Origin of the sequence: Rhodoferax sp. U11-2br (assembly GCF_018619435.1) — a bacterium.
Lineage (GTDB): Bacteria > Pseudomonadota > Gammaproteobacteria > Burkholderiales > Burkholderiaceae_C > Rhodoferax.
In genome coordinates this window covers 1-54,096 of the sequence record NZ_JAHFZF010000023.1, presented here as the reverse complement: position 1 = coordinate 54,096, position 54,096 = coordinate 1, and the positions used below count along the sequence as shown (strand labels likewise).

The 54,096-nt window shown below is 60.2% G+C and carries 61 protein-coding genes, 1 tRNA gene and 1 riboswitch (1 of these 63 only partly in view); of the genes, 24 read left to right on the top strand and 38 right to left on the bottom strand.

The features are described 5' to 3' along the window. The 3 genes in view from KKO72_RS14730 to KKO72_RS14720 are tightly spaced (at most 58 nt apart) and all read left to right on the top strand, a layout consistent with a single transcriptional unit that may run on beyond the window. Positions 1–56, top strand: partial view of a thiamine ABC transporter substrate binding subunit gene (locus tag KKO72_RS14730; protein WP_214939936.1) — the final stretch only. Its footprint begins 967 nt before the window's first position; the window shows 56 of its 1,023 coding nt (coding positions 968–1,023); its start codon lies off the left edge, out of view; its stop codon occupies positions 54–56. 58 nt (positions 57–114) lie between these two features. Then, the gene (locus tag KKO72_RS14725) at positions 115–1,764 is read left to right on the top strand and encodes an iron ABC transporter permease (RefSeq protein WP_214939933.1); all 1,650 of its coding nucleotides are present in this window, start codon (positions 115–117) and stop codon (positions 1,762–1,764) included. Next, positions 1,757–2,413 (top strand): ABC transporter ATP-binding protein, encoded by a 657-nt coding sequence (locus KKO72_RS14720; RefSeq protein WP_214939929.1) that lies wholly within the window; start codon positions 1,757–1,759, stop codon positions 2,411–2,413. Before KKO72_RS14725 ends, KKO72_RS14720 begins: the two co-directional genes overlap by 8 nt. Here KKO72_RS14720 and KKO72_RS14715 read toward each other — a convergent pair. The 10 genes from KKO72_RS14715 to KKO72_RS14670 form a co-directional block, all read right to left on the bottom strand. Then, positions 2,408–3,043 (bottom strand): flavin reductase family protein, encoded by a 636-nt coding sequence (locus KKO72_RS14715; RefSeq protein WP_214939926.1) that lies wholly within the window; start codon positions 3,041–3,043, stop codon positions 2,408–2,410. The genes KKO72_RS14720 and KKO72_RS14715 overlap by 6 nt on opposite strands. A gap of 89 nt (positions 3,044–3,132) precedes the next feature. Beyond that, positions 3,133–3,552: a hypothetical protein gene (locus KKO72_RS14710; RefSeq protein WP_214939923.1), complete on the bottom strand. Its 420-nt coding sequence runs from the start codon at positions 3,550–3,552 to the stop codon at positions 3,133–3,135. Between the two features lie 170 nt (positions 3,553–3,722). Further along, a tRNA-Ser gene (locus KKO72_RS14705) sits at positions 3,723–3,810 on the bottom strand. 24 nt (positions 3,811–3,834) lie between these two features. Then, on the bottom strand, positions 3,835–5,145 hold the full coding sequence (locus KKO72_RS14700; protein WP_214939920.1) for a tryptophan--tRNA ligase: 1,311 nt from the start codon (positions 5,143–5,145) through the stop codon (positions 3,835–3,837). Positions 5,146–5,186: 41 nt separating this feature from the next. Next, positions 5,187–5,855: a site-2 protease family protein gene (locus tag KKO72_RS14695; RefSeq protein WP_214939917.1), complete on the bottom strand. Its 669-nt coding sequence runs from the start codon at positions 5,853–5,855 to the stop codon at positions 5,187–5,189. 19 nt (positions 5,856–5,874) lie between these two features. Further along, positions 5,875–6,498, bottom strand: coding sequence for an L-threonylcarbamoyladenylate synthase (locus KKO72_RS14690; protein WP_078366042.1), 624 nt, complete (start codon positions 6,496–6,498; stop codon positions 5,875–5,877). Between the two features lie 4 nt (positions 6,499–6,502). Continuing rightward, complete coding sequence (locus KKO72_RS14685) at positions 6,503–7,387, bottom strand: DMT family transporter (protein WP_214939915.1); 885 nt, start codon at positions 7,385–7,387, stop codon at positions 6,503–6,505. Further along, positions 7,384–8,265 (bottom strand): 3',5'-nucleoside bisphosphate phosphatase, encoded by an 882-nt coding sequence (locus tag KKO72_RS14680; RefSeq protein WP_214939912.1) that lies wholly within the window; start codon positions 8,263–8,265, stop codon positions 7,384–7,386. The genes KKO72_RS14685 and KKO72_RS14680 overlap by 4 nt, the downstream gene beginning before the upstream one ends. 105 nt (positions 8,266–8,370) lie before the next feature. Further along, positions 8,371–10,095 (bottom strand): single-stranded-DNA-specific exonuclease RecJ, encoded by a 1,725-nt coding sequence (gene recJ, locus KKO72_RS14675; protein ID WP_214939910.1) that lies wholly within the window; start codon positions 10,093–10,095, stop codon positions 8,371–8,373. After that, a complete protein-coding gene (locus KKO72_RS14670; RefSeq protein WP_251140675.1) occupies positions 10,092–11,039 on the bottom strand; it encodes a phosphoglycerate mutase in 948 nt (315 codons plus the stop codon). Before KKO72_RS14670 ends, recJ begins: the two co-directional genes overlap by 4 nt. A gap of 66 nt (positions 11,040–11,105) precedes the next feature. Here KKO72_RS14670 and KKO72_RS14665 point away from each other — a divergent pair, with 66 nt between their 5' ends. Genes KKO72_RS14665 through KKO72_RS14640 form a run of 6 tightly spaced genes read left to right on the top strand, consistent with a single transcriptional unit; the run spans position 11,106 to position 15,575 of the window. After that, complete coding sequence (locus tag KKO72_RS14665; RefSeq protein WP_214939904.1) at positions 11,106–12,362, top strand: lipoprotein-releasing ABC transporter permease subunit; 1,257 nt, start codon at positions 11,106–11,108, stop codon at positions 12,360–12,362. Next, a complete protein-coding gene (gene lolD, locus KKO72_RS14660; protein WP_214939902.1) occupies positions 12,355–13,152 on the top strand; it encodes a lipoprotein-releasing ABC transporter ATP-binding protein LolD in 798 nt (265 codons plus the stop codon). Before KKO72_RS14665 ends, lolD begins: the two co-directional genes overlap by 8 nt. Positions 13,153–13,184: 32 nt before the next feature. Continuing rightward, positions 13,185–13,568, top strand: coding sequence for a bacteriohemerythrin (locus tag KKO72_RS14655; RefSeq protein WP_078366036.1), 384 nt, complete (start codon positions 13,185–13,187; stop codon positions 13,566–13,568). Beyond that, on the top strand, positions 13,568–14,482 hold the full coding sequence (locus tag KKO72_RS14650) for a TatD family hydrolase (RefSeq protein WP_214939899.1): 915 nt from the start codon (positions 13,568–13,570) through the stop codon (positions 14,480–14,482). Before KKO72_RS14655 ends, KKO72_RS14650 begins: the two co-directional genes overlap by 1 nt. Next, positions 14,479–14,925, top strand: coding sequence for a CoA-binding protein (locus tag KKO72_RS14645; RefSeq protein WP_214939896.1), 447 nt, complete (start codon positions 14,479–14,481; stop codon positions 14,923–14,925). The genes KKO72_RS14650 and KKO72_RS14645 overlap by 4 nt, the downstream gene beginning before the upstream one ends. Continuing rightward, positions 14,922–15,575: a 3'-5' exonuclease gene (locus KKO72_RS14640; protein ID WP_214939893.1), complete on the top strand. Its 654-nt coding sequence runs from the start codon at positions 14,922–14,924 to the stop codon at positions 15,573–15,575. The genes KKO72_RS14645 and KKO72_RS14640 overlap by 4 nt, the downstream gene beginning before the upstream one ends. Positions 15,576–15,661: 86 nt before the next feature. Here the strand turns inward: KKO72_RS14640 and KKO72_RS14635 are convergent, their stop codons facing one another. Then, on the bottom strand, positions 15,662–16,639 hold the full coding sequence (locus KKO72_RS14635) for an EamA family transporter (protein WP_214939890.1): 978 nt from the start codon (positions 16,637–16,639) through the stop codon (positions 15,662–15,664). 70 nt (positions 16,640–16,709) lie between these two features. On the opposite strand from KKO72_RS14635, the gene KKO72_RS14630 reads away from it, so the two are divergent. From KKO72_RS14630 to KKO72_RS14615, 4 genes are all read left to right on the top strand, one after another. Beyond that, a complete protein-coding gene (locus tag KKO72_RS14630; protein ID WP_251140674.1) occupies positions 16,710–17,177 on the top strand; it encodes an Lrp/AsnC family transcriptional regulator in 468 nt (155 codons plus the stop codon). Positions 17,178–17,301: 124 nt separating this feature from the next. After that, positions 17,302–18,264: a MoxR family ATPase gene (locus KKO72_RS14625; protein ID WP_214939887.1), complete on the top strand. Its 963-nt coding sequence runs from the start codon at positions 17,302–17,304 to the stop codon at positions 18,262–18,264. A gap of 9 nt (positions 18,265–18,273) precedes the next feature. Then, a complete protein-coding gene (locus tag KKO72_RS14620; RefSeq protein WP_214939884.1) occupies positions 18,274–19,440 on the top strand; it encodes a DUF58 domain-containing protein in 1,167 nt (388 codons plus the stop codon). After that, positions 19,437–20,798, top strand: coding sequence for a DUF4129 domain-containing protein (locus KKO72_RS14615; RefSeq protein WP_214939881.1), 1,362 nt, complete (start codon positions 19,437–19,439; stop codon positions 20,796–20,798). Before KKO72_RS14620 ends, KKO72_RS14615 begins: the two co-directional genes overlap by 4 nt. 59 nt (positions 20,799–20,857) lie before the next feature. Here KKO72_RS14615 and KKO72_RS14610 read toward each other — a convergent pair whose 3' ends face one another. From KKO72_RS14610 to KKO72_RS14590, 5 genes are all read right to left on the bottom strand, one after another. Continuing rightward, positions 20,858–22,120: a sodium:proton antiporter gene (locus KKO72_RS14610; protein WP_214939878.1), complete on the bottom strand. Its 1,263-nt coding sequence runs from the start codon at positions 22,118–22,120 to the stop codon at positions 20,858–20,860. Between the two features lie 77 nt (positions 22,121–22,197). Beyond that, positions 22,198–22,836, bottom strand: a complete 639-nt coding sequence (locus KKO72_RS14605) for a nitroreductase family protein (protein ID WP_214939875.1) — start codon at positions 22,834–22,836, stop codon at positions 22,198–22,200. Positions 22,837–22,927: 91 nt separating this feature from the next. Continuing rightward, positions 22,928–23,176: a hypothetical protein gene (locus KKO72_RS14600; RefSeq protein WP_180131369.1), complete on the bottom strand. Its 249-nt coding sequence runs from the start codon at positions 23,174–23,176 to the stop codon at positions 22,928–22,930. Between the two features lie 72 nt (positions 23,177–23,248). Beyond that, a complete protein-coding gene (locus KKO72_RS14595; RefSeq protein ID WP_214939872.1) occupies positions 23,249–23,878 on the bottom strand; it encodes a DUF938 domain-containing protein in 630 nt (209 codons plus the stop codon). Positions 23,879–23,971: 93 nt separating this feature from the next. After that, positions 23,972–24,193 (bottom strand): hypothetical protein, encoded by a 222-nt coding sequence (locus KKO72_RS14590; protein WP_180131363.1) that lies wholly within the window; start codon positions 24,191–24,193, stop codon positions 23,972–23,974. 118 nt (positions 24,194–24,311) lie between these two features. Here KKO72_RS14590 and KKO72_RS14585 point away from each other — a divergent pair, with 118 nt between their 5' ends. Then, on the top strand, positions 24,312–25,235 hold the full coding sequence (locus KKO72_RS14585) for a M14 family metallocarboxypeptidase (RefSeq protein WP_214939869.1): 924 nt from the start codon (positions 24,312–24,314) through the stop codon (positions 25,233–25,235). Positions 25,236–25,283: 48 nt separating this feature from the next. Here KKO72_RS14585 and KKO72_RS14580 read toward each other — a convergent pair whose 3' ends face one another. Next, on the bottom strand, positions 25,284–25,856 hold the full coding sequence (locus KKO72_RS14580; protein WP_214939866.1) for a TetR/AcrR family transcriptional regulator: 573 nt from the start codon (positions 25,854–25,856) through the stop codon (positions 25,284–25,286). 69 nt (positions 25,857–25,925) lie between these two features. Here KKO72_RS14580 and KKO72_RS14575 point away from each other — a divergent pair, with 69 nt between their 5' ends. The 4 genes from KKO72_RS14575 (at position 25,926) to KKO72_RS21290 (ending at position 30,869) form a co-directional block, all read left to right on the top strand. Continuing rightward, on the top strand, positions 25,926–26,333 hold the full coding sequence (locus KKO72_RS14575) for a RidA family protein (protein WP_214939863.1): 408 nt from the start codon (positions 25,926–25,928) through the stop codon (positions 26,331–26,333). 214 nt (positions 26,334–26,547) lie between these two features. Continuing rightward, positions 26,548–26,639: riboswitch (cyclic di-GMP riboswitch) on the top strand. Between the two features lie 155 nt (positions 26,640–26,794). Then, entirely contained in the window at positions 26,795–27,310 is a 516-nt protein-coding gene (locus KKO72_RS14570; RefSeq protein ID WP_214939860.1) for a chemotaxis protein CheW, read from the top strand. Between the two features lie 81 nt (positions 27,311–27,391). Further along, positions 27,392–29,062, top strand: coding sequence for a methyl-accepting chemotaxis protein (locus KKO72_RS14565; RefSeq protein ID WP_214939857.1), 1,671 nt, complete (start codon positions 27,392–27,394; stop codon positions 29,060–29,062). Between the two features lie 109 nt (positions 29,063–29,171). After that, positions 29,172–30,869, top strand: a complete 1,698-nt coding sequence (locus KKO72_RS21290; RefSeq protein ID WP_214939854.1) for a methyl-accepting chemotaxis protein — start codon at positions 29,172–29,174, stop codon at positions 30,867–30,869. Positions 30,870–31,025: 156 nt separating this feature from the next. Here KKO72_RS21290 and KKO72_RS14555 read toward each other — a convergent pair whose 3' ends face one another. Further along, positions 31,026–31,667 carry an NUDIX domain-containing protein gene (locus tag KKO72_RS14555; protein WP_214939850.1) on the bottom strand — a complete coding sequence of 214 codons (642 nt, stop codon included), beginning with the start codon at positions 31,665–31,667 and terminating at the stop codon, positions 31,026–31,028. A 90-nt stretch (positions 31,668–31,757) separates the two neighbouring features. On the opposite strand from KKO72_RS14555, the gene KKO72_RS14550 reads away from it, so the two are divergent. Continuing rightward, positions 31,758–32,516 carry a DeoR/GlpR family DNA-binding transcription regulator gene (locus tag KKO72_RS14550; RefSeq protein WP_214939847.1) on the top strand — a complete coding sequence of 253 codons (759 nt, stop codon included), beginning with the start codon at positions 31,758–31,760 and terminating at the stop codon, positions 32,514–32,516. A 152-nt stretch (positions 32,517–32,668) separates the two neighbouring features. On the opposite strand, the gene KKO72_RS14545 is transcribed toward KKO72_RS14550, so the two are convergent. Further along, a complete protein-coding gene (locus tag KKO72_RS14545) occupies positions 32,669–34,123 on the bottom strand; it encodes a PLP-dependent aminotransferase family protein (RefSeq protein ID WP_214939844.1) in 1,455 nt (484 codons plus the stop codon). Between the two features lie 106 nt (positions 34,124–34,229). Here KKO72_RS14545 and KKO72_RS14540 point away from each other — a divergent pair, with 106 nt between their 5' ends. The 3 genes from KKO72_RS14540 to KKO72_RS14530 all read left to right on the top strand — a co-directional run bounded on the left by KKO72_RS14540 (position 34,230) and on the right by KKO72_RS14530 (position 35,970). Continuing rightward, positions 34,230–34,685, top strand: a complete 456-nt coding sequence (locus tag KKO72_RS14540) for a rhodanese-like domain-containing protein (RefSeq protein WP_251140673.1) — start codon at positions 34,230–34,232, stop codon at positions 34,683–34,685. Then, positions 34,673–35,152 carry a GNAT family N-acetyltransferase gene (locus KKO72_RS14535; RefSeq protein WP_214939841.1) on the top strand — a complete coding sequence of 160 codons (480 nt, stop codon included), beginning with the start codon at positions 34,673–34,675 and terminating at the stop codon, positions 35,150–35,152. The genes KKO72_RS14540 and KKO72_RS14535 overlap by 13 nt, the downstream gene beginning before the upstream one ends. Before the next feature lie 233 nt (positions 35,153–35,385). Beyond that, a complete protein-coding gene (locus KKO72_RS14530; RefSeq protein WP_214939838.1) occupies positions 35,386–35,970 on the top strand; it encodes a cold shock domain-containing protein in 585 nt (194 codons plus the stop codon). A gap of 102 nt (positions 35,971–36,072) precedes the next feature. Here KKO72_RS14530 and KKO72_RS14525 read toward each other — a convergent pair whose 3' ends face one another. From KKO72_RS14525 to KKO72_RS14500, 6 genes are all read right to left on the bottom strand, one after another. Then, entirely contained in the window at positions 36,073–37,344 is a 1,272-nt protein-coding gene (locus tag KKO72_RS14525) for an RNA polymerase sigma factor (RefSeq protein WP_214939835.1), read from the bottom strand. Positions 37,345–37,353: 9 nt separating this feature from the next. Next, positions 37,354–37,764: a VOC family protein gene (locus KKO72_RS14520; protein ID WP_214939821.1), complete on the bottom strand. Its 411-nt coding sequence runs from the start codon at positions 37,762–37,764 to the stop codon at positions 37,354–37,356. Between the two features lie 32 nt (positions 37,765–37,796). Continuing rightward, positions 37,797–38,219 carry a YciI family protein gene (locus tag KKO72_RS14515; RefSeq protein ID WP_214939817.1) on the bottom strand — a complete coding sequence of 141 codons (423 nt, stop codon included), beginning with the start codon at positions 38,217–38,219 and terminating at the stop codon, positions 37,797–37,799. A gap of 18 nt (positions 38,220–38,237) precedes the next feature. Continuing rightward, complete coding sequence (locus KKO72_RS14510; protein WP_214939815.1) at positions 38,238–38,678, bottom strand: VOC family protein; 441 nt, start codon at positions 38,676–38,678, stop codon at positions 38,238–38,240. A 142-nt stretch (positions 38,679–38,820) separates the two neighbouring features. Then, entirely contained in the window at positions 38,821–39,189 is a 369-nt protein-coding gene (locus tag KKO72_RS14505) for a YciI family protein (RefSeq protein ID WP_251140672.1), read from the bottom strand. A gap of 54 nt (positions 39,190–39,243) precedes the next feature. Next, the gene (locus tag KKO72_RS14500; RefSeq protein ID WP_214939812.1) at positions 39,244–40,164 is read right to left on the bottom strand and encodes a LysR family transcriptional regulator; all 921 of its coding nucleotides are present in this window, start codon (positions 40,162–40,164) and stop codon (positions 39,244–39,246) included. A gap of 106 nt (positions 40,165–40,270) precedes the next feature. Between KKO72_RS14500 and KKO72_RS14495 the strand changes: the two genes are divergently transcribed. Next, a complete protein-coding gene (locus KKO72_RS14495; protein ID WP_214939809.1) occupies positions 40,271–41,035 on the top strand; it encodes an SDR family NAD(P)-dependent oxidoreductase in 765 nt (254 codons plus the stop codon). A 30-nt stretch (positions 41,036–41,065) separates the two neighbouring features. On the opposite strand, the gene KKO72_RS14490 is transcribed toward KKO72_RS14495, so the two are convergent. Then, positions 41,066–41,731 carry an MSMEG_1061 family FMN-dependent PPOX-type flavoprotein gene (locus KKO72_RS14490; RefSeq protein ID WP_214939806.1) on the bottom strand — a complete coding sequence of 222 codons (666 nt, stop codon included), beginning with the start codon at positions 41,729–41,731 and terminating at the stop codon, positions 41,066–41,068. Positions 41,732–41,832: 101 nt separating this feature from the next. Here KKO72_RS14490 and KKO72_RS14485 point away from each other — a divergent pair, with 101 nt between their 5' ends. Then, complete coding sequence (locus tag KKO72_RS14485; protein ID WP_214939804.1) at positions 41,833–42,612, top strand: helix-turn-helix domain-containing protein; 780 nt, start codon at positions 41,833–41,835, stop codon at positions 42,610–42,612. 103 nt (positions 42,613–42,715) lie between these two features. On the opposite strand, the gene KKO72_RS14480 is transcribed toward KKO72_RS14485, so the two are convergent. From KKO72_RS14480 to KKO72_RS14425, 12 genes are all read right to left on the bottom strand, one after another. Beyond that, positions 42,716–43,183 (bottom strand): TerB family tellurite resistance protein, encoded by a 468-nt coding sequence (locus tag KKO72_RS14480; protein ID WP_214939801.1) that lies wholly within the window; start codon positions 43,181–43,183, stop codon positions 42,716–42,718. 56 nt (positions 43,184–43,239) lie between these two features. Next, positions 43,240–43,881, bottom strand: coding sequence for a uridine kinase (udk, locus tag KKO72_RS14475; protein WP_214939798.1), 642 nt, complete (start codon positions 43,879–43,881; stop codon positions 43,240–43,242). 46 nt (positions 43,882–43,927) lie between these two features. After that, complete coding sequence (locus KKO72_RS14470) at positions 43,928–44,254, bottom strand: hypothetical protein (protein ID WP_214939795.1); 327 nt, start codon at positions 44,252–44,254, stop codon at positions 43,928–43,930. 61 nt (positions 44,255–44,315) lie between these two features. Continuing rightward, positions 44,316–45,371 (bottom strand): alkene reductase, encoded by a 1,056-nt coding sequence (locus KKO72_RS14465; protein ID WP_214939792.1) that lies wholly within the window; start codon positions 45,369–45,371, stop codon positions 44,316–44,318. A gap of 180 nt (positions 45,372–45,551) precedes the next feature. Continuing rightward, a complete protein-coding gene (locus tag KKO72_RS14460; RefSeq protein ID WP_214939789.1) occupies positions 45,552–46,091 on the bottom strand; it encodes a DUF924 family protein in 540 nt (179 codons plus the stop codon). Between the two features lie 190 nt (positions 46,092–46,281). Continuing rightward, positions 46,282–46,515: an addiction module protein gene (locus KKO72_RS14455; RefSeq protein WP_214939786.1), complete on the bottom strand. Its 234-nt coding sequence runs from the start codon at positions 46,513–46,515 to the stop codon at positions 46,282–46,284. Positions 46,516–46,915: 400 nt separating this feature from the next. Continuing rightward, positions 46,916–47,485 (bottom strand): hypothetical protein, encoded by a 570-nt coding sequence (locus tag KKO72_RS14450; RefSeq protein ID WP_214939783.1) that lies wholly within the window; start codon positions 47,483–47,485, stop codon positions 46,916–46,918. Positions 47,486–47,660: 175 nt separating this feature from the next. Next, positions 47,661–48,263 (bottom strand): hypothetical protein, encoded by a 603-nt coding sequence (locus tag KKO72_RS14445; RefSeq protein ID WP_214939780.1) that lies wholly within the window; start codon positions 48,261–48,263, stop codon positions 47,661–47,663. 346 nt (positions 48,264–48,609) lie between these two features. Then, the gene (locus KKO72_RS14440) at positions 48,610–49,389 is read right to left on the bottom strand and encodes a nuclease-related domain-containing protein (RefSeq protein WP_214939777.1); all 780 of its coding nucleotides are present in this window, start codon (positions 49,387–49,389) and stop codon (positions 48,610–48,612) included. A gap of 198 nt (positions 49,390–49,587) precedes the next feature. Further along, the gene (locus tag KKO72_RS14435) at positions 49,588–50,436 is read right to left on the bottom strand and encodes a DUF4435 domain-containing protein (protein ID WP_214939774.1); all 849 of its coding nucleotides are present in this window, start codon (positions 50,434–50,436) and stop codon (positions 49,588–49,590) included. An 8-nt stretch (positions 50,437–50,444) separates the two neighbouring features. Next, entirely contained in the window at positions 50,445–51,758 is a 1,314-nt protein-coding gene (locus tag KKO72_RS14430; RefSeq protein WP_214939771.1) for an ATP-binding protein, read from the bottom strand. A gap of 576 nt (positions 51,759–52,334) precedes the next feature. Next, positions 52,335–54,096, bottom strand: a 1,762-nt coding sequence (locus KKO72_RS14425) for a glutamine--tRNA ligase/YqeY domain fusion protein (protein WP_214939768.1), incomplete at its 5' end; no start/stop codon positions are given.

The window sequence follows — 54,096 nt, the reverse complement described above, 5'->3', positions numbered from 1 at the left end:
TTGCCGACAAAGGCGCCTCATGGGTGGCGCGCTGGACGCAGGTGGTGCTGAAGTAGGCCCTGCTCCAGCCTGTTTGACGCTTTGGCCGCTGTGTTTGCCTGAGGACCGGTGTCGATGCTGACCCGCTTGTTTGTGCGTCTGACTCCACTGCGGGGTGTCTGGCTGGCGCTGTTGCCCGCAGCCGCCTTGTTGCTGCTGTTGCTGGCCCCGGTGGCCCGCTTGGCGTGGGAGGGGTTTGCCGGGTCGCTGGCCAGCACCGATGGGCTGTCATTGTGGCAACCCTGGCAGGACAATTACCTGCGTTGGCGGGTGATCTGGTCGCTGGCGCAGGCTGTCATCACCTGTGTGCTGGCCTTGGGGCTGGGCTTGCCGCTGGCCTGGGTGCTGGCGCGCTTTGAGTTTGCCGGTCGTGTGCTGGTGTTGCGCCTGCTGATGCTGCCTTTTGTGGTGCCGTCGCTGGTGGCGGCCTTGGGTGTGCTGGCGCTGTGGGGGCCGCGTGGCGTGCTCAGTGGGGCGTTGGGTATCCACCTGCAGGACAGCCCCTGGCTGCTGCTTTACGGTAACCTGTTTTTTAACCTGTGCCTGGTGGTGCGCGCCGGGGTGGATGCGCTGGCGCAGGTCAATGCCCGCCAGGTGGCTGCCGCGCGTTCACTCGGAGCCACGCCCTGGCGTGCCTTCTGGCGGGTGGAGTGGCCGGCCATTGCGCCCTGGCTGGTGTCCAGCCTGTGCCTGGTGTTTTTGTACTGTTTTTCCGGTTTTGGCCTGGCCTTGGTGCTGGGTGGCCAGCGTTACGCCACGGTTGAGGTCGAGATCTACACCCTGGTGGCCTATGAGTTACAACTCGGCCAGGCCAGTGTGCTGGCGCTGTGGACGCTGGGGCTGACCGGTGGGGTGGCGCTGGCCTACGCCGCGTTGGAGAAACGCCTGGCGGCCCCGCTGCGCTCGGTGCCCATACCGCGTGTGCGCCCGCAGGGTGCGCCCCAGTGGCTGGCGCTGGTACTGGCCCTGGCCGTGTTGTTTGGTATCTGCGCCTTGCCCATCATTGCTATATTTATCAAAGCTATCAGCGCTTTATGGACGGGGGCTACAGGCCTGTTTGATGCAGAAACCCTGGCTGCCTTGTGGAACACGCTGCGGTTTTCGGCACTGGCGCTGTTGATGGCCACGCTGCTGGGTGTGTTGCATGCCTTGGCCGCGCAGGCCTCGGTGGCTTGGCGGGCGGCGGCGTTTTTGCCCTTTGTGGTGTCGCCGGTGACGGTGGCGTTTGGCCTGTTGTTGCTGTACCCGTCCTGGACCGCGAGTTTGCCGCTGCTGCTGGCAGCGTATGCGGTGCTGGCGTATCCGTTTGTGGCCAAGGCGCTGTCGGCCGGGTTGGACAGTTTGCCGGTGCATCTGGGCCAGGCCGCACGCACCTTGGGCGCTAGTCCGTGGCGTTGTTTCTGGCGGGTGACTTTGCCGCTGCTGCGGCCTGCGCTGCGCCGTGGCATGGCGTTTGCCGCAGCGACGGCTTTGGGTGAGTTTGCGGTCACCTTGTTTTTGTCACGCCCCGAATGGGCCACGCTCACCACCCTGATTTACCAGCGCCTGGGTCGCCCAGGCCAGGCCAACCTGGACGCCGCCATGGTGCTGGCCTGTGTGCTGATGACGCTGGCGCTGCTGGTGTTTTTGCTGATCGAATGGCCGGTGCCCGAGCGCGGCGCGCCCCGTCTGCCGCGCCGTGTGTCAGGCCAGACCTCCCATCCACCCATCACCCAACATGCTTGAGCTTTGCCACATCCATCAGCGTTATGCCGATCAGCCCCTGCTGCAAGACCTCAGTTTGCAGGTGGCAGCAGGTGAAATTGTGGCGCTGCTGGGGCCGTCAGGCAGTGGCAAAAGCACCTTGCTCAACATCGTGGCGGGCCTGCAGGTGCCCGATGCCGGCTCTGTTATTTGGGACGGCCAGGACATCACCGAGCTGGCGCCCGAGCGGCGCCGTTTTGCGCTGATGTTCCAGGACTTTGCGTTGTTCCCACACCTCAATGTGCTCGACAACGTGGCCTTTGGTCTGGTGGAGCAAGGGCTGCCTAAAACTGGGGCGCGGGCGCGTTCCTTGCAGATGCTGGCGTTGTTTGGCCTGACCGAGCTGGCCGAGCGCCGTGTCTGGAACCTCTCAGGTGGTGAGCAGCAACGGGTGGCGCTGGCGCGGGCGCTGATCACCGAACCACGTGCCTTGTTGCTCGACGAGCCGTTTTCAGCGCTGGACGCCGATCTGCGGGTGGTCTTGCGCCAGGAGTTCCGTGCCCGGATTCAGGCCACCGGCATGGCCACCCTGCTGGTGACCCATGACGAGGCCGAGGCGCGTGAGATGGCCGACCGTTCGGTGTGTCTGGTGCAGGGGCGACTGGTGACTGCGCTGGCGCCCGACCTATAACTCGTCGATGGGGGTGGTTCGTGTCGACGGGCTGGCGTCGCCGACGGCAAACCGGTCGCGTGATGTGACATAAAAGCTGGCGCCAAAGCGCCCAACCGGGTGGTAGTTTTGCAGATTCACACGCCAGGCCGTGGTGTCAACCAGCCCGTCACGCACACTGAGCCACTTGATCTCACCAATGAACACGATGCGGCTGGGCGTTTCCATCTTGTCGTGCAACACACATTCAAACGCCACCGGCGCCTGCACAATTCTGGGCGGTGCCACACAGTGGGAGGGTGTGGCGGTGAGGCCGACCTGGTCGAGCTCACTGATGTCGGATGGAAAAGACTCTCCGCAGCCGTGCATCTGCTGGACCATGGCCTCATCGGTCATGTGAACCACAAATTCGCCCTGGGCCAGAATGTTGGCGGCGGTGTCTTTCAAATGGGCATCCTGCAGCCGATTGATGCTCAGCATGACAATGGGTGGATCTTCCCCCACCATGTTGAACATTGAAAAAGGGGCCGCATTCACCACGCCGTGGGGCCCCAGGGTGGTCACCAGAGCAATGGGGCGGGGCACGATCAGGCTTGCCATCAGTTTGTAGCGCTGGTAGGCGGTGATTTGGGAAAAGTCGACTTCGGTCATGGCGTTTTGTGTGGCAGAGGGCAAGGTATTGTGCTGGTTCCGGCACATCTGCCCCTTCTGGCTTCACGCCAGCGGCGTCGCGTCCGGACTCAGGCCAGGGTGCGGATATGGCTTGCCACCACCAGGAGTTGTTGCGGCGCCATGCGCACAATGAACTTGCGGCTCACCGAACTGAGCACACGCACCGCGCCGGACAGGCCGAGTCGGGCAGATTGCTCCGCCACAAAACCCACTTCGGCTTGTTTGAGCGCCCGCAAAAAGTAATAGTCCATGCCAGCATCAATCAGGTCGTTGACCACATCGGCCAGTGCCTCAGCATGGCCCGGGGCATCCGGCGCGGTTTCAATGGCGGTCAGCACCTTATGGGTTTGCGTGCGCAAGGCCTTGGAATGAAAAAAACGCAGTGAGGGTTCACTGTCCTTGGCCGGTGCGTGCCAGGCAGGTGAAGCCACAGCCGTTTTGGCGGGCGCCGTCTTGGGTGCAGATTTGGTGCGGGTGCTTGTGCTCATGCGATGGACTCCTGGTTGACCAGACAGACAGGCTGTGAAAAAACTGCCAAACTTCTTCGCCAGCAGCCGTGCAGCTTCATGACCCTAGCGCTGACTGTAGCCCATCACGCGGTATCCACAGGCAATAAAAAAACCCTTGTGAATCCGTGATTCACAAGGGTTTCAAGTCATGGCGGAGAGAGTGGGATTCGAACCCACGGTACCTTGCGGTACGCCTGATTTCGAGTCAGGTACATTCGGCCACTCTGCCATCTCTCCGCGAACCGCAGATTGTAGCAGCGGCTACTTGGCTTTTGACTCGGCTTTGGCTTCGCGCAGCGCCAACAAGGCTTCATCCAGTTCTGCTTCTGTGGATGTTTCCACCAGCGTCACCAGGCCAGCCAGCTCGGCCAGTGCGCTGGCGCCCTGGGTTTGCAGGCTGGCAATGGCTTGCCCCGCCACCTTGGGTGAGGTAAAGGCGTTGCTTTGCAACAGCAGCTTGCCGTCTGCACTTTGCAACTTGAAGTAGAACTGGCCATCGGCCTCGCGGTACTGCTTGAACACCGGCAGCGCCTGTTTGGTGGCTTTGGTGCTGGCAGTGTCTTGGGCACGCAGGTCGCGCAGGCCGACCGCATGGCGCAGTTGCGCCATGAACGGGGTGGCGATGGCGCGGGCTTTGTCGGCGCCGATTTTGAAAATGGCTTCAATTTGGCCTGGGTCGTTGATCAGCGCCTGGTACTTGGCCCGCAGCGGTGCCAGTTCCTGGTCAATGCGCTCAAACACCAGCTGTTTGGCATCACCCCAGGCGATGCCGTTGGCGTAGGCCTGGCGCAGCTTGTCGGTCTCGGATGAGCTGGCAAACGCCTGGTAAATCTGGAACATGGCCGAGCCTTCCACTGTTTTGGGTTCGCCAGGGGCCTTGCTGTCGGTGACGATGCTGCTGATGAGTTTTTGCAGCTGTTCACGTGAGGAAAACAGCGGGATGGTGTTGTCGTAACTCTTGCTCATTTTGCGGCCATCCAGGCCGGGCAGGGTAGCGACGTTCTCTTCAATGGCGGCCTCGGGTGCGATGAAGTGCGGCCCGTAGCGGTGGTTGAAGCTGGCGGCCATGTCGCGCGCCATCTCAATGTGCTGCACCTGGTCGCGCCCGACTGGCACCTGGTGGGCGTTGAACATCAGGATGTCGGCGCCCATCAGCACCGGGTACATGAACAGGCCCACACTCACGTCGGCATCCGGGTCCAGCGCGGCGGCGGTGTTTTTGTCGACAGCCGCCTTGTAGGCGTGGGCGCGGTTGAGCACACCTTTGCCCAGCACACAGCTCAGGAACCAGGTCAGCTCCGGGATCTCGGGCACATCCGACTGGCGGTAAAACACCACCTTGTGGGGGTCCAGCCCGCAGGCCAGCCAGCTCGCGGCAATTTCCAGCGTGGAGCGCTGGATACGTGCCGGGTCTTCGACCTTGATCAGCGCGTGGTAGTCGGCCAGAAAATAAAAACTCTGCACGTTGGTGCGCAGGCTGGCGGCAACCGACGGACGGATGGAACCCACGTAATTGCCCAGATGCGGGGTGCCGGACGGGGTGATGCCGGTCAGAAAGCGCTCAATACTCATGAAAAAACGTCAGTCACAACAATAAAAAAAGAAAAGGACGATCAGCCCACCAGCATGGCCAGCGGTGTCAGCAGCAAGTTGATCAGTTTAAAAGTGATGCCCATCAGCGGGCGCAGCCACAGGCTGCCGACCACACCGGCCAGCACCAGCGCCATGACGATGAAAAAGCCAAAAGGCTCCACCCGCGACACCAGCACCGCCTGCCGATACGGCAGCAGCCCAACCAGGATACGGCCACCGTCCAGTGGTGGCAGCGGAAACAGGTTGAACGCAAACATCACGATGTTGACCAGGATGCCACCTTGTGCCATCTCGATGAAAAACGGCTCGCTGACACCAGCTGCCTGCAATAGGTAAAACACCGCGCCCCAGGCCAGCGCCTGGACAAAGTTGGCGCCCGGCCCGGCCAACGCCACCCAGACCATGTCCTGTTTGGGGTGACGCAGGTTGCCAAACCGCACCGGCACCGGCTTGGCGTAGCCAAACAAAAAAGCCCCGGATGTGGCGAAGTACAGCATCAGCGGCATCAGGATGGTGCCGACTGGATCAATGTGTTTGAAGGGGTTGAGCGTGATGCGCCCGGCTAGGTAGGCGGTGTTGTCACCAAAGTGGCGCGCGGCGTAACCGTGGGCGGCCTCGTGCAGGGTGATCGACAGCAGTACCGGGATGGCGTAGATCGCCACGGTTTGGATCAGATTCGCAAAGTCCATGAGAGGGTGTTGGGTGGGTCTAGAGCCCCAGCAGCGCCAGCGGGCCCCGGCCTTCGCGGATGACCACCGGCTCGGCGCCGCTCAGGTCCACCACGGTGGTGGGTTCACGCGGGCAGGCGCCCGAGTCGATGATGGCGGCAATGCGGCCGTGGTAACGCTCGCGGATCTCGGTGGCATCGTTGAGCGGTTCGGTCTCGCCGGGAGCTATTAATGTAGTAGCTAGAAGCGGCGTGTTATGAAGGGCTAGCAGCTCTTGCAGCACTTTGTGGTCGGGCACCCGCAGACCAATCGTCTTGCGTGCCGGGTGGCTCAGACGGCGGGGCACCTCTTTGGTGGCCTGCAGGATGAAGGTGTAGGCGCCCGGTGTGGCGGCCTTGAGCAGGCGGTATTGGGTGTTGTCTACCTGGGCGTAGGTGGCCAGTTCGGACAGGTCGCGACACAGCAGGGTCAGGTGATGTTTGTCGTCCACCCCCCGGATGCGGCGTAACTTGTCGGCAGCGGCCTTGTCGTCCAGATGGCAGACCAATGCGTAGCTGGAGTCGGTGGGCACCGCGAGCACCTCGCCTTTGTCCAGCAGGGCCGTGGCTTGTTTGAGCAAACGGGGTTGCGGGTTGTCGGGATGGAGTTCAAAAAGCTGTGGCATGGCCCTATTGTCGCTGCTGAGTGGCCTCACGCACGGACAGCATGGCATTGCCGACGCCACTGGCAGCAATCACCGCAATGCCCAGCCAGGCCAGGCTATCGGGCATGTGGTTGAAAAACACCCAGCCAGCCAGCATGGCGAAGGCAATCTGGGTGTAGAGGTAGGGTGACAGCACCACCGCGTTGGCGCGGTTGAAGGCGCGGATCAGCATCAGGTGGCCCGCAGTGGCCGTCGCACCCAGCACCAGATACCAGGGCCAGTGATCCAGCAGCGCCTGGGTGTCCCAGCTCCACAGCAGCACCGGGGACATCACCACCGCACCGACCAAGCCGGTGTAAAAATGGGTGGTGTACGGGTTTTCGTCACCACTGAGGCGACTGGTGAGCACCTGAAACCAGGCATAGGTCACCACCAGCACCAGCGGGAACAGCAGGGCCCAGCCAAACACCTGGCCACCCGGTCGTACCACCAGCAGCACCCCCACCAGACCCACCGCCATCAGCAGCCAGCGCACATGCGCCACATGGTTTTTCAGCACAATGGCTGCCATCGCGGTGGCCACCATCGGTGACAGCATCACGATGGCGGTGAACTCTCCCACCGGCAGGTGTTGCAAGCCATAAAACGAGCAGAAACTGGTGGTCAGCAACAATCCGCCGCGCAACGCCTGGAACTTCGGGTTGGGGGTGATAAACAGGCTGGTTTTTTGCACCGGAAAACGCATCAGCAGGGTGGTGACGGTCTGGAACGCATAACGGAACCACAGCAACATCAGCACCGGTGCGACCTGGGTCACGTGGCGTGTGGCCGAGTCGCCCAGCGCAAACGTCAGCGTAGAGACCATGATCAACAAAATCCCGCCACCCTGGCGGCTGCGCCAAAAGCTCATGTAGGCATGAGTCCCTGCGGGGCTTTTTGAATCTGGTGCTGCAACAGCGTCCAGATCGGGGTGAGTTGTTCGGGCAGGGCGGGCAGCTCACCCAGGTCGGTGCGGCTCTCAGTCGGGCTGTGAAAATCGCTGCCGCGTGAGGCTGCCAGGTCAAACTCCAGCGCCACATCGGTGTAGGTCACGCTGTCGGCGGCGGAATGGCTGCCAGTGACCACCTCAACCCCCTGGCCACCCAAACCCTTGAACTCAGTGAACAACGCAAACTCTTCGTTCGCGCTGAACTTGTAACGCGCCGGGTGGGCGATCACCGCCAACCCGCCGGCGTCCCGAATCCAGGTCACCGCCTCTCGGAGGGTGGCCCAGCGATGTGCCACATAACCGGGCTTGCCTTCGGTCAGATACTTGCGAAACACCTCGTAGGTGTCCTTGCAGACACCGGTCTCCACCAGAAAACGGGCAAAGTGGGTGCGTGAAATCAGGTCGTGGTTGCCCGCGTATTTCAGGGCCCCTTCAAAGCTGCCGTGGATGCCCACACGGGCCAGGTCGTCGGCCATGGCGTGCGCGCGTTGGCCACGCCCACCACGGGTTTGCGCCAGGCCCTCGCGCAAGGCGGTGTTGTTGGCATCAAAACCCAGCCCCACAATGTGCACCGTCTGGTTCAAAAAACTCACCGAGATTTCCACACCGGTCAGGTAGTTCAGCCCCAGCGCGGCGGCGGCGGCGGCGGCCCGGGCCACGCCGCCAATCTCGTCGTGGTCGGTCAGCGCCCACAGTTCAACCCCTTTGTCCTTGGCACGCTGGGCCAGTTCCTCGGGGGTCAGGGTACCGTCGGAGATCACCGAATGGCAATGCAGGTCAGCGTTCAGGGTGGGGCTCATCGGCTCATTTTAGGCAGCTATCACCCCGTCGAGCGGCCATCCATAAATCAGCCCTACTGTAGTGTTCGGGCGGCGGCTTGTCATCAGCGCATCAAGCCAAAGGTCTCAGAGCAACTCAGCCGCCTCCACCAGAAAACGCACCTTGCGTTCACCGCGCCAGCTGTCGGCATCGAGCCGGAACGCCAGCTTGACGCGGGCTGGCAGCGGTTCGGTGTGGCCAAACCAGATGCCGTCGACCGGATCGCCACGGTGTTTGAGCTTGAGCGACAGGTGTTTCTCGGCCACCAGGCGTTGCGACACCACCTCAACCTCTTCGCTGAAGGTGGGTGCGGCAAAACCCTGGCCCCAGACCTCGTGGTGCAGTGCATCGACCAGGTCCACGCGGCGGTACTCGGGTTTGAGCGGGCCGTCTGTGTCGATGCGGCGCATCAGGGTGGCGGCAGAGAGCCACTCTTGTGCCACCTGGGCCAAGCCTTGCTCGAACACTTCGAAATGTTCCTCGGCGATGGTGCAGCCCGCCGCCATCGCGTGGCCACCAAAACGCAGCAACACACCGGGGTGGCGTTTGGCCACCAGATCGAGTGCGTCGCGCAGGTGAAAGCCCGGGATCGAGCGGCCCGAGCCTTTGAGTTCATGGCCGTGACCGGTGGCGCCGCTGGGCGCAAACACAAAAGCCGGGCGGTGCAACTTGTCTTTGAGGCGTGAGGCCACGATGCCGACCACACCTTCGTGAAAGTCGGGGTCAAACACGCAGATGGCGGGTGGCGCCTCGGCGGCTTCTTCAAACAGCGACTCGGCCACCAGCAGCGCCTGTTCGCGCATGTTGCCCTCGATCTCGCGGCGTTCGCGGTTGATGTTGTCCAGGGTCTTGGCCAGTTCCAGCGCGCGGTTGGCGTCGTCGGTCAGCAGGCATTCAATGCCCAGCGTCATGTCCGACAGGCGCCCGGCGGCGTTGATGCGTGGACCCAGGGCGAAGCCGAAATCAAAGGTGGTGGCGGCTGCCGCGTCACGTGAGGCTGCTGTAAAAAGTGAAGCAAGTCCGGCAGGCATGGCAAGGGCTCGCACCCGTTTTAAGCCTTGAGCCACGAGGCGGCGGTTGTTGGCGTCGAGTTTCACCACGTCGGCCACCGTGCCCAGCGCCACCAGTGGCAGCAGGGTGTCCAGGCGCGGGCCGGTGCCTTCCAACAGCCCGCGTGTGCGCAGCTCGGCGCGCAAAGCCAGCAGCACATAAAACATCACACCGACCCCGGCGATGGACTTGCTCTCGAAGCCGCAGCCGGGCTGGTTCGGGTTGACGATCACATCGGCGTCGGGCAGGGTGATCTGGCCGTCCACACTGGCGCACAGGTGGTGGTCGGTCACCAACACCTGCAGGCCCAGGGCGCGTGCGGTGGCGACGCCGTCAAAACTGGCAATACCGTTGTCGACCGTGATCAGCACATCGGCGCCGCTGGCCTTGACCCGTTGTGAGATCGGTGGGGTCAGGCCATAGCCGTCCTGCACCCGGTCGGGCACGATGTAGTCCACATGTTGGGCGCCCAGCAGGCGCAGGCCACGGATGGCAACCGCGCAGGCGGTGGCGCCGTCGCAGTCGTAGTCGGCCACGATGCAGAGTTTTTTGTCCTGTGCCATGGCGTCGGCCAGCAGGCGCGCGGCATCGGCTGTGCCTTGCATCGTGGTGGGGGGTAGCAGGTAGGTCAAGGCGGCGTCCAGTTCGGACGGGTCCAGCACACCCCTTGCCGCATACAACTGTGCCAGCAGCGGGTGGATGCCCGCCTTTTCCAGCGCCCAGATCTGGCGCGGTGGTGCATCCCTGACTGTGATTTTCATAGCGTACCAATGAGCTCTGATAAGGGCTTGGGGCCTAAAAAGCTTTTGAGCTTGTGCCACACCGGCTGCGGCTGGATGTGCCAGCTGCGGCTGCTGCGTTCACCACACAGGGTTAGGCGCACTGGCTGGCGCGTGGCCGTGGCCTGCAACAGCGCCTGGATCTCGCCCGCGTCCAGCGCCTGCCAAGCTTGTAGCCAGTCAGACCAGTTGTCCGCCAGGGCCGGTTCACGCAGGTTCGGGATCAATACCGGGCGCTCACTGGCCGCAGGTGGCTGATATCCCACCGGCAAAGCGCCGCTGCCGTGGATCCAGAACGAGTTCACCGTGGGCAGGTTCATGGTGTCGCGTGCGTCGTTGACCGGGTGGGTGTAGAGCAGCATCTGCATCTCGTTTTGCAAACGGCGCAGGGTGGCGGCCTGGGGGGTGTTGTTCATCCAGTCGGCCAGATTGCGGCCCACCACACGGTCGGGTGAGGCGGTGGCCAGTTCGGCAAACACCTCGCCCTGCGCCAGCCAGCGCCCGGGCTGGTCGGCGTACAGCCGGATGCCATCTTCTTCAAAATACGGCTGCATGGCGGCCAGCAGCGCGTCCGACTGCGTGGGCGACAGCGCAGGGGGTGGCAACGGGCTCATCGCCACATGACCGGTGTTGACCTGCCAGTGGCACAGGCTGATAAACGCCCAGGCGCTGTGGGGTGCCGCGCTGTGGCAGGTCTGCTGGGCGTGTAAGGCTGCCAGGGGGATCTTGCCGTCAACCACTGGCAGGCCCAGGGCCGCTGCCAGGGCGCGTTCGTGGGGCGGGGACAGGCTGCGTTCCTCGCCGATGTCGGCAGGCAGGGGGCTCAGGCGGGCCAGCAGTTTCTGCAACATCGGCAGCTGCAACTTGGCCAGGGCGTCCGCAAAACCCTGCGAAGCACTGGCGGCAAAAGGAATGATCAGGTGCATGGCGCGCATTGTCCCGGATAATCGCGCCCTGACTTGGCGGCACCCCGCCGCAACTGCCCTGACCTGATGCCTATTCCTTTTGAACTTACCCTGGGCTGGCGCTACACCCGCGCTGGCCGCGCCACCCGGCGCAACGGGTTCATTTCCTTCATCTCCGGTGTGTCCATGTTGGGCATTGCGCTCGGTGTGGCGGCGCTGATCATTGTGCTGAGCGTGATGAATGGCTTCCAGAAAGAAGTGCGCGACCGCATGCTGGCGGTGGTGTCTCACATCGAAATTTTTGCGCCGAACGGTGAAGCCCTGCCCGATGTGGCGCGCACCCTGGCCGAGGTCCGGGCCAATCCGCAAGTCATTGGTGCTGCACCTTTTATAGCTACCCAGGCTTTGCTGGCAAGGGGTGAGGACATGAAAGGTACCTTGGTGCGCGGCATTGACCCGGCCCGCGAACCCGATGTCACCGACCTCGCGGTGGATTTGAAAGACGCCGCCCTGGCGCGCCTGGTGCCGGGTGAGTTTGGCCTGGTGCTCGGTGGTGAACTGGCCCGCTCGCTCGGTGTGCAGCCCGGTGACAAGGTCACGCTGGTGTCGCCCAGCGGCCAAGTCACACCGGCCGGTGTGGTGCCGCGCCTGAAACAGATGACGGTGGTGGGCACCTTTGACTCGGGCCACTATGAATATGACTCGACGCTGGCGCTGATGCACATCGAAGACGCCCAGCGCGTCTTTCGTCTGGAAGGCCCGACCGGCGTGCGCGTGCGCCTGAAAGACCTGCACCAGGCCCGCACCGTGGCCGCCGAACTGGCCGGCACGATGACCGACAACCTGCTGATCCGCGACTGGACGCGCCAGAACCGCACCTGGTTTGCCGCGGTGCAGCTGGAGAAACGCATGATGTTCATCATCCTCACGCTGATCGTAGCCGTGGCGGCCTTCAATCTGGTCAGCACCCTGGTAATGACAGTCACCGACAAACGTGCCGACATCGCCATCCTGCGCACGCTGGGTGCGAGTCCGGCCAGCATCATGGGCATTTTTGTGGTGCAGGGCGCGATGGTGGGGGTGATTGGCACCCTGGGTGGCCTGGCGCTGGGCCTGGCGGTCGCGTTCAACATCGATGTGATCGTGCCCGCGATTGAGCAGCTGTTACACACCACCTTTTTGCCGCGCGATGTGTATTTGATCAGCCGCATGCCGAGCGAGCCGCAGCAGGGTGACATCCTGCCGATTGCCTTGATCTCTTTGGTGCTGGCCTTTGCCGCCACACTCTACCCAAGCTGGCGCGCCAGCCGAGTGAACCCCGCCGAGGCGCTGCGTTATGAATAGAACCCCCACGCTCGGCACTGACGTGTCCTCCCTGCCCCCCGAGGGGGCGCGTTTCGCCTTGGGGCGGCCCGGCGGCGAAACAACTGCCCCTTCAAAACTTGTGCTCAGTGCCCGTGGCCTGACCAAACGGTTTACCGAAGGACGGCTCGATGTGACGGTGTTGCAAGGTGTCGACCTGGATGTGTCGGCCGGTGAAACGCTGGCGATTGTGGGCGCCTCTGGCTCGGGCAAAAGCACTTTGTTGCACCTGTTGGGCGGCTTGGATGCGCCCAGCAGCGGCTCGGTGGCGCTGCTCGGGCAAGACCTGGCGCAGCAAAATGCGGCGCAGCAGGGCCGTTTGCGCAACCAGCATCTGGGTTTTGTCTACCAATTCCACCACCTGCTGGCCGAGTTCAGTGCCCAGGACAATGTCGCCATGCCTTTGTGGATTCGGCGCTCAGACCGGGCGCAGGCTGCGCAGATTGCCGCGAAAATGCTGGCCGATGTGGGCTTGAGCGACCGGCTGGCGCATCGGCCCAGCGAGTTGTCTGGGGGGGAGCGTCAACGGGTGGCCATCGCCCGCGCCCTGGTGACCCAGCCCGCCTGTGTGCTGGCAGACGAGCCGACCGGCAACCTGGACCGCAACACCGCGCATGGTGTGTTTGACCTGATGCTGGAGCTGGCGCGCACCCAGGGCACGGCCTTTGTGGTGGTCACCCATGATGTGGCTTTGGCCGCACGCTGTAGCCGCCAACTGACCCTGGTGCAGGGTCGTCTGGCCGAGGCTGAGCTGGCGCCTGCCGGTGTGTGACGGTGGACTTCTTTACAGTTGGAGCAGCAGGTATGAACATGGAATGGCAAGAGAAATACAAGATCGGTAACGCCGATATTGACGCCTCGCAAAAGGCGCTGTTTGAGCTGTCCAGCCAGATCGCCAGTTCGGACGACTGGATGACCCTGCGGCCCATGATCGTGAGCCTGTTCAAACACATGCAAACCCAGTTTGAACTGGAAGAGGCGCTGATGGCCCAGGTCAACTTCCCTGGCGCGCAGGCCCATGCCCAGGACCACCAGAATCTGCTGGCCCGCCTGCGTGACCGCAGCATGGACGTGGGCAAGGGCCACATGAACAAAAAAGCCATTGTGGGGGTGACCACCGACTGGGCACACCGCCACGTGGTCAACCAGGACGCCGAACTGGCCCATTACCTGGCTGCCTGGGCCTGATGCCAGCCCATCCCACCATGCGCTGGATCGACACCCATTGCCACCTGGATGCACGTGAGTTTGGGGCTGGAGCCCAGCAACAACGGGAGCTTGCTGCTACACATGGTGTAGCGCACTGTGTGCTGCCCTCGATCTGCGTCAACAACTTCGAGGCGGTGCGCACGCTGGCCTACCGCCACCTGGACAGCTACTGCCTGGGCATCACGCCGATGAACGTGCCTTATGCCGCAGAGGACGCGCTGGAACGCTTAACCAGCACCTTGCAGCAGCAACATGAGGACCCGCGCCTGATGGCCATTGGCGAGATCGGGCTGGACTTCTTTGTGCCCGAGTTGTGCAAAAGCCCGATGCGCGAGCGCCAGCAGGACTTCTTTCGGGCCCAGCTCAAGCTGGCGCGCAAGTACGATTTGCCGGTGGTGGTGCATTCACGCCGCGCGGTGGACCCGATTCTGAAAATGATGCGTGAGGTGGCCGGCCCGGGTGGCCGCTGGCGCGGTGTGGTGCATGCATTCAACGGCAGCTTGCAGCAGGCCCAGGCCTTGATCCAGCTCGGTTTGCGAGTGGGTTTTGGCGGCGCGGTGACCTATGAGCGGGCTAAACAGCTGCGCAGCCTGGCGGTCGATTTGCCGCTGACGGCCATCGTGCTGGAGACTGACGCCCCCGACATGCCACCGCGCTGGCTTTACAAATCCGCCGAGCAGCGTGCGGCAGGTGAACCCCAGGGCATCAACTCCCCAGCCGAGTTGCCGCGCATCGGCGCTGAACTGGCCGCCTTGCGTGGCATCAGCGTGAAGGCCCTGGCAGCAGCCACCACCCAGAATGCAATGGAGGCTTTCCCGCGCCTGGCCGCGCTGCTGTCGGCAGACCGTGCGCTGGACGCGGCCCGGCACCCGACCGAGACCACATCATCATGAGTACCCCACCGTCTGAACTGAACGAGCAGCAGGCTGTTGACCACATCTTGACGCACTGCCGCACCGTGGCTGTGGTGGGGCTGTCTCCCAAAGTGCACCGTGAGAGTTATGGCGTGGCACAGTACATGCAGGCCCATGGCTGGTCCATCGTGCCGGTCAACCCGGTGGCGGCTGCCAGCGGGCAGACGATCCTAGGTGAAAAGGTTTACGCGACCTTGACCGACGCTGCGGCGCATGAAGCGCTTGACCTGGTCAACGTGTTTCGCAACAGCGAGGACGTGCCGCCGGTGGTGGACGAAGCCATCACGCTGGGCCTGGGTGCCATCTGGCTGCAACTGGGTATTTCCCACAACGAGGCTTTGGCCCGCGCGCGTGCTGCCGGTTTGGTGGCGGTGCAAAACCGCTGCCTGAAGGTGGATCACGCGCGATCGCTGTCCCGATGAGTTCACCCCCTGACAATGCGGCCCCACGCGGCCCACAGCAGCCACTGCCCAAACCGCGCACCCGCCTGGCCACACCGGACAAAGAGGCCATTGCGCTGCTGCCCGAGTTTGAGCGGCTGGGTCTGGACCGGATCACGCTGGTGACCACCGGTGAGCAAGCGCGTGCCGCCGCTGCCGCACTGGCCAAGGCCCCGGCCTGGGGGTTCGATACCGAGTCCAAGCCGACTTTTCGCGTGGGTGAAATGTCAGACGGGCCCCACATCCTGCAGCTCTCCACCTGCGAGCGCGCCTGGGTGTTCCAGTTACATGATCCGGCCTGCCGCGCTGTTGCAGCCGAGTTGTTGGCGCTGCCTGGTTTCGTCAAGGCTGGTTTTGGCCTGGGGGATGACCGTAAACGCATCATCGCCAAGCTCGGTGTGCAACCCATGGGTGTGCTGGAACTCAACAGCGTGTTCCTGGAGCGCGGTTACCGCAAGGACATGGGTGTCAAAGGCGCGGTGGCGGTGCTGTTCAAGCAGCGCTTCATCAAGTCCAAAAAAGCCGCCACCAGCAACTGGGCCAACCCGCGCCTGAGCGAAGCCCAGCTGGTCTATGCCGCCAACGACGCTTATGCGGCGATCCGGGTGTATGAGGCGCTGGCTTTGTCGTGACCGGCTGAGCACGCAAGCCAGACGTCTCTGCTCTGGCACTCTCGATTGATCGTGTTTTTGGCCTGTAGCCTTGAGTGAAAGGGCTGTCAGCTATTTTGTTGGTAGCATTTCTTGGCTGTTGGGGTGTTGGCAGACCATCGCCCCAGCTTCTTCTCTGTCAACGCGGCCACCAGCGTGGGGCCATACAGGATCATGGTCAGCGCAGCGGCAATCAAGGGCAGGGCGGCAAACACCCAGCCGGTCAACACCTCGTGCCCAATGCCCGCACCCACCAACAGCGCCACCGCCGGGTTCACAAACGAGTAACTGCCAGCCACTGCGGCGCTGGTGTTTTTCAATAACCACAGATAAGCGTTGAGCGCAATCAGAGTGCCAAACACCAGCAAATAGGCCCAGGCCAACCAGCCGGTACTTGTGACGTTGGCCAAGCTGTCTTGTGGCTCCAGCCATCTGGACAGTAGCAAGCCCATGGCGCCACCCGCCAGCCATTCCGACGAGGCGGCCATGGCGGGGCTGGGCAAATCCAGCCGACGCGAGGCGTAGGAGCCCATGCTCCAGCACAGGGGTGCCGCAAAAGCGGCCAGCGCACCCAACCAGTTGGCAGAAAAGTCGCCTTCGAGAGACAACAGGGCTGCGCCTGCCACACCCAGCGCCAGCCCGATCCAGCTGGTGTACGGGACTTTTTCGCCACCCCAACGGGTCCACAAGGCCAGCCACATCGGCATGGTGGTGATCACGGTGGCCATCAGCCCTGAGCCGATGCCGTGTTTTTGGGCAAACACCACCAGGTTCATCGCACCAAACACCATCAGCCCACCGACCAGCGCCGCATTGCGCCACTGCCGGGCGGTGGGCAGCTTTTCACCGTGCCACAGCCCCCAGGCCAGCATCACCACCCCAGCCAACACAAAACGGGCCCCATTCATCCAGATGGCGGGCATGCTTTTCAACGCGATGGCCGTGGCAAAGTAGGTGGTGCCCCAAACGATGTAAACCAGCAACAAGGCCGTCAGCAGAGCCCAAAAAGGCGGTTGACGCAAGGATGTATGTAAATTGGTAGGCATATCGTTGATAGGGCCGTAAAATTTTCGGTAACTGAAATAATTTTGTAGATATTACACAAAAACAACTGCTATGCCAACAAATATTCAGATCGATGCGATTGATGCAGGAATTATTACGGCCCTCGGGGAGGATGGCCGACGTTCTTACGCTGACGTGGGGGCCGATGTTGGTTTGTCCACCGCAGCGGTACACGAGCGCGTGAAGAAGATGCTGGAGCGAGGCGTGATCCGACGCTTCTCCATCAGTGTGGACCCAGAGAGTGTGGGTTTGAGTTTTACCGCCTTTGTGGCCATTCGCAACGACGGGGGTGTCCATTGCCGCGAAGTGGCCCCGCGTCTGCGCGAGATCGCGGCGGTGCAAGAGTTGCACAGCGTGGCCGGTGAGTATGACTTTTTGGCCAAAATCCGCACCAATCAGGCCCGCGAGCTGGAAGCCGTGCTCTACCAGATCAAGGCCATCCCCGGGGTCGCCCGCACCACCAGCACCGTGGTGCTGAACACCGAGTTTGAAGACCAGCCGCTGCGACCGCTGATTTAAGCGCGGCAGATGTTCATCGGCCTGAGTCTGGCGCATCAGGACAGGCCTGAGCGCTTGGCTTTGCCACGCCCCGGCTGCTCTGTGGCTGCCATTAGAATTTCTCCCAAAAATGGGAGGATGCCAATTGAGCACATCACAAGCGCCGGTCTGGTCGGCCAAAGACGCCGCGAACCTGTCACACACCATCGTTCACAACGTTGAGCAAGTCTTGCAGGGCAAACACCTGCAGGTGGAGCAGGCCCTGGCCGCTGTTATGGCCGGTGGTCATGTGCTGATCGAAGACGTGCCTGGCCTGGGCAAAACCATGTTGGCGCGGGCGCTGGCGGTGTCGGTCGGGCTGTCGTTCAAACGCATCCAGTTCACGGCCGACTTGATGCCCTCGGACATTGTGGGTGGCCCGGTCTACAACCCCAAGGATGGCAGTTTTGTGCTGCGCCCGGGGCCGGTGTTTGCCAACATCGTGCTGGCCGATGAAATCAACCGCGCCAACCCACGCGCCCAGTCGGCGCTGCTGGAATGTATGGAAGAGGGCCAGATCACGCTGGACGGCCAGACGGTGGCGCTGCCAGCGCCGTTCACGGTGTTGGCCACCCAGAACCCGATCGACATGGCGGGCACCTACCCGCTGCCCGAGGCGCAGCTGGACCGTTTTCTGATCCGCCTCTCACTCGGTTATCCCGATGCCGAGACCGAGGCCGGGCTGATCACCAGCCAACAGTTTTCACACCCGATCACACGTTTGCAGCCGGTGTGTGCTGTGGGGGACTTTGCCCGGCTGGTGGCTTGTGCGCACGATGTCACCGTCACCCCCGAGATCGCCCGTTTTATGACGGCCATCGTGGCCGCCACCCGCAGCCACCCGGCCATCCGTTTTGGCGCCAGCCCACGTGGCACGCTGGGGATGGCACGGATGGCGCGCGCGCTGAGTTGCCTGCGTGGGCGTTCGTATGTTGATCCGGCGGTGGTGCGTGAGGTGGCGGTGCCGGTGCTGGCGCACCGCATCATCTTGCAAAACCAGGGCAGCACCCCGAAGTCGGCAGAGGCTGTGATCCAGGATATCTTGTTGTCCCAACGCACCCCGCAGTAGGCCCGCGCCATGGAAAGCTGGCTCAGCAAGTCGCGCGTGTTGCTGGCGCTGTGTGCGGTGCTGCTGATGGCCGCCATCAACCGCCACGACCCGATGGTCTACGCCATGTTCCTGTTTCTGGTGGTGGTGACGGTGCTGGGTTTTGGTTTGCCCTGGTTGTCGCTGCGTGGCACCACGGTGCACCTGTCCGCCAAGGCCAACACCGAGGTCACCGAGGGCGAGGTTTGCCCGCTGGACCTGGTGCTGGCGCGCAGCACACCCTGGCCCGCGTTTATGGTGATGGTGGAGACAGAGTGGATCTGGGCCTCACAACGTCTGGTGTTGAGCCAGACGGTGCCAGTGCTGCGCTCCGGGCATCTGCCGGACCTGGGAGGTCTGCTGTCTTTTCCCTGCCGTGGCTTGTACCAGTTGAACGCCGTGCGGCTGTCCAGTGGTTTTCCGCTGGGCTTGGTGCGCGCCCAGCACGGCTTGCAGCGGCCCGAGATTACGCAATATGTGTTGCCCCAATCACAACCGGTGCACTGGCCGTTGCCCTGGGACGTCACCGAAGACCCGCAGGGTGAATTGAGCGCCCGGCGTATGGGCCAGTCGTTTGAGCTGGGAATGCTTCGCCCCTACCAGCAGGGTGAGTCGGTGGGCCGGGTGAGCTGGCGTGCCTCGGCCCGGGTGGGTGAGCTGGTGATTCAGCACTTTCAGCAAAGCGGCTCGATCCGGCTGCGGCTGCTGGTCCAGGCGCCGCGCGCCCCGGCGCTGGGTGAACCTGATAGCGCCGGTGAACAAAGCATGCGCCTGGCGGCCGGGGTGGGTGAGGCCGCGTTGAACAACGGTGCACAGCTGTTCTTGTACCTCGACACCCAGCCAACACCGCTGCGTGACGGCCTGCGCCTGCGTCGGGCCTTGGCCGAGGCCTTGCCCACAGACACCAGCCTGAGCCAGGCCGTGGCGCGGGCGGCGCAGGACACTGCACCCGGAGAACAGGTGGCTGTGGTGGTGAGTGGCAGCCAGGCCGCGCCGGAACTGCTGGCTGCGTTGGCCGTGTTGGCCAACCAGGCTTGCCGGGTGCTGGCCTGTATCGCGGTCGGACGCCGGTCGCCAGCGCAGGAGCTGCAGCAGGCCCGCCAGCTGGCTCACACGTTGACCCAAGCCGGTTTTGCCACTTTGCTGGAGCTGCCATGAGCCGCCCTCCAACCCGAGGCCGTGTGGTGTTGCCCGAGGCCGAGCCCCGGCTCAACAGCCGCACGGTGGTGGCGCTGACGGGCTTGAGTTATGTGTTTGTGGGGCTGGGTTTTTCGTACCTGGACCGGCGTTATGGCTACTTTGCGCTCGAAGGCACGTTGTGGCTGGTCTGGGCGCTGCTGGGTTTTGGGGCGGGCACCCTCAACGCTTTGCGTCCGCCAGGGGCCGGGCGCAGCTTGTGGCTGGTGATGGGTGGGGTGGGTGGTGTGCTGGCGCTGTTTCCGGGTTTTCTGATGTTCAACCTGCTGCGCTGGACCGGTCTGACACTGATGATCGTCATGGGGGCGCGGGCGGTGTTGCTGCGTACCCGGCGTGATTTTTACCTGACGTTGATGGTCATTTTTGTGGTCAGCTTCCTGGTTGGCACCCATGGCAATGCGGACTGGACGCTGTGGTTTTACCTGGGGCCCGCCTGGGTGTTGGGTGGCCTGGCGCTGGCTTGGGAGCACGCGGCGGGTGTTCGGCTGTCGCGCTGGGTCAAGGGGGGGATGACGCTGGTTTTTATGGTGGTGGCGCTGCTGCTGGTGATCGGGCTGTTTTTCTTTGCGCCCCGGCCCACGGTGCTGAGTTTTGGCTTTTTGCCACCGGGCACCGACACCCCTGGCCGGTTCACGCAACCGGCGGGTCCCGGGGATGGCTTATCCAACCTAGGCCAGGGTGGCAGCGGTGGTCAGGGGCCAGGGCAGGGTGGTGTTTCAGGCGGGGCTTTGGGCGAGACGGGCAGCCCCTGGGATGCCCTATTGCAGGACATGCGCCGCGCCTTGTCGGACGGTTTTATCCCGGACTGGCAGCGCGGCCTGATGCAGAAGCTGCTGGATGCGGCGCAGTCCCTGCGTGAGGGACTGAACGGCTCGTTCACGATGCAGCTTGAGTGGGTGCCCTTGTTCAGCATCAACCTGTGGCAGATGCTGGCTTGGCTGCTGGCCGCCTTGTTGATCAGCTGGCTGCTGTGGCGATGGCGCTGGCGTGTTGGTTTGGTGCTAACACTGGGCTGCGCCTGGTTGCTGGCGCACCTGTACCCGTTGGCGTCGATGTGGCTGTCGGCACGGGCCTTGCGCTGGTGTCTGCAGGCCCATGGCCACCCCAGGCAGCCGGGCCAGTCGGTGCGTGAGCATTGGCTGACCGCGCCCGGTTTGCCACCGCTGGCACGGCGCTGGCTGGGGGCCGCTGCCGACAACTACGGCGAAGTGCGTTTTGGCGGGCTGCCCGCCACCCCGCAGCGGGCACTGGCCTTGCGCGAAACCGTGCAGGGGGTGTGTGACATCCTCACCGGGGCGGTGCCCGAACTGGCTCGGTAAAAATGAACGAAATTGGCCTCTGGCCCTTTTGATAAAAGGGTTAGGTGCTATCAAAATAACTAGCTTTCGGGTTTGCCACGGCGCCAGAACAGGCCCAGTAGCGGCTTGACGCTGATGCCGTGCACCAGAATTGACATCGTCACCACAATCAGGGTGAGCTGGATCATTTGCAGGGCCAACTCTTCAGGTAGACCGTGCTGGATGGCATACATCAGGTAATACAAGGAGCCGACCCCACGCACCCCAAACCAGGCCGCCAGGCCCTGAATGCGCCACGGTGTGCCACTGCCTGCCAAGCCAACGAACACACTGAGCGGGCGCGCCACCAGAAACAGGAACAGCGAGAGGCCCACCGCCGCCCAGGTCCAGGAGTTGAGGTACAGCGTGCCACCGACCAGGATCACCAGCAGCATCTCGGACAGGCGCTCCAGATGTTCCTTGAACACCAGCGAGCCTTCACTCACGGTGGGCAGTGGCTCGGCGTTGTGGGCGGCGGGTGTGGTGTTTGCCAGCTTTTGCTCGGTCTGGCGCAGTGCCACTGCGGCAAAAAACACCGCCAGAAAGCCCCAGGCATCGACCATCACACACAGGCCGTAGACCACACCAATCAGCCCCAGACCCAGAAAATCGTCCATCAGCTGGTGCTGGTGTGGTGCACGGCGTAATTTCCAGCCCAGGCGGGCCAGCGCCACACCGGCGGCCACACCAATGGCCACCGCGCTCAACGTGGCCCAGAGCACCTCCACCAGCCACCATCGCGTGCCATAGTCGCCGCCCAGGTCGTGTAAGCCGAGCAGGCCCAGACCCAGCATCACAAACGGGAAAGCGCTGCCGTCGTTCATGCCGGCCTCGCTGGTCAGGGTGAAACGCAGCAGGTCGCGGTCACCTGGGTGGCGCACCTGCACATCGGTGGCCAGCACCGGGTCGGTTGGCGCCACGATGGCGCCCAGCAAGACGCCTGCGCCCAGTGGCAAATCCAGCAGGTAATAACAAAAGGCCGCCACCAGACCCACGGTGATGCCCATGGACACCGTGGCCAACAGGATCGGTGTGCGCCAGCGTGGCAGGTTGAAGGGCACCGGCATCTTGACACCAGCCGAGAACAGCGAAATCAGCACCGCGACCTCGGTCAAGGTCTCGAGCAAGGCTGATTCTTGGAGGGGATTGAAGTGGAACAGGTGGAGCGCACTCGGCCCCACCAGCAAACCAAAGACCAGATACAGAATGGACGAGGTCACCGGCGAGCGCTGCAGCAGCGTGGCGGTCAAACCCCGTACCAGGAGCAAGGCCCCGATCAACACAAACCAGTGCTGACTAGCCATCACATGAGCCCAAGTACATGGGCATCAGTGTAGTCACCCCCGGGGCCTGATCCACCCCGGCGGTCCATGAAATTGGCTTATTTGACGTCGGTGACAAACTGTTCACGTGGTCGGCGCACCTTTTTCAGGTTCACCAGCCAGTCCTGGTCGGCCTGGCGGTAACCCAGCGGCACGATGGCGACACTGCGCAGGCCACGGGCCCTCAAATCCAGGATCTTGTCCAGCGCGTCCGGGTCGAAGCCTTCCATCGGGGTGGCGTCCACCTCTTCAAAGGCGGCGGCAATCAGGGCCGCACCCAAGGCAATGTAGGCCTGGCGCGCGGCGTGTTCAAAGTTGACCTGCGCGTCACGTGGCGGGTAGGCCGCCAGCAGCTTCTGGCGGTAGGCTTCCCAGCCGGGGTTGGTGCCACCACGCTGGGCGTTGGTCAGGTCAAACATGGCGTTGATGCGCTCAGGCGTGTAGTTGTCCCAGGCGGCAAACACCAGCAGGTGCGAGCCGTCGGTGATCTGGCCCTGGTTCCAGGCAATCGGTTTGATCTGCTCTCGCACCGATTGGCTGGTGACCACAATCAGCTCAAACGGCTGCAGGCCGCTGGAGGTGGGGGCCAGGCGGGCGGCTTCCACAATGCGGTCAACCTTGTCCTGGGGCACGGCCTTGGCCGGGTTCATTTTTTTGGCGGCGTAGCGCCATTCGAGCTTGTCGAGCAGTTCAGACATGGGGGGCTTTCATCAGGGGTAAACAACGACGCCGCACGGAGCGACGTCGGTTTTAACTGGGGGCGCCTAGCGCTTTCGCAAGGGAGGTGTGTCAGTGGGTGACAAAGGTGTAGGTCACCTCTTCGGTCTCGACCATGTCCAGGATGTCGTTGAGCACGGTTTCGTCTTCGCTGCTGGTCCAGGTATCTTCCGGGTCGCTGGCAAACAGCGGTTCGATCGCCAGGTCCAGAAACTGTTGGTTGGGCAGCTGCACGACGTGGCCGCCGTTGGAGGTTTCCACCAGTTCCCAGTCGTCAGGGACCGACATTTCCAACTGGATGGTGACATTGAGTTTTTTCATAAGGGCCTTTGTGTGTGAGAAACCAGTGAGCTTAGCCGAGTTGTGTTGTGCTGCCAGGCCAATACCGCGCCATCAACCCGGCACACGTTGCCACACCAGCAGCAGGTTGTTGGCGGGCATGGGGTGGCGCTGTTGCAGTTGCAGACCGGCCTGGGCTGCTTCTTGTGCCACGGCCTCAAGCCAGCGTACACCCCAGGCTGGGTTGCGCTGGCGCAGGCTGGCATCAAAGTCCAGGTTGCTCTGGGTGGTGGGCACGTCCTTTTCAAAATACGGGCCGTAGGTGACCAACTGGCCCTGTGGCGCCAGATGCCGCGCCGCGCCACGCATCAGCCCGGTGCAGGCGGCCCAGGGCGCAATGTGCAGCATGTTGGCGCAAAACATCAGGTCAAAGCGGGGCAATTCGCCGGTAGCCGGATCGACTGGCAGCCAGGTTTCAGCGGACACGTCCAGCACCAGCGGTGCTTGCACATAGGGCACACCCGCCTGGGTGACATGGTGGTGAATGCTGGCAAAACCCTGGGGTTGCACATCGCTGGGCTGCCAGGTCCAGCCCGGCAGGTGTCTTGCAAACCAGGCTGCGTGCTGGCCGGTGCCCGAGGCGATCTCCAGCGCCGCGCCCTGGGCGGGCAACAAGGCCAGTAACTTGTCCAGGATCGGGTGTTTGTTCTGCTCGGCAGACGGGCTGAAGTCGGGTGGTGGCATGGCAGGGATCCAGAGCTGAGAATTCACGAATGATATCGGTCTCTAACCCTTTTCCTGCCAGGGTCGATAGCTATCAAAAGTGCAGAGTCTGATTCACTTCTTAGCCAGCGTGATGCGTTTCTGGCGCACGTATTCGTTGAACTGTGTCAGCGGCATCGCCGTTAGTCCCGCCGCGCCGTTGTCGGCAGTCCAGCTCAGGGTGGCGCTGTTGGCGGCAGACAGGTCGACCTCGACCGGCCCCTGCGGGATCACCAGCGGCTCGCCGTCGCCAGGGGTGTAGGTCACATGGTCGTTGATGGTGGCGTGTTGGGTCATGGTGGGGCTCCTCAAACAGGACATTACATGCGGCCAGGGCAGGGCAGTCTGTTAACCAGCACACCGGCCAGATAATGGCGCTCTCATTTTTAAGCCGCCCAGACCGGGCCCCTTGTCCATGCCTTCTTCCCCTTTTTATCCCATCGGCACCCTGGGCCAGCCCTGGGGCGCCGCAGAGTTGGCCCAGTGGAGTGCGCGCCAGGTTCGCCAGCGCAGTTACGCCAACGATGTGTTGGCCGCCATCGAACCCTTGCGCGAGTTTTTTGAGGTGGCGAGTTATGGCGAGGTGGTCTATGGCGACGAACACTTTCCGCTGATGGCCATCCGCAGCCGCCACTGGCAGCCTGACCTGCCCGGTGTGTTGGTGACGGGTGGTGTGCATGGGTATGAGACCAGCGGTGTCCACGGCGCGCTGCGTGTTTTGCAGGACCTAGCGCCCGCTTATGCAGGCCGGGTCAACCTGCTGGTGGCGCCCTGTGTCAGCCCCTGGGCCTATGAACGTGTCCAGCGCTGGAACTTTGACGCCATCGACCCGAACCGCTCCTTTCGCGCGGACAGCCCGGCGCAGGAGTCGGCCGCGCTGATGGCCCTGGTGGCGCCGCTGCGCGGCCAGTTTGTGGCCCACATCGACCTGCACGAAACCACCGACAGCGACGAGTCCGAGTTCCGCCCGGCGGTGGCCGCACGTGACGGCAAAGTGTTTGAGCCCAGCACCATCCCCGATGGCTTCTACTTGGTGGACGACAGCGCCAACCCGCAACCGACCTTCCAGCAGGCCATCATCGAAGCCGTCGAGAAAGTGACCCACATCGCCCCGGCCGATGTCCACGGCGGCATCATTGGCTCACCGCTGGTGGCACACGGCGTGATCCACTACGCGATGAAAGCCTTGGGCTTGTGCGCAGGCATCAGTGACGCGCGCTACACCAGCACCACCGAGGTCTACCCCGACAGCGCCCGCGCCACGCCCGAACAATGTATTGCCGCGCAGGTAGCGGCGGTGGGGGCGGTGCTGGTGTTTGTGTGTGAAAGTGGCCACTAGCCCTTTTGGATATTGGGCAAATTGCTCCAAAAAATAGAGCGCTCTGCGCTACAAGACGGCGCGTAAAACAGCCGACACCTGGTCGGTCGTGGGTTTGGGTGCCTGCCCCGTCGCATACATCAAGGTGATGCCATCGATCAAGGCCGCGCAGGTTGTGAGTGGCGCATCGGCCTGGCCGTTGGAGATCAGCTTGACAAAAAACTCAATGGGCCGACGTGCCGCCGTGGTCAACTGGTCACCCACGCCGGCCAGGTCCTCGCGACGGGCCGAGGCCAAGGTCAACTCCACCCGCGCTAGAAACAGATGCCTTTCATCGTCGGCGTAGGCCACCAGTTCGTCGGCCACATAGGCAATCGCGGCCTCCAGGCCCTGTTTGGCGGCGATGTCTGCAAAGCCGACCTGCAGCACATCGCACTCTTTTTCCAATAGCCCAGCCAGGTGTTGTGAGGCCGCCAGCAAAAGGGCCGTCTTCTTGGGAAAGTAATACGTTGTTGACCCCTGTGGCAGGCCCACCAGCTCATCCACGGCGCGGTGCGTCACACCCTCCATGCCGCGGGTGGCCAGCAGCTCAATCACCCCAGCCAGGATGGCTTCCCGTCGGTCAGTTTTGTTGGTGGACATACATGCTCTTCAAATGTAGAGGTAAAATCTTCGTGAAACTTGCTTTTCGCAACGATCTTAGGATTATCCATGACACCAACCATTGTTCGTTTGAACCCCGCCAGCTTGCCCGACGCCGCCGCGATGGGCTATTCACAAATCTCCATCGTCGAGCCGGGTCGCATGGCCTATGTCTCGGGTCAGGTGGCCTGGCGCCCCAATGGCGAGCCGGTGCCCGCTGATCTGGTTGAGCAAATGAAGATCGTGGCCGCCAATGCCAAAGTGGCTTTGGATGCCCTGGGCGCCAGCCCGGCAGACATCGTCATCGCCCGCTGCTTCATGACCGATTTGACCCCCGACAGGTTGAACCAGATCTTTCCGCCCTTGCTGGCCATGTTCAACGGCGCCATGCCGTGTATCACTGGTGTGGGGGTGGCGGCATTGGCTGCGCCTGACTTGCAGGTGGAACTGGAATTGACGGTTCGGCTACCGGGCTAAGACGTACCGCTGTCACGCCACACGTGAGCCGCACATTGCTGCAAACGGTGTGTGGGTGAGCTGATTTTTTGACAATCAGTTGCCAGCCTCTTTCCAATAAGGGTCGATTGCTATCAAAGTTGAGCATGGTGATGCTGCATGGCGTCACTTGAGTGGGTTCTTAACTTGTTCGACCTGTCGCAACCATTGACCAGACTAGGGAAAACCCTAATAATCCGCGCTTTGGCACACTTGAGCGAAAGCCAAGGTCGCAAAGCCTCCGGTCTGACACCTGCCACGTGCGGGAAGGATAGCGGGGTTGCCGTAGAAGTCGGACCCAGTGACGCTGGCGTGTTGCTTCTTCGCGTGGTCACCCTCGTATCTGACCATTTGTGTTCCTTCCCGTTTTCCTCAGGCCGCCACCGCCCTCGCAGCGTTCAGGCCCGTCTGGTGACGTCCTGATCTGTCACAACAAGGTCAACATGGAAAACACTCAAGGCAAAGGTTCAGCCAATCCAAAACCAGCGGAAAAAGCCGCGCGTGAGTACCTGAGCTTTCAGCTCGGCTCGGTGGAGTACGGCATTGACATCCTCAAGGTGCAGGAAATCCGGGGCTTCGAGACCTCGACCCGGATGTTCAACGCCCCGCCCTATGTCCTGGGGGTGCTCAACATGCGAGGTGTCATCGTGCCGATTCTGGACATGCGCCTGAAGTTCGAGATGGCCGAGGTCGCCTACAACAGCCAGACCGTGACGATTGTGCTCAACGTGGCCAACCGGGTGGTGGGCATGGTGGTGGACGCGGTGCAAGACGTGGTGGCCATCCAGGCCACTGAGGTCAAACCAGCGCCTGATTTCAATGGGGCGGTCAACACCCAGCACATCATCGGTATCGCCACCGTGGACCAAGCCGAACAGCAACGCATGCTGGTGCTGCTGGACATCGAGAAGCTCATGAGCGGCGCTGACATGGGTCTGGTGGCTGAGGCGGTGGCCTAGTCATCCTGCGCCTCGACAAAACATAGCCCAGAACAGATCAACTGCACGCGCGCCGACCGGCACTGTTGCAACGCAGTTGACATGCCCCTCCACCGTCTCTTTGAAAACATCGACATGAATCGCCTCTCACTTTCTATTGGCCAGCGTTTGGCCGCTGGATTTGCACTCATCCTGTTGCTCGCCATGGTCATCTCTGGCATTGGCCTTTGGCGACTGCTGGAAACCGCCAGAGACACCGAAGCCATGATGGGTGCACCCTTGGCCAAGGAACGCCTTGCCAGCGACTGGTCAACCTACGTCAATGCCGCAGTGCGTCGCACCAATGCCATTGCCAGAAGCACCGACAGCTCGCTGGTGCCTTTTTTTGCAGCTGATGCACTCGTGACAGGCAAAGGTGCTTCCGAGGCACAAAAAGCCATTGGGGAGTTGCTTGAGGGCAGTGAAGAAAAAGCGCATTTCGAAGAGCTTGCAAAACTCCGTCAGAAATACGGTCAGACCCGCGACAACATCACCGAGTTGAAGAAGATGAGTCGGCTGGAAGAAGCCGGCAAAGTGATGGACGAGGAGTACATGCCGCAGGCCAAGGCCTACCTCAGCAGCATTGAAGCCTTCAAACAACTGCAGCGCCAGGCCATTGATGCCCGCGCCGCCGAGATCAAGTCGCTCAACCAAACTAGCTCGACATTGCTGATGGCGCTGAGTGTGGTCATGCTGCTGTTGGGTGCCACCGTGGCGTGGCTGATCACCCGCGCCATCACCACACCTCTGCAAGCGGCCATGACGGCAGCCCGCAGGGTGGCATCGGGTGATTTGAGCCAAAACATCGTGGTGCACTCCCGCGACGAGACGGGAGTTCTGTTGCAGTCCTTGCAAGAAATGCAGTCCCAATTGGGCAGTGTGGTGGCCGAGGTGCGTGGCAATGCAGAAAGCCTAGCCACCGCCTGTGCCGAAATCGCCCAGGGCAACCAGGACCTCTCCGGCCGCACCGAGTCCCAGGCCAGTGCCCTGGAGCAAACCGCCGCCTCTATGGAGCAACTGTCCTCTACCGTCAAACAAAACGCCGACAACGCGCGTCAAGCCAACCAACTCGCCCAAAGCGCCAGTAGTGTGGCTGTCAAGGGTGGTGAAGTCGTCGCCCAGGTGGTCGACACCATGAAGGGCATCAACGAATCGAGCCGCAAGATCAGCGACATCATCAGTGTGATCGATGGCATCGCCTTCCAGACCAACATCCTCGCTTTGAACGCTGCCGTCGAAGCGGCCCGTGCTGGCGAACAAGGCCGAGGCTTTGCGGTGGTGGCCAGTGAAGTGCGTAGCCTGGCCGGACGCAGCGCTGAAGCCGCCAAAGAAATCAAGACCTTGATCAGCGCCAGCGTCGAGCGGGTGGGCCAAGGCAGCACCCTGGTGGACCAGGCTGGTGCCACCATGACCGAGGTGGTGACCTCAATTCGCCGGGTCAACGACATCATGGGTGAGATCAGCGCCGCCAGCAGCGAACAAAGCCAGGGTGTAAGCCAGGTGGGAGACGCGGTGACCCAGATGGACCAGGCTACCCAGCAGAACGCCGCCCTGGTGGAGGAAATGGCGGCCGCCGCCCGCAGCCTCAAGAGCCAGGCGCAAGAGCTGGTGGGCACGGTGGCGGTGTTCAAACTGGCAGCGGATGGCAACACTCGGTCAGCTGACACATTCCAAACTGTTGACATCAGCCCAGAACGAGCAACTCAGAAGCTGACGTTCGCTGCGGAAGTCTGACGCTCCTCCATCCCCCAGGCTTTGCCTGGGGGATGCCGACGCTGCGCTTGTTACCCCAGGCGCATCTGATCTCCATCCGGCAATACCCATACCTCACCCAAAAAAACACATGAAATTCCGTTCCAGAATCATCAGCTTTGCTGCCTTGCCTGCCGTCTTGTTTGTGCTTGCCCTGGTCTGCAGCATTGGCTCACTGATCAACACCCGAAGTGACTTTTCTGCGTACATCAACTCCGAACAGGCGATAGAGCGGGGCCTGTCAGAGATGTATGCCCAAGGTTTGCAAATGGGTCAGGCTTTGCGCAATGTGGTGCTTGACCCGGCCAACCCCAAAGCCATGGACAACTTGAAAGCCGCTCAAAACGACTTTGCGAAGGCCATGGAGCAAACCCAGAAGAGTGTCAAAGGCAGTCAATTTGAAGCCGCGTTTGCGAAGTTGCCGGCGCTGCGTGCGGCCCAGGCGCAAGCGCAGGAAAAAGTGCTCGCTCTGGTGGCGTCGCCAAGCGAAGCCATCGTTTTGCTCAACAGTGAAGAAACACCCGCTTGGCGCAAGTTAAAAGCGGAGCTCTTGCAACAAAAACAAGCCGCAGTCGACAGCGCCAAGGAGGCGCACCAACTGTTCAGCCAACACGTGGAGCGGGCCATCACCGTCTCCATCAGCGTGAGTTTGATCGCCGGTTTGGTGGCGATTGGCCTCAATCTGTTGATGCTGGTCACCATGCGCAAAGAGCTGGGTGGTGATCCAGCTGAGGCTCGAGAGGCTTTGTCATCCATCGCGCAAGGTGATCTGGCCTCAAGCATTGTGAACACCGGCAACAGCAACAGTTTGATGGGGGTCCTGCTTCAAATGCGGACATCGTTGACCGCCGTGGTGGGCGCTGTGCGACACGGTTCCGAATCGGTGGCCACCGCCAGCTCTGAGATCGCCCAGGGCAACAACGACCTGAGCCAGCGCACCGAAGAACAGGCCAGCGCCCTGGAACAAACCGCTGCTTCCATGGAAGAACTGTCCTCCACCGTCAAACAAAATGCCGACAACGCGCGCCAAGCCAACCAGCTCGCTCAAAACGCCAGCAGTGTGGCGATCAAGGGCGGTGAAGTGGTGGCCCAGGTGGTTAACACCATGAAAGGCATCAACGAATCGAGCCGCAAGATCAGCGACATCATCTCAGTGATCGACGGCATTGCTTTCCAGACCAACATCCTCGCCCTGAATGCTGCGGTGGAAGCGGCCCGTGCTGGAGAACAAGGCCGTGGCTTTGCGGTGGTGGCCAGCGAAGTGCGCAGCTTGGCCGGACGTTCAGCTGAAGCCGCCAAAGAAATCAAATCGTTGATCAGCGCCAGTGTGGAGCGTGTTGAACAAGGCACCAGCTTGGTGGACCAGGCAGGTGCCACCATGACCGAAGTGGTGAACTCGATCAAACGTGTCAACGACATCATGGGAGAGATCAGCGCCGCCAGCAGCGAACAAAGCCAAGGTGTGGGCCAGGTGGGTGAAACCATCCAGCAAATGGACCAGGCCACACAACAAAACGCCGCACTGGTTGAGGAAATGGCTGCAGCGGCCAGCAGCCTCAAAGGCCAGGCGCAAGACCTGGTGGGCACGGTGGCAGTGTTCAAACTGGCGGCAGGGCATGAGCGTGGATTCTCAGCACCTGCGACACGTCCGGCTCCAGCAGCCACTCCCAGCGCGCCCAGGCCATTGGCGCCGAGCAAGAAAGTGATCGTCAAGACCACCCCCCAAACCCCGGCCTTGGGCAACAACAGCCCAGCCAAGGTGAGTGGCGATGAGTGGGAACGTTTCTGAGCGAGTAATTGCCACCCTAGGTGTTTGAGCCAAGCCAGCCTAGGGCAGGCACCAAGCACGGATGCGTGCGCTGTAGCCAGTTGCCCCGGCGCCAGGCCACGCCCCGGCCAAGGCGGTTGAGGTGTTTCGGCGGGCAGAGGTGCAAAACCTGGTCAATCAGATCGCTGTAGCTTGCAGACCGTTGCCGTGGGCGGCCATCAGCGCCACATGTTGCAGCAGCAAAATCGTTTTGCCGTCCTGAATTTTGCCGCTGCTGATGGCGGCCAGGGCTTCGGCCAGTGGCATCTCGATGACTTCAATGTCTTCCCCTTCATCCGCCATGCCACCGCCAGCATGGAGACGGTCTTCGGCCCGGTAGTCGGCCACAAAAAAATGCAGTTTTTCGGTGACCGACCCGGGGCTCATATAGGCCTCAAACACCTTGCGTGGTGCGCGGATGTGGTAGCCGGTTTCTTCTTCGGCCTCGCGGCGGATGCAGGTTTCCGGGTCGTCGCCGTCTAGCAATCCGGCGCAGGCCTCAATCAGGTAGCCATCTGCGCTGCCGTTGATCAAGGCGGGCAAACGGAACTGCCGAGTCAACACCACCGTAGAGCGGCGCGGGTCAAACAGGAGCAGGGCAGCGCCGTTGCCCCGGTCATAGGCCTCGCGGCTCTGGCGTTGCCAACGGCCATCGCGGCGGCGCAACTCAAACGTGATCTTGCGCAACACATACCAATCCTTGGACAACACTTGAACATCCAGCAGCCGCACGTGCTCCGCGTTGATGTGGATGGGGGCGGGTTCTCTGCTTGTGGACATGGTGGCTCCAGAAAGTTAAACATGCAATATCGTGCATTATTGCGTAAACTCGTGCAATAACACATTTGACCCAAAACGCGGCTCACACAGATGCTCACCAGCCAACGCAAACAACTCATCCTGAGCCGCCTCACACGCGACGGCCAGTTTGTTGCCAAAGCCTTCAGTGAAGAGCTGGGCATTTCAGAGGACACGGTGCGGCGCGATTTGCGTGAGCTGGCCGCTGAAGGTCTGTTGCAGCGTGTGCACGGTGGTGCCTTGCCCGCCTCGGCGGCGGTGGGTGACATGCGGGTGCGCGCGCAACTCGCCCCCGATGACAAACGCCTGTTGGGCCGCGCCGGTGCGGCACTGGTTCAAGCCGGGCAGGTGGTTTTTCTGGATGGGGGCACCACGTCCTTGCAGGTGGTGCAGCATCTGCCGCTGGACTTGCGCGCTACCGTGGTCACCCACAGCCCCACCGTGGCGGTGGCGCTGAGTGCGCACCAGTCCATCGAGGTGTTGGTATTGGGCGGCCGTTTGTTCCGCCATTCGATGGTGAATGTGGGCGCCAGCGTGATCGAAGCCATCAGCCGCGTGCGGGCCGACCTGTACCTGATGGGTGTGACCGGTGTGCACGCCGAGGCCGGGCTGACCACCGGTGATTTTGAAGAAGCGGCCGTCAAACGCGCCCTGCACGAACGTGCCGCCGAAACCGTGGTGCTGGCCACGCTCGACAAACTCGGAGCCGCGTCTGCCTTTACGGTGGCACCGCTCAACACATTGGCGGCTCTGGTGGTGCCAGCGACCATTCCCGACCGCGTGTTTGACAGCCTGCAGAGCACCGGGGTGAAGCTGCTGCTGGCCACGTGACCCGCTTGGTCTGGTGTTTGGTTTTGTGGGACAAATTGACCTATAACCCTTATTTGATAAAGGTGGATAGCTATCAAATCAGGAATTTTGGCAGTATCGCATCCCCCCAATTGACCATCACCTGTCCACACCACATGGCGGTTTGCCAGCCCTCACGGCACCTTCAGCTTGGCCAACTGACTGACGGCAGCTTCTATCTCCGCAGGCAACAGCGCCGCAAAACCCAGCAGCCAGCCATCCAGCGCTGCAGGACCGGCATACAGGCTGCTCAGGCTAGGCGTGCTGATGCCGCGAGCGTTGGCCTGGCGGGTCAGCTGTGCCTCGGTGCCTGGTGGCAGCGTCACGCTGAGCTGCAGGCCACCACTGCTGTTGAGCGGCTGCGCCCAGGGCAGATGGCGTGTGATCTGCTCCAGCAACACATCACGTCGGCTGCGGTAGAGCTGGCGCATCAGGCGCAGGTGCGCCGCAAAATGCCCCTGCGTCATGAAGTCTGCGGTGACGGCTTGGGTCAGTTGCGCCACATGGCCGTCGTACACACTGCGTGCGGTCACCATCGGCTGCACCAGCGCCTGTGGCAGCACGGCATAAGCGATGCGCAGGGACGGAAACAGGGTTTTGGAGAAGGTGCCGATGTAGATCACCCGACCGCCGTCGTCCAGCCCCTGCAGGCTGGGGGTGGGGCGGCTGTTGTATAAAAACTCGCTGTCGTAGTCGTCTTCCACCAGCCAGCAGCCCGTGCGCCGAGCGTAGTCCACCAGCGCCAGGCGCCGCTGCAGGCTCAGGGCGTGGCCGGTGGGGTATTGGTGCGTGGGGGTGAGGTACACCAGCCGGGGCGCGGGTCCGGTGAAGTCGGGCACCATGGCGTGTTCATCCACGGGCATTGATCGCAGTTGTGCGCCGCTGGCGGCAAAGGCGGTGCGGGCGCCACGGTAACCCGGGTTTTCCAGCCACACCAGCTCGCCCGGGTCCAGCAGCAGGGTGGCCAGCAGTTGCAGCGCTTGCTGCGAACTGGTCAGCACCAGCACCTGGTCGGCAGTGCAGCGCACCCCGCGTGAGGCCACCAGGTACTGGGTGATGGCCTCGCGCAGGTCCTCACGCCCCTGCGGGTCGCCATAAGCCATCAGCGCCTGCGGATTTTGGCGCAGGCGTTTGTTGGTGAGCTGGCGCCACACGCTGTGCGGAAAAGCCCGCAGGTCCGGACTGCCCGCCGCAAAAGCCTGCAGCCGCAGTGGCTCCAGGCAACCACCGGTGTCCACCATACCCTGGCCGCGTTGGGACAGCTGGGCCGGGGGCAGCAGGGCGCGGCTTGAGCGCGTTGGGCTGGGTGCCACAGAAGCTGCCTGCACCGCGACAAAGCTGCCTTTGCCGGTGTGGCGAAACACATAACCTTCGGCCTCCAGCTGCGCGTAGGCGGCTTCCACCGTGACCCGCGACAGCGCCAGGTCTTGTGCCAGCACCCGGGTGGCGGGCAAGCGGCTGCCCTGGGGCAGGATGCCGCTGCGCATGGCCTCACGCAGCGCTGCGCAGAGCTGCTCGCGCAGACCCATGCCGGGGTGGGGTGTGGATGCCATCAGGCCCAGCCACAGCTTGGGTTGGGTTGCTTTCATTGGTCTTATATGGTTGTCATTATTGGTATCAATGATAAGGCCGCTTGTTTCTACACTGACCGCATGGCCGCACACTTGTTGCGGCCACCTACCCGAGAACCACACCATGACCCACACCAACTCTCTTGTGCTGGCCTTTCCACCCGCCAGCCCCAGCCAGACCGCTGACTACATGCTGCACAAACTCAGTTTTCACGCCGACGCCTGGGACGTGGCCGAAGACCTGCGCAGCGGTGTGTCCGCTCTGGTGGTGATCGACACCCGCTCCGAGGCACTCTACGCCCAGGGCCATGTGCCCGGCGCCATCCACTTCCCGCACCGTCTGATGGACGCAGCCAGCACCGCCGGACTGGACCGCAGCAAGGTCTATGTGACCTATTGCGACGGCATTGGCTGCAACGGCTCGACCAAAGGCGCCTACAAGCTGGCGGCGCTGGGTTTCACCGTCAAGGAAATGCTCGGTGGGCTGGACTTCTGGCGGCGCGACGGCCACCCGGTGGCCATCGGCAGCGCACCCGGTGTGATGCCTGCGGATGCACCTGCCATTGAATGCGCGTGTTAAACGCTGGCGCAGCGCCGCTTCAGTTGGTGCGCCCGGCCCAGCCCGCCGACGCCCAGTGCTTGACCCCGTTGTGCGCCGCCCATGCGGCTTTTGAGCGGCTGCCGTTTTGCGCCCACGGCCACAGCGACCGCCTGCAGACCGCCCTGGCCAGCGGGCTGTTGCACGCCTGGCTGCTGGTGCAGGGCGGGGCAGCGGTGGGTTATGCCAGCGTCACGCTGGATTGGGCCACCCTGAGCGCGCACCGCTTTGCCCACCTGGACTGCCTCTACCTGCAGCCTGGTGCACGCGGTCAGGGCGGTGGGCAAGCGCTTATGTATGCGGTGCAGCTGTTTGCCCAATCCCAAGGCTGCATCAATCTGCAATGGCAAACCCCCGCCTGGAACCATTCCGCGATCCACTTCTACGACCGCCTGGGCGCCACAGGGATGGCCAAACAGCGCTACACCTTGCCTCTACCTCGACACTGATGGCCGATGCCTGCCGGGGCGTCGACACGGGGGCTTTTGTGGCAATTCGGCAGGGAGCCAATCCAAGTCGGGTTTGCCAGAAAACATGTGATCGAATTGGCCTCCAAGCCCATGTTCAAAAAGAGCAACAAGCTACATAAGTAGTAGCAAATTGCCTACCAAACCACCCTAGAATATTTCCAAAGAATCAAACAACACAGCGCCTTGGCGCTCGTGCAACGGGAGGGAAAACGATGGCTTCTGTGCGTTATCAGGGCAGGCTGCGCAAATGGAATACTGAGCGGGGATACGGCTTCATCCTGGCGAGTGACAGTGAGCAAGATGTGTTTGTGCACATCAGCGCGTTCCCCCGTGATGGTCGGGTGCCTGTGGTCGATGATGAACTCACGTTTGAAGTGGAACCCGATGGCAAAGGCAAAAAGCATGCAGTGCGGGTGCAGCGCCTTGGTGCGGAGCCGCCCAGCAGACCCTCTCCAGCCAGCCCCAGCGTCAGGCCGCTGAGCCGTGCTCCCCAGACCACGTCATGGGCCAGCAAAACGATTGGACTGCTTGTGTTGGTGCTTGTGGGCTGGTACAGCTACAGCCAATATGACAGACACAGGGCCCAGATCAAGGCGCCAGCGTTTGCCGCTCAGACGGCGCCAGCCCCCAGCCCACCCAGTGGGTTCAACTGCGATGGCCGCACACACTGCTCACAAATGACCTCGTGCAAAGAGGCCAAACTTTTCCTGAAAAACTGCCCAGGCGTTGAGATGGACGGCAACCACGACGGAGTGCCGTGTGAACAGCAATGGTGCACTTCACCGTGGGCTGATTAAACCGGCCAGACGCAACACAACTCTGTTAGAGGCTGAATTGGCCTCCAGCCCTTTGGATGCAAGGGTAGATAGCTTCTAAAAATGAAGCACTAACTGCAGCGCTCAGCCAGCCTGGTCTTGCGCCCGCTGCATCAGCAGCGTCCGTTCTTGGGCGTTGTTTGCCAGCGCCGCAGCGTGGTGCAGCGCTACTTGGGCCTCATCCTTGCGCCCGAGTTTTTGCAGCAGGTCGGCGTGTACGGCGTGCAGCAGGTGGTAAGACCGCAGGCTGCTGTCTTGCAACAGGCTGTCGACCAAAGCCAGGCCTGCGACCGGACCTTGGTGCATGGTCACAGCCACCGCGCGGTTGAGCTGCACCACCGGGGAGGGCGCCACCTGCATGAGTTGGGCGTAGAGCGTGGTTATACGCGCCCAGTCGGTCTCTTCGGCGGTGGGCGCACGGGCATGGCACGCGGCAATGGCGGCCTGCAGGAAATAACTGCCCGGCGCCTGGCCCAGACGTTCAGCCCGCTCCAGCGCGGCTAGCCCACGGCGGATCAGCAGATGGTCCCAGCGGGCGCGGTTCTGGTGGTTAAGCAACACCGGCTTGCCCTGGGCATCAGTGCGGGCCGCTGTGCGTGAGGCCTGTATTTCCATCAGCGCCACCAGGCCATGCACCTCGGCCTGATCGGGGGCCAGTTCGGCCAACATACGTCCCAGGCGCAGGGCCTCAGCGCACAGTTCCAGGCGCATCCAGTCGTCACCGCTGGTGGCGGTGTAACCCTCGTTGAACACCAGGTAGACCACCTCCAACACCGAGCTCAGGCGCTGGGTCAGCTGTTCCCCACGCGGCACCTCAAACGGCACCTGTGCATCGGCCAGTGTGCGTTTGGCGCGCACGATGCGCTGCGCAATGGTTGCCTCGGGCACCAGATACGCGCGGGCGATCTCCTGGGTGCTCAGGCCGCCCAGCAGCTTGAGTGTGAGCGCCACCCGCGCGTCGCGTGGCAGCACCGGGTGACAGGCGGTGAAGATCAGGCGCAATAGGTCGTCACCGATGTCGTCTTGCCGCGCGGCATCGAGGGTCTCCACAAAGTCTGGCACCACGTGGGCTTGCTGGGCTTCCAGATCATGGGCGATGTCGTTGTGCCGCGCATCCATCATCTGGCGGTGGCGCAGCCAGTCCAGCGCGCGGTTGATGGCGGTGGTCATGAGCCAGGCAGCGGGGTTGTTCGGCAGGCCGTCTTTGGGCCAGTGCTCCAGCGCGGCCACCAGGGCGTCTTGCGCCAGTTCTTCGGCCATGCCGAGGTCGCGCACACGCCGCACCACTGCCGCAACGATGTGCGCTGACTCGATGCGCCAGATGGCGGCAAGGGTGTGATGGACGGCGGAAGACACGCGCCGTTTTTACATCTGTGCGGGCGCCGCTGCTTCGTCCATCCAGAACACCTCCCACTGGTGACCGTCCAGGTCGGCAAAACCGTGCTGGAACATGAACCCGTGGTCCTGCGGTGCGTTGGGGGTGGTGGCGCCAGCGGCTACGGCCTTATTGATTACGGCCTGAACCTCGGCGCGGCTGTCCACCGACAGTGCCAGCAGCACCTCGGTGGACTCGTGGGCGTTGCTGATGGGTTTTTTGGTGAAACCCTGGAAGAAGGGCTCGACCAGCAGCATGGCGTAGAAGTTTTCACCAATCTCCAGACAGGCGCCTTGTTCGTTGGTGAAACGCGGGTTGAAGCTCAGGCCCAGCGCCTGGAAGAAGGCTTTGGAGCGGGCCATATCCTGAATGGGCAGATTGACAAAAATTTGTTTGAACACCTTGGGTTCTCCTGGTGGTGCGTGTAAGGGGCTCAGCTTGTCTGACGGGCTTCCAACTGCTTGAACTTGTCCAGCGCATCGCTGGGCGGAAACTCGTCGAGCTCCATGAGTTGGCGCAGTTCGATCACCGCCTCCTTGCCACGCCCGGCGGGGTTGGGGAAACGGCGGCTCCATTCCAGGGCCTCGTCGCGCGAGCGCACCTGGATCAGTGTGTAACCGGCGATCAGCTCCTTGGCTTCGGCAAAGGGGCCGTCCACCACCCGCTGGCCAGAGGCGTCGTAGTGGATGCGCCAGCCGGTGCGGCTGGGGTGCAGGCCGCTGCCGTCCAGCAGCACTCCCGCGCGCGCCAGCTCCTCGTGGTAGGCCGCCATCTCGGCCATCAGTTCTTCGGGCGCTTCTGGGGTGAGCTCGGCTTCGAACTCGGGGCAGGATTTGACGATGATCATGAATCGCATGGTGTTTTCCTTGGTGGTTCAGGCCGGGCAGTCGGGGGTTGCCATGTCGGGCTGCAGCATGCTGTTGTGGTTGCCCTCGGTGTCGCAAAACGCCACGTAATCGCCCACGCCAGGGATGGCCATCGGTTCACCCAGTACCTTGCCACCTGCTTGAGTCACACGTTGTATAGCGGCGCGGATGTCTTCCACCGCAATCACCACCGAGGGGTGTTGCATCGGCCCGTCGGGCTTGAACGGATACAGGCCACCGTTGATGGAGCCCAATGCAGCCTCGGGTGGCACCGGTGGGCGCGCACCTGCGGGCGCGGTGCTGACCAGCATGTAGTCGCCCATCTCGGGGCCCAGAAACTGGTGGTTCCAGCCGAAGGCTGCGGCGTAAAAACGCGCGGCGCGCTCGCGGTCCTTGTACGGCATCTCAAAATGGACAACGGAACACATGGGAAAGCCGATGGTGCTCATGGGGTACTCCAAAGTGTGGCCACGGGCGGCGGCGGGTTTGCCGTGCCTCATGGGAAGCCAATTCAATCGCTTCTAGGGGTACGACGAAACAGACCGGGCGTTTTCGACAGCACCCATCTAGGTACAAACCCTAGCCGTCAGGTCAAGCCCGGCTGTCGTCGTAACAGGGCGCGAGTGCGCGCACCTCCACCGTGGCCCACTCGGCCGCCGGGCATAACCGGGCAAGGGCCACCGCCTCGTCGAGGCTCGCGCAGTCGACCATAAAAAACCCGCCCACCATTTCCTTGGCCTCAGAAAACGGGCCGTCCAGCACGCGGGGGTTGGTGTTGACCCCGCTCACCCGCACCGCGCTGGTCTGCGAGGCCAAGGCCGCACCCGCCTGCAGCTTGCCCTGCTGGCGCAGACTGTCGCCAAACGCCTGCATGCTGGCGTAAGCCTCACGGCCCTGCGCCTCGGTACGGGTGGCACGCTGGCCCGGTGGCTCGATGATCAGAAGCATGTAGCTGGACATGGCGGACCTCTCAAGGTGCAAAGGGGACACCATGCTACACAGGTTTGACCGGGCTCAGCGCCCGGTGCCCGACTCATCCAGGTAATCCAGCAGCACACCGTGCAACCAGTCCATCACGACCCGCACGCGGGTCGAGAGGTTGCGGCGGTTGGCGTACACCAGCGACAAGGGCATGGGGGGGGGGGGCCAGTCGGGCAACACCTCGACCAGCTGGCCTTGCTCAATCAGCTCCCGCACGCCCACAAACGGCACCTGGATCAGCCCCAGGCCCGCCAGGCAGGCGGCCTGGTAGGCCTCGGCATTGTTCACGGTGACCGGGCCGGGCATGGGCAGGCTACGGTCCTCACCCGCCTCGGAGTAGTCAAAACCGGTGGGTTTGGCACCCAGTGTGGCGGTGTAAATCACCTGGGTGTGCTGGGCCAGATCCGCCAGGCTCTGTGGCACACCCCAGCGAGCGATGTAGGCCGGGCTTACACAGTTGGCCATACGCATGGCACCCACGGGCCGGGTGATCAGCCCGGGGTCTGTCACCGGGCCGGCGCGCACCACACAGTCAAAGCCCTCGCGCACCAGGTCCACCCGCCGCTCGGTGCTGCTGATTTCCAACTGCAGCTGGGGGTGTTGCTGTACCAACTCCGGCAAACGCGGCAACACCGCTTGCCGGGCGACAACGGTTGACATGTCCAGCCGCACACGGCCCTTCAAAGGGTTGGCACGTTGCAGCTGAAACATGGTCTGCAACTCGTCCATGTCCGCCAGGGCGTCTTTGCAGCGCTCGTAAAACGACTGACCGTCATTGGTGAGCACCACCTTGCGGGTGGTGCGGTGTAACAGCCGCACACCCAGCTGGTTCTCCAGTTGCTGCACAGCGTTGGACACACTGGCCTTGGGCAAACCCAGGCTGTCGGCCGCCTGGGTGAAGCTCGACAACTCGGCCACCCGAGCAAAGATGTTCATTTGGTCTAAAAAGCTCATTGTTCAATTTTATAGAACAAACAAATCGTAATCACCCTATTTATCTGGATTAGGTTGATCAATAGACTTCGTTTCCATCACACCCCAACTGCAAAGGAAACACACCATGTCGACATCTCCCTCCATCGTTTTGGTCACCGGCGGCAGCCGTGGGCTGGGCAAAAGCACTGCACTGCACCTGGCCAAACAAGGCTTTGGTGTCATCCTGACCTACCGCAGCAAACAGGCCGAGGCCGCCGAAGTGGTTGCACAGATCGAGGCTCTGGGCCAGAAGGCGGTGGCGCTGCCGCTTGACGTGTCGAACAGCAGCAGCTTTGCCGCCTTTGCCACCCAGGTGCGTGAGGTGCTGCTGGCGCAGTGGGGCAGCAGCACCTTCCATGCGCTGATCAACAACGCCGGCACCGGCGCCCACGCCAGCCTGATGGACACCACCGAAGCCCAGTTTGATGACATGGTCAACATCCATCTGAAAGGCGTTTTCTTCTTGACGCAAAAACTGCTGCCGCTGATGGCCGACGGTGGGCGCATCGTCAACCTGTCGTCCGGGCTGACCCGTTTTGCCTTGCCTGGCTACGCGGCATACGCCGCAATGAAAGGCGCGGTAGAGGTGCTGACGCGTTACATGGCCAAAGAACTCGGGCCACGCGGTATTGCCGTCAACACCGTGGCGCCCGGCGCCATTGCCACCGACTTTGGTGGTGGCGCTGTGCGCGACACACCGCAGCTCAATGCTTTCGTCGCATCCCAAACCGCGCTGGGCCGGGTGGGTGAGGCCGATGACATTGGCGCCATGGTGGCCTCGCTGGTGTCACCCAACAACCGCTGGGTCAACGCGCAGCGCATTGAGGTGTCGGGCGGCATGTTCGTTTGATTGAACAAGTCGATGGAAGATCAGGCCGGGTCAATACAAATCATGGCGCACCGCATGCGCATAGTGTGTGTTGACCTGCTCAATCTGAGTCTCATCCATGACTGCCTGGGCGTTGTCCATCTTGGCAAACTCGGCCAACATCTTGCCAACCGAGGGTAGGGCTTGGCGATCCAGGCGTGAGCCTTCCTGCCAGAGTTTGGCCCGGTTGATGGCTTTGCCGCAATGCAGCAGCACCTCGTCGATCAACACCACCGTCGCGGTCTTGGGCAGGTGATCACCTTCCTTGAGTTCTGCCAGCAACTCCGGGGCGGTCGAGATGCGACCCCGCCCGTTGATGCGCATGAAGATGTCCAGCCCCGGAAACAGAAACACCATGCCCAGGCGTTCATCACGTTGCAGGTTGCGCAAGGACTCGATCCGGTTGTTGCCCGGCCAGTCGGCAAAGGCCACCGTGTGTTCGTCAAGCACATGCACAAAACCGGGCGGGCCACCACGCGGTGACGCGTCCAGACCCTGTTCACTACCTGTTGCCAGGCAGAAAAACGTGGCCGCTTTTAAGTACGCCTCATGAAAACCCACCAGATGGTCAAGCACCGCCTTCTGGATCCGCTCGGCCGGTGGGTCGTAAAGCGCATCCAGGTCGGGCTGCGCGGCCGCCGTGTTCTGTATGTCTTGAGTTGGGTCAGCATGGTTCATTAGTCACGCTCCTGCATCTTGCGGGTGGAAAAGGACGCATGGTAGAAGTGAATTTTTGGCGGCTGTAAACTAATCCGGCCAACCTATAGCAGAATTCCGCCATGACTCACCTGAACGTAGACCTGCAGGCCATCAACAGCGCGGACGGCCCCGTGCTGTTTGTGGCGGCAGGAAGCAGTGACAAAGAGCTAGCTTCTGACAAGCCGCATCAGCATGCCCGTGGGCAGCTGTTTGGGTCGTTGCGTGGCCTGGTGACCTTGGGGTTGGACGACGGCGTCTGGGTTGTGCCCGCCATCCACGCCGTGTGGATACCGCCACACCTCAGGCATTTCGGCAGATCACACGGCCCGTTCCATGGCTGGAGCGCCTACATCACCGAGCAAGCTTGTGACAACTTGCCCAAGAACCCTTGCACCCTGCGCACCTCGGGCCTGTTGCGCGAGGCGGTGCTGCGCGCCAGTACCTGGCCCCTGGGCCCGCTTGACGAGCCCCAGACCCACATTGCCAGCATCATCCTGGACGAAATCCGCACGCTGCCCGTTGAGCCGCTGGGCTTGCCCTTGCCGCACGATCCGCGCCTGCAGCAAATCGCCCGGGCGCTGATTGCCGACCCCGCCGATGACCGCGATCTGGAAGCCTGGGCACACAGCGCCTCGGTCAGCTCACGCACCTTGAGCCGCCGCTTTGTGATGGAGACCGGCTTCAACTTCACCACCTGGCGCCAGCGTGCCCGCCTGATGCGCTCACTCGAAATGCTGGCGGATGGCACACCTGTCACCGCGATTGCGCTGGACCTGGGCTACGCCACCGCCAGTGCATATATCGGGTTGTTTAAACGCACCTTTGGCGACACACCAGCTGCGTATCGGGCAAGGTTATGACCCGCACCAGCACTTGTGCTAGACAAGGCGAATCAATATAAATATGGCCCCTAGCCCTTATTAGATAAGGGCATATAGCTCTGATAAATAGAGCAAATGCGGCTCAGCCCTGGCCCTGTGCGGCCTCTTTGGCGCGCATCTTGGCAACGATGTAGTCACCGTGGGTCACGTGCAGCAGACCCGCCACCTTGCCGATGAGGTGGTTTTCATTGGCGTCCAGCGCGCCGTCTGCATAGGCTACTTGCCACATGTACTCCACCACCTGGATTTTTTCGGCCTGGGTGAAGTCGTCGTTCATGGCGCTGGTGAAGTGAAAGTAGTCGTTGGCGCGTTGGGCGGTTTGCTCCGCTTGTGCCAACAACTGCGTCAGGGCCGCGTCGTCCAGCGCAAAACGCTGGCGCAAGGTGGCCAGCGTCTGATCGCGTTCGGCCGCGCTGATGTTGGCATCCGCGCGCATCACCTCCACCATCAAGACCGCCGTGGCGAGTTGCAGGCGCTGCGCCCGACTCGGGCCAGCGGCCTCGTCGGGCATGAAAAAACTGGTCAGCAGGTTTTTGAAAGGGGTGAGCATGGTGAAGTTGATGTCCGTTTGGCGATGGCTGGTAAGAGCCCAGCGCTGCAGGGTATTTAAGCCCGCCCCAGATCGTGGATCAGGGTTTTGACTTTGGTGGTGATGATGTCCACCGCCGGGTCGTTGGCGCCGTGGGGCAGGATCACGTCGGCGCGGCGTTTGGTGGGTTCGATGAACTGTTTGTGCATTGGGCGCACGGTGGCCATGTACTGGGTAATCACACTCTCGGCGGTGCGGCCGCGTTCGGCCATGTCGCGCTGCAGGCGGCGGATAAAACGCACGTCGGGCGCGGTGTCCACAAAAATCTTGAGCGACATCATCTTGCGCAGCTCGGCGTCATACAGCGCAAACAGGCCTTCCACCACAATCACCGGCGCGGGTTGCAGGGTGATGGTTTTGCTGGCGCGGTTGTGCGCGGTGAAGTCGTAGGTGGGCATCTCGATGGCCTCGCCACGGCGCAGCGCCTGCAGGTGCTGCATCATCAGCGGCCAGTCAAACGCATCGGGGTGGTCGTAGTTGGTTTTGCGCCGCTCCTCGGGCGACATCTCGGTCTGGTCCAGGTAGTAGTCGTCCTGGTACAAAACGGTGGCCATGTCCGGCCCGACCGACGCCAGCACCTGGCGTGTGACCGTTGACTTGCCACTGCCGCTGCCCCCTGCAACACCGATCACGAAGGGTTTGTGGTTTGTTTTGGGCATACGTTCTCCGGGTCCAGGTGCAAAGCCTGCGAGTTTACAAGCCGCCTCAGGCCTGCCAGACACCGAACCCGGCTGATCGCAGGTCAATGCCGATCTCGATCTCGCGGTCTACCGCGTCTTCGTAACGCATCGGGTTGAAGCCCTCAAACAAATCGGGCAGCAGGCGCAGGCCGTAGCGTTGCACAAAGCGGTTGGCCTGGATGCCCGCCTTGTGTTTGTCAAAACGCACATCGGGGTCCAGCCCGGTCATGCCCACATACACACAGGGCTTGCCGTCGATGTAGTTCGGGTTGTTTTTGCGAAAACGGGGCTCCAGCAGCACGTCTGGAGAGAGTTCAACCACATAAACGTGGTGGTGCTTGCGGCGGGGCATGGCGTGGGCGGTGTGGTTGCCGCCATGATAGTGGCACGCGGGCCGCCCCACCGCAGGGGGCTTAGAGCGTGGGGTAGTCGGTATACCCCTTGGCGCCGGGCGTGTAGAAGGTGCTGGCGTCGGGCGCGTTCAAAGCGGCACCGGCCTGGAAACGCGCGGGCAGGTCCGGGTTGGCCAGGAAGCTGGTGCCAAAGGCCACGGCGTCGAGCTTGCCGTCTGCAATGGCTTGGGTGGCCTCGTCGGCGGTGTAGCCCATGTTGCCAATCAGCACACCTTTGTACTTGTCGCGTGCCACCGTCATCACATCACCCTGCTGCACACCAAAGAAGTCGGCGCGCATCAGGTGCAAATAGGCCAGTTGGTAGGCATTGAGCTTGTCGGCCAGGTAGCTGGTCAGCCCGATCGGGTCGCTGTCGATCATGCTGTTGAAGCTGTTCAGTGGCGACAGGCGCAGGCCCACGCGGTCCGCACCAATGGCGTCGGTCACTGCGGTCAACACCTCAAACAGGAAACGTGCGCGCTTCTCCATCGAGCCGCCGTAACCGTCAGTGCGCTGGTTGGCGCCATCACGCAGGAACTGGTCGATCAGGTAACCATTGGCGCCGTGCACCTCCACACCGTCAAAACCCGCCTCAATGGCGTTTTTGGCACCCTGGGCGAAGCCCGCGACGATGGCCGGCATCTCGGCCTCGGTCAGCACACGGGCGGGCGCGTAGGGCACCTTGCCTTTGGGCGTGTGGATGTCGCCCTCAATCGGCACGGCGGTGGACGACACACTGGCCTGGCCGCCGTTGATGTCGGCATGCGCAGCGCGCCCGCTGTGCCAGATCTGCAAAAAGATGCGCCCACCCTTGGCGTGGACGGCGGCGGTGGTTTTCTTCCAGCCCTCGATCTGCTCGGCAGAGTAAATGCCAGGCTCGGCCACAAAGGCCGAGGTGTTGGGCAACACCATGGTGCACTCGGTGATCAGCAGGCCGCCGCTGGCACGCTGGGCGTAGTACTCGGCCATCAGCTCGTTGGGCTGGTGCTCAGAGCCAGCGCGGGTGCGGGTGAGGGGGGCAAGCAATATGCGGTTGGGCAGCGTGAGGCGGCCAACTTGCAAGGGCGTAAACAGCATGGTGAATGTCCGGTGAGTCAAAAGGGTGGACCTTAGCACCGCAGCCCAATCACGGGGCCGCAGCGGGCGAATGCGGTTTGCGCTAGCCAATGGCCAGGCTTTGTATGCCAAATTGGCCTCTAGCCCTTTTGATATAAGGGCAAGCAGCTACAAAAGCCGCAGCGTTTTGGCGGCGCTAACTTAAAACGACGAACCTGGCTCACTCAGAAAAGCCAGCTCCTCGGCGCTGGAGGTGCGGCCCAGAATGGCATTGCGGTGCGGGTAACGGCCAAAACGGTCAATGATGGCCTGGTGCAGCAACTCGTAGCGCAGGTTGTCTTCCAGACCCGGCTGCGAAAACAGCGCCACGGCCTGGGTGTGCACCAGCGCGGACTCGCTGTGCATGTAAGGCATATAGGCAAACCTGCGCTGCGCCAGCGGCAGGTTGCGGTCTTGTTTCAGGGCCACCAGCTCTTGCGCCAGGGTCAGCGCCAGCGCGTCCTGCGCAAAGGAGAGCTGTGTGTCGCGGTACACATTGCGCGAGAACTGGTCCAGCACGATGATCTCTGCCAGCCGACCCGCCGCCGTGGCGCGCCAGGGGGCCAGCTCACCCCGCGCAGCGGCTTCCAGCGTGGCACCAAAACGCTTGCGAATGGCAGCATCCAGCGCAGCGTCTTTGGCAAAGTGCTGCTGTGGACTCAACTCGTTGAACCAGAAACTGAGGATGTTGGTGGCTTGCATGGGCGCGAGGATAACCAGGGCTGGGGTTTCCGTAAACGCCCATTGGCGTATTTAGAGTGAGGCCACAGGTGCCCGCAACGCGCATCACGTATGGTTTTGCGCTTTGATCAAAAAAACATCACCTAGCCCAGGAGCCTGTTCCGCATCGCCTAATCAAGCTCAGCCTGCGCTGGCTCAAGCAGGCGAACGTTCATGCGGGTTTGGTGTTGACCTGATACTTGGCAATCACCTCGGACAAGGCCACCGCCTTCACCTCACCACGGCGATAGGCCGCCAGCCGGTCATCCGCCTCCTTGGCCCAGAGTGCGTCCAGCGCAGCATCGGGTTCGTCCAGACTGTCCAGAATGCGCTCCACCACCTGCATGCGTTCTTCGGGCGGCAGCTGGACGACTTGGGCGCTGAGTGTGTCTGCGGCGTGGGTCATGGGTGGCTCCAAAAAGTGACGACTGTGCGGCGCAAGGACAGGGCGTTGAAGGAAGGCTTCAACGGAAGTCTAGCTGCGTCATTCTTTTGTGCGCTAAGCATGCGGTGCAAGTTGGCTCTTGAGTGTTGTTGGCATGGTTTCAAGCCTATCCCGACAGGAAAGATTAGCGAATATTTGGCCTCTAGCCCGTATATAAAAAGGGTTAATAACTATAAAAAACGCAGCAAAAAGGCAAGTGCCATCACACCACCACAAGGCAGGAGTCGATGGCAGTCAGCACCCACCAAAAGGAAATCGAGCCTGGACCCTTTTATCCAAATCCTGCACAAAGGCATCAAGACCGTCGAGTGCAGAGCTCGAAACGTCACCTAGAAATCCAGAAGAATTGTTGTTTGCGTCTTTACTGCAGCTCATTGTTACCTCTTCTATTTGAAAGCGCCGAGTAAATGCTCATGTAAATCACCGTTATGCCTATCCCTAAAGTGCACTGAATAACTAATGCTGACGGAGCAACGCCGCCTATCCAAATAGCCCGCTCACCACGCCTTAGCGGGTAATCAACAAGCCATACCATCGAGAAATACATGAGCCCAAAGATCAGCGCAGAAAACAGTGAATGTGGCACCCAGCCGCCCCACTTTTCATGCAGTTCACGCCAAGTATTTGCATAACGGGCTCGTCCTCCATTCCTGGTAATGACTAGGTAAGGTAGTAGCGTGGGAAACAACCATGTCGCCAACACGTGGCAGTGAACAAAGTACTGAGGATCAGCCGCGAAGGCGATTGAAAAATCGGACAAATACGGGTTGATCTTGCTTGCGATGGCAAATGCGATCGCACCCATAGCAGTATTCAACCAACTGGTAGGTATCAGCCATACCGCAAAAAAATACCCAAGGATCAACGCCACCTCCGGGATTGATATCGCCAGAGGATTTGTTGATGATATCTGTGCATCTCGTGGTTTCATTCTTACTCCTTTACCAAAACTCATATGCATGGCATGCTGCCCCATATTAGTTGTATGGAAAATTGAGCCTGGCCCCTTTCACACCAAGGGAGTTTGCCCGCTGGCCTGCAATTTCGCCAAATGGTTTCGAAGCCCATCCATGACTAAGCTGAACAGATCATCGACCATTCCAGCGTCACCATTTGTTGCGTCGCAACTCATCGCTTTGCCTTCTTGCAAAAAAGGCAGAATAAAAAATCATGTAACAAAGGTAAATAGTCGCTCCAAGCATCCCGCCCTGCAGCATCGCGTACAAAGAAACCATCCCAATCCAGACTCCTTTCTCTCCAGGTCCGTCTAACGGATAGTCCACCATCCAGTACATACCGAAGTACAAAGGGATCAAGAAAATGCAATTGAATGCCAAGTAATAGAACCAGCCGCCGAAGCGTTCGAACTGGCGATGAAAGTGCTCAGCGTGGACGGATCGCCCCCCATTTCTTCTAATTTCCAGATAGGGGGAAAAACTTGGTAACAACCAAGTCGCCAACACATGACAATGAATGAAATACTGAGGCTCGGCTGCAAATGCGATGGAATACTCAGATAAGTACGGGTTGACCTTGCTCGCCAGGGCAAAGGCCACTGAGCCAATACCGGAATCGAGCCAGCTGGTCGGTATCAGCCACACGGCCAAAAAATAACTCGCACATAGAAGGATCTCCCAAAACGAGATGATTGGTGGCTTCGGCTTATGCGGCAGTTCGCCATGCTGAAGATCAACGGTTTTGCGCGTCATTGCTGCTATTTTCTAGGGGAAATCGAGCTTGGCCTCTTTTTTCCTGGGTAGCTATAAAAAATGTGGTTTGTGCGGCGCAAGGATGTGGCCGTGGAGGAAGGCTTCAACGGACGTTCAGCTGCATCATGTTTTCATCTGTGATGCTTGCTGGCAAGTGTTGTTGGCAAAGCTCTGAGCCTGACACAACAAGACATCTGTAAGCCAAATGAGCCTCAGGCCCTTATTAAACAAGGGCTGGTAACTATAAGAAGTGCAGCAAAAAGACAATTGTGATCATTCCATCACAGGGGGCTATTGGGATATCGAGCCTGGCCCGCTTTTGTCCTCAAAACACGTGTGGTCTGGCTTACTTTTTTGCCAAACTCCGGACGTGACTACGAACGGCGGAGGCCATTGCCTTTACTTCTTCAAGGGTATGTCTCTGCGGTTGATTTGCTATGAATGATTTGAGCGCTTTGATCTCCAGCACCCATGCGCCAAGTTGCTTCATGTCAAAGGGTTCTACGAACCAACCAGGAAATACAACGACTGGGTGCACTGCAACGTGGAACTGACTTTCTGCCAAGAACGATTTAAGCCAGCCAGCCTGAGCCTTTGCTTGAATCAGAGGGTCGCGATCCAGTGCTTTGCCGTTGGCAAGGATGACACCGTTTTCAACGACGATCTTGCATGCACCACGTTGTGGTTTTGACAGTGTTTTGGTTTCGATGGTGTAAATACCCTGCGGACCAATCAGGATGTGATCCACATTGGCATCGCCATTCGGAACGTCATGAATGACAACAAAATCCAACGCACGTAGCCACTCCAGGTGTTCCGCAACGGCACGTTCACCGTCGCGCCCGAGTTTCAAATTTTTCGCTCGTTTTCGTGTTGCGAGTATTTTGAATACCGCATAGAGAACCGTGATTACCGCAGCGATGGAGTACGGAACTGGTGTCGGTTTGATCTCATATAAATAGCGCCACCACTCCAGGCTGGCCAAAATAATCATGAATACTGCAAGCATGTATGGAGCAATAGCATGCTCAGTGAGAAGGTCGTCAATGGCCTCGTCCAAGGATTGACCAGCGACACGCATTGGTGGTGATCGATCAAGTGGTGAACGTTTGGGGATGGGCTTCATGCAGATCGAATTGATTTTTCGGGTCTGAGTGGATAACTAGAATTGAAAGCGACTAGCAAATAGTCGAGCCCAGTCACTATGTTCAAAAGCATGTGAGATCGGGGTTCTGAAATATGTGTCAATTTCTAATTGATGTTATTGGGTGCGTCTTGGTGTTGATTGCTCTAAGTTAAACCCGATAAGAAGATATTGTATTGACTATAGCATTGACTGTACTCGTTCTCTCAAATTGCTCATTGATTCAAATGAGCAATTTCTGGCTAATCTGTAGCATAAAGAATCACGTGATAATCCTCGAAGTTTGAATTTTGATCCAATATAAATCTTAGACAAATCGATAATTTGCTTGCCAGGTACATTTGATATGTCGTTAACTTTTTGAAGTCTGCTTTTAAAAATTTCCTCTGCTTCGAGTGGTGTGGTTACAATTGAGTTAAGTATCAGAAGTTCTTCGATATTTTCACGATATTTGCCAATTTGATTCTTGCATAGCAGCCATGGTTTGCTTTTTTGGGTGAATTTTTGTATGGGCTCGCTGCAGCAAGGAATTCCCAAAGAGAATTCTTGAGAAATTAAGAATAAACTGCTTAACTCAAAAAATAGTGGGTAGTTGATGTTAATAAAATCTTCCCAGCTCAAATTTTCATCGATGATATTCAAATTTGCAAATCTTGGCTTTTCTTCTTGAATGACCAGTAAAAATGCCGACCTTTCCAAAAGGTAGTTTTCTATTGAATATTTTTCTAGATAGATGATTGAATTATCATTTGTGCATTTGTTGAGTAAATCGTCGAAATCTTTGTCGAGAATATAGAGTGATTTCTTTTTGGTTGGCTGATGGGTTTGGTTGCGGCAATGGTTAATTAAGGATTCCTTACCATTAAGACAAATTATTCGCACATCATTTGGATTTGGGATAATTTTTTTTACAATTTCTTCGTAAAAAATTTCTGTTCCACTATCTTCAAAGAAAAGAAAGCCCTTGTAGGCGGAGTTCAGTAAGGTCGGTAGTGCAGCCTTTGCATCTTCGGAGTAGGTGGGAATCATATGACTACCTATAGCTCAATGCATTTTGATACGTACTTCCCGACGATCTCTGGTGAATGTGTCGCAATGATCATTTGAGTTCTATTTTTCATTAGTTCATCTATGCTTGGTAATAGCTGATGTTGCCACTTTGGATGCAAAGATAGTTCCGGCTCATCAATAATGAAAATGCTAGTCATCTGTGGAGAGAATGCAATGTAAGTCAATAGAATCAATATCTGTCGCTCGCCAGATGACATTACATTTATGTGACGTGTATCTTTTGTGTCTTCATTTACCTGAAAATAAAGTTGATTGTCTTGGTCGTTAAATAGCAATTTTCTCTTGCTGTCTTCAAAAAAGCTATTTAATATTCTTAAATAGATTTGAATGGGTTCATATGCTATTGCTGCTTTTGATTCAAATTCATCAAAAGCATCGGATAGCGCACTAACTCTAAGCATGTCATCTGATAGAAAATTGCTCAACATTGAGCCAATCTGTTTGCTGTTTGTTGATCGAATATTGTTGATTATTGTTCTAATTCTCTTAAAGTAACTTCTGACCGATTCTTGTTCATTGGATTCTGTTGTCCAAGCTGACATTCGAGTTAAAAGTTTTGTCTCAACTTCGTCGATTTTTGCAAGCGTTATTGGGGTTACTTTATTCCCACCACTTCTTATTGCAAATGTGGAGCTGATGACTTTTGCTTTTAGTGTTTCATTTAATTTAATTAATTGTGATTGGTATTGAGAGTATTGCTGTCTCGCAATACTTTCGACTTGATATATTGGATCTGTTGCATTTCTAGATGTTCTTTTTCTTAGAACTCGACCATTTTCATCTTCAACAAAAATATAGTCATCTTTATTGACCGTAATTTTTCTATCTAAGGAAATTGTAAGAGGTTTTGAAATTGATTGAAGTAGAGACCAGAGTTCCGCTTCTTTTTCTTCTGGTGTTAAGCTGGAGTAATGATTGGCTAGCTCATCTTTGCGAGTTGGGAGATTTCGTAAATCTCTTGGTAGTGATCGGAGACGGACGTGTATTGGGTGATAATCTGTTTGGGAATCGATGCATTTAATGTATAAATTTGTTCCCTGCTGAACTGCTGAGACGTTTTTCTTCTTCTTGTCTTTACCAATTATTTCTAGTCCGATCTCATCAAATTCTGTTATTGCGAGGTTTGGAATATCTAGTGTGGTAATCCATTGAATAATGTTCAGGACACTTGTTTTTCCAGAGCCATTTACACCAACAAGAAGATTGATGCCAGCGGTCAAAGATATATCAAATGTCAAATTGCCATGTAATTTTTTTGCCCATACTCTTTGTATTTTCATTTTGATTCCTAATGATTGATTTATCTATTAGATCAGATTCGATTGGTTGTATCAGCCAATCGTTTATTGATTTGTAATATTTATTGCGGTAACGTGTCCGAAGAGAGTTTGATGCGAATCAAGCAAAGTGATGACGCCATTTGAGCTGATTTTGATGTCTGGCGAGAAGTTGATTTGGGAAATCGCTACTATTCCAGAAATGGCTCGCAGATTGTTGCGTTGCATCAAGCAATCTGTTTCAGCGATGTATTCTCCACACAGCGGGTCTTGAGCTAGCACCAGCCAATGCATCCAGTGTGAATGCGTAGGTGTTAAGTCGACTCGGTCGTTTATACGTGGCTTCGTGCTTTTGTGCTATGACCTGGGGGAAGTCGAATTAGTCGATGACTTTGCGGACCTGGATGGTCAGATTACCCCGTAGTAACAGGCCATGGACTTTGTCTTCAGGGAACCCCAGATCCCGAAAGACGGTATTGCCGCCACCCATGCTGTGAATTGCTCCAGTCATGGTCCCATCCATATGGGTTTGGATGGATGTGGCGGTCTTGGGTTGGCTCTAGACGGCCAACCAGTGGGTTATTTGCCCCAAGAGTCCCTCAACCCCACCGCCAAGTTAAACACCGGCTTGCTGCCCTGCACATGGTCCACCCGATCCGCCACAAAGTACCCATGCCGCTCAAACTGGAAGTTCTGGCCCGCTGCGGCGTTGGCCAGTGAGGGCTCAACGATCGCGGTGATGACTTTCAGGCTGTTGGGGTTCAGGCTTTCCAGGTAGTCTTTGCCGCCCGCGTCGGGTTGGGCGTCCAGGAACAGGCGGTCGTACATACGCACTTCGGCGTTGACGCCGTCAGCCACGCCCACCCAGGTGATGGCGGCTTTGACCTTGACGCTGTCGCTGCCGGGGGTGCCGCTTTTGGTGTCGGGCACCACGGTGGCCAGCACTTCTGTGATGTTGCCGCTGGCGTCTTTGGTGCAGCCGGTGCATTCGATGACGTAGCCGCCTTTCAGTCGCACCTTGTTGCCGGGGAACAGGCGTTTGTAGCCCTTGGGTGGCACTTCACAGAAGTCTTCGCGCTCGATCCACACCTCTTTGCCAATCGTGAAGTGGCGTGTGGGGCTTTCCACACCTTCGGGCGGGTGGGGCAGGGCGGGCTGGGTGCAGGGCTCCAGGTGGCCAGCGCCCATGACCTCGTCCCAGTTGGTCAGCACCAGTTTCACCGGGTTCAGCACCGCAAAACCACGGTGGGCTTTGAGCTCCAGGTCTTCGCGCAGGCAGCCTTCCAGCGTGCTGTAGTCGATCCAGCTGTCGCTTTTGGTCACGCCAATACGTTCGGCAAAGGCTTGGATCGCCGCAGGCGTGTAGCCCCGGCGGCGCAGACCGACAATGGTGGGCATGCGTGGGTCGTCCCAGCCATTGACCTTTTTCTCGTTCACCAGCGCGGCCAGCTTGCGTTTGCTGGTGATCACGTAGGTGAGGTTCAGGCGGGCAAATTCGTACTGGTGCGGTGCGGGCGCGGCCAGCAGGCCACCTTCGCACAAGCGGTCCATCAGCCAGTCGTAAAACGGGCGTTGGTCTTCAAACTCCAGCGTGCAGATGCTGTGGGTGATCTGCTCCAGCGCGTCTTCAATCGGGTGGGCAAAGGTGTACATCGGGTAGATGCACCATTTGTTGCCTGTGTTGTGGTGTTCGGCGTGTTTGATGCGGTAGATGGCCGGGTCGCGCATGTTGATGTTGGGGCTGGCCATGTCGATTTTTGCTCGCAAGACCATAGCGCCGTCTTCATATTTTCCGTCGCGCATTTCGCGAAAACGTGCCAAATTTTCGGCCGTTGTGCGGTTGCGGAACGGGCTGTCCACACCAGGTTTGCCAAAGTCGCCACGGTTGGCGCGCATTTGGTCGGGCGTTTGTTCGTCCACATAGGCCAGGCCCGCTTCAATCAAATATTCCGCTGCGCGGTACATGAAGTCGAAGTAGTCGCTGGCCTGGTAGGGCGCGGCATCTGGTGCGCCGTTCCAGTCAAAGCCGAGCCATTTGATGGCGTCAACAATGCTGTTGACGTATTCAATGTCTTCTTTTTCGGGGTTGGTGTCATCAAAACGCAGGTGGCACACGCCGTTGTAGTCGCGCGCCAGGCCAAAGTTGATGCAGATGCTTTTGGCGTGGCCCACATGCAGGTAGCCATTGGGTTCGGGCGGGAAGCGGGTGCGGATTTTGGCCGGGTCGGGCTGGCCTGCGGCTTGGTGGGCGGCGTCGCCGGGGCTACCGGCCCAGCGGCGCGATGCGTAGGTGCCTTTTTCCAGGTCAGATTCGATGATCTGGCGCAGGAAGTTGCTGGAT

What these genes read in the sequence shown, in the direction of transcription:
- KKO72_RS14725 (WP_214939933.1), top strand. Translation starts at nt 115, where the DNA reads ATGCTGACCCGCTTGTTTGTGCGTCTGACTCCACTGCGGGGTGTCTGG.
- KKO72_RS14720 (WP_214939929.1), top strand. Translation starts at nt 1,757, where the DNA reads ATGCTTGAGCTTTGCCACATCCATCAGCGTTATGCCGATCAGCCCCTG.
- KKO72_RS14715 (WP_214939926.1), bottom strand. Translation starts at nt 3,043, where the DNA reads ATGACCGAAGTCGACTTTTCCCAAATCACCGCCTACCAGCGCTACAAA.
- KKO72_RS14710 (WP_214939923.1), bottom strand. Translation starts at nt 3,552, where the DNA reads ATGAGCACAAGCACCCGCACCAAATCTGCACCCAAGACGGCGCCCGCC.
- KKO72_RS14700 (WP_214939920.1), bottom strand. Translation starts at nt 5,145, where the DNA reads ATGAGTATTGAGCGCTTTCTGACCGGCATCACCCCGTCCGGCACCCCG.
- KKO72_RS14695 (WP_214939917.1), bottom strand. Translation starts at nt 5,855, where the DNA reads ATGGACTTTGCGAATCTGATCCAAACCGTGGCGATCTACGCCATCCCG.
- KKO72_RS14690 (WP_078366042.1), bottom strand. Translation starts at nt 6,498, where the DNA reads ATGCCACAGCTTTTTGAACTCCATCCCGACAACCCGCAACCCCGTTTG.
- KKO72_RS14685 (WP_214939915.1), bottom strand. Translation starts at nt 7,387, where the DNA reads ATGAGCTTTTGGCGCAGCCGCCAGGGTGGCGGGATTTTGTTGATCATG.
- KKO72_RS14680 (WP_214939912.1), bottom strand. Translation starts at nt 8,265, where the DNA reads ATGAGCCCCACCCTGAACGCTGACCTGCATTGCCATTCGGTGATCTCC.
- recJ (WP_214939910.1), bottom strand. Translation starts at nt 10,095, where the DNA reads ATGAAAATCACAGTCAGGGATGCACCACCGCGCCAGATCTGGGCGCTG.
- KKO72_RS14670 (WP_251140675.1), bottom strand. Translation starts at nt 11,039, where the DNA reads ATGCACCTGATCATTCCTTTTGCCGCCAGTGCTTCGCAGGGTTTTGCG.
- KKO72_RS14665 (WP_214939904.1), top strand. Translation starts at nt 11,106, where the DNA reads ATGCCTATTCCTTTTGAACTTACCCTGGGCTGGCGCTACACCCGCGCT.
- lolD (WP_214939902.1), top strand. Translation starts at nt 12,355, where the DNA reads ATGAATAGAACCCCCACGCTCGGCACTGACGTGTCCTCCCTGCCCCCC.
- KKO72_RS14655 (WP_078366036.1), top strand. Translation starts at nt 13,185, where the DNA reads ATGAACATGGAATGGCAAGAGAAATACAAGATCGGTAACGCCGATATT.
- KKO72_RS14650 (WP_214939899.1), top strand. Translation starts at nt 13,568, where the DNA reads ATGCCAGCCCATCCCACCATGCGCTGGATCGACACCCATTGCCACCTG.
- KKO72_RS14645 (WP_214939896.1), top strand. Translation starts at nt 14,479, where the DNA reads ATGAGTACCCCACCGTCTGAACTGAACGAGCAGCAGGCTGTTGACCAC.
- KKO72_RS14640 (WP_214939893.1), top strand. Translation starts at nt 14,922, where the DNA reads ATGAGTTCACCCCCTGACAATGCGGCCCCACGCGGCCCACAGCAGCCA.
- KKO72_RS14635 (WP_214939890.1), bottom strand. Translation starts at nt 16,639, where the DNA reads ATGCCTACCAATTTACATACATCCTTGCGTCAACCGCCTTTTTGGGCT.
- KKO72_RS14630 (WP_251140674.1), top strand. Translation starts at nt 16,710, where the DNA reads ATGCCAACAAATATTCAGATCGATGCGATTGATGCAGGAATTATTACG.
- KKO72_RS14620 (WP_214939884.1), top strand. Translation starts at nt 18,274, where the DNA reads ATGGAAAGCTGGCTCAGCAAGTCGCGCGTGTTGCTGGCGCTGTGTGCG.
- KKO72_RS14615 (WP_214939881.1), top strand. Translation starts at nt 19,437, where the DNA reads ATGAGCCGCCCTCCAACCCGAGGCCGTGTGGTGTTGCCCGAGGCCGAG.
- KKO72_RS14610 (WP_214939878.1), bottom strand. Translation starts at nt 22,120, where the DNA reads ATGGCTAGTCAGCACTGGTTTGTGTTGATCGGGGCCTTGCTCCTGGTA.
- KKO72_RS14605 (WP_214939875.1), bottom strand. Translation starts at nt 22,836, where the DNA reads ATGTCTGAACTGCTCGACAAGCTCGAATGGCGCTACGCCGCCAAAAAA.
- KKO72_RS14600 (WP_180131369.1), bottom strand. Translation starts at nt 23,176, where the DNA reads ATGAAAAAACTCAATGTCACCATCCAGTTGGAAATGTCGGTCCCTGAC.
- KKO72_RS14595 (WP_214939872.1), bottom strand. Translation starts at nt 23,878, where the DNA reads ATGCCACCACCCGACTTCAGCCCGTCTGCCGAGCAGAACAAACACCCG.
- KKO72_RS14590 (WP_180131363.1), bottom strand. Translation starts at nt 24,193, where the DNA reads ATGACCCAACACGCCACCATCAACGACCATGTGACCTACACCCCTGGC.
- KKO72_RS14585 (WP_214939869.1), top strand. Translation starts at nt 24,312, where the DNA reads ATGCCTTCTTCCCCTTTTTATCCCATCGGCACCCTGGGCCAGCCCTGG.
- KKO72_RS14580 (WP_214939866.1), bottom strand. Translation starts at nt 25,856, where the DNA reads ATGTCCACCAACAAAACTGACCGACGGGAAGCCATCCTGGCTGGGGTG.
- KKO72_RS14575 (WP_214939863.1), top strand. Translation starts at nt 25,926, where the DNA reads ATGACACCAACCATTGTTCGTTTGAACCCCGCCAGCTTGCCCGACGCC.
- KKO72_RS14570 (WP_214939860.1), top strand. Translation starts at nt 26,795, where the DNA reads ATGGAAAACACTCAAGGCAAAGGTTCAGCCAATCCAAAACCAGCGGAA.
- KKO72_RS14565 (WP_214939857.1), top strand. Translation starts at nt 27,392, where the DNA reads ATGCCCCTCCACCGTCTCTTTGAAAACATCGACATGAATCGCCTCTCA.
- KKO72_RS21290 (WP_214939854.1), top strand. Translation starts at nt 29,172, where the DNA reads ATGAAATTCCGTTCCAGAATCATCAGCTTTGCTGCCTTGCCTGCCGTC.
- KKO72_RS14555 (WP_214939850.1), bottom strand. Translation starts at nt 31,667, where the DNA reads ATGTCCACAAGCAGAGAACCCGCCCCCATCCACATCAACGCGGAGCAC.
- KKO72_RS14550 (WP_214939847.1), top strand. Translation starts at nt 31,758, where the DNA reads ATGCTCACCAGCCAACGCAAACAACTCATCCTGAGCCGCCTCACACGC.
- KKO72_RS14545 (WP_214939844.1), bottom strand. Translation starts at nt 34,123, where the DNA reads ATGAAAGCAACCCAACCCAAGCTGTGGCTGGGCCTGATGGCATCCACA.
- KKO72_RS14540 (WP_251140673.1), top strand. Translation starts at nt 34,230, where the DNA reads ATGACCCACACCAACTCTCTTGTGCTGGCCTTTCCACCCGCCAGCCCC.
- KKO72_RS14535 (WP_214939841.1), top strand. Translation starts at nt 34,673, where the DNA reads ATGCGCGTGTTAAACGCTGGCGCAGCGCCGCTTCAGTTGGTGCGCCCG.
- KKO72_RS14530 (WP_214939838.1), top strand. Translation starts at nt 35,386, where the DNA reads ATGGCTTCTGTGCGTTATCAGGGCAGGCTGCGCAAATGGAATACTGAG.
- KKO72_RS14515 (WP_214939817.1), bottom strand. Translation starts at nt 38,219, where the DNA reads ATGCGATTCATGATCATCGTCAAATCCTGCCCCGAGTTCGAAGCCGAG.
- KKO72_RS14510 (WP_214939815.1), bottom strand. Translation starts at nt 38,678, where the DNA reads ATGAGCACCATCGGCTTTCCCATGTGTTCCGTTGTCCATTTTGAGATG.
- KKO72_RS14505 (WP_251140672.1), bottom strand. Translation starts at nt 39,189, where the DNA reads ATGTCCAGCTACATGCTTCTGATCATCGAGCCACCGGGCCAGCGTGCC.
- KKO72_RS14500 (WP_214939812.1), bottom strand. Translation starts at nt 40,164, where the DNA reads ATGAGCTTTTTAGACCAAATGAACATCTTTGCTCGGGTGGCCGAGTTG.
- KKO72_RS14495 (WP_214939809.1), top strand. Translation starts at nt 40,271, where the DNA reads ATGTCGACATCTCCCTCCATCGTTTTGGTCACCGGCGGCAGCCGTGGG.
- KKO72_RS14490 (WP_214939806.1), bottom strand. Translation starts at nt 41,731, where the DNA reads ATGAACCATGCTGACCCAACTCAAGACATACAGAACACGGCGGCCGCG.
- KKO72_RS14485 (WP_214939804.1), top strand. Translation starts at nt 41,833, where the DNA reads ATGACTCACCTGAACGTAGACCTGCAGGCCATCAACAGCGCGGACGGC.
- KKO72_RS14480 (WP_214939801.1), bottom strand. Translation starts at nt 43,183, where the DNA reads ATGCTCACCCCTTTCAAAAACCTGCTGACCAGTTTTTTCATGCCCGAC.
- udk (WP_214939798.1), bottom strand. Translation starts at nt 43,881, where the DNA reads ATGCCCAAAACAAACCACAAACCCTTCGTGATCGGTGTTGCAGGGGGC.
- KKO72_RS14470 (WP_214939795.1), bottom strand. Translation starts at nt 44,254, where the DNA reads ATGCCCCGCCGCAAGCACCACCACGTTTATGTGGTTGAACTCTCTCCA.
- KKO72_RS14465 (WP_214939792.1), bottom strand. Translation starts at nt 45,371, where the DNA reads ATGCTGTTTACGCCCTTGCAAGTTGGCCGCCTCACGCTGCCCAACCGC.
- KKO72_RS14460 (WP_214939789.1), bottom strand. Translation starts at nt 46,091, where the DNA reads ATGCAAGCCACCAACATCCTCAGTTTCTGGTTCAACGAGTTGAGTCCA.
- KKO72_RS14455 (WP_214939786.1), bottom strand. Translation starts at nt 46,515, where the DNA reads ATGACCCACGCCGCAGACACACTCAGCGCCCAAGTCGTCCAGCTGCCG.
- KKO72_RS14450 (WP_214939783.1), bottom strand. Translation starts at nt 47,485, where the DNA reads ATGAAACCACGAGATGCACAGATATCATCAACAAATCCTCTGGCGATA.
- KKO72_RS14445 (WP_214939780.1), bottom strand. Translation starts at nt 48,263, where the DNA reads ATGACGCGCAAAACCGTTGATCTTCAGCATGGCGAACTGCCGCATAAG.
- KKO72_RS14440 (WP_214939777.1), bottom strand. Translation starts at nt 49,389, where the DNA reads ATGAAGCCCATCCCCAAACGTTCACCACTTGATCGATCACCACCAATG.
- KKO72_RS14435 (WP_214939774.1), bottom strand. Translation starts at nt 50,436, where the DNA reads ATGATTCCCACCTACTCCGAAGATGCAAAGGCTGCACTACCGACCTTA.
- KKO72_RS14430 (WP_214939771.1), bottom strand. Translation starts at nt 51,758, where the DNA reads ATGAAAATACAAAGAGTATGGGCAAAAAAATTACATGGCAATTTGACA.